The 57,671-nt window shown below is 37.7% G+C and carries 44 protein-coding genes and 1 tRNA gene (2 of these 45 cut by a window edge); 26 read left to right on the forward strand and 19 right to left on the reverse strand.

The features are described from left to right. From tgt to ABVT42_RS00295, 5 genes are all read left to right on the forward strand, one after another. Positions 1-419, forward strand: the 3' portion of a protein-coding gene (gene tgt, locus ABVT42_RS00275; RefSeq protein WP_353873088.1) for a tRNA guanosine(34) transglycosylase Tgt. 700 nt of this gene lie to the left of the window's left edge; 419 of the gene's 1,119 nt are visible here — the last part of the coding sequence; the start codon falls outside the window, past its left edge; it ends in the stop codon at positions 417-419. A 94-nt stretch (positions 420-513) separates the two neighbouring features. Beyond that, a complete protein-coding gene (gene yajC / locus ABVT42_RS00280; RefSeq protein WP_417281465.1) occupies positions 514-840 on the forward strand; it encodes a preprotein translocase subunit YajC in 327 nt (108 codons plus the stop codon). A gap of 63 nt (positions 841-903) precedes the next feature. Next, on the forward strand, positions 904-2,796 hold the full coding sequence (gene secD / locus ABVT42_RS00285; RefSeq protein WP_353873089.1) for a protein translocase subunit SecD: 1,893 nt from the start codon (positions 904-906) through the stop codon (positions 2,794-2,796). A 17-nt stretch (positions 2,797-2,813) separates the two neighbouring features. Then, a complete protein-coding gene (gene secF / locus ABVT42_RS00290; RefSeq protein ID WP_353873090.1) occupies positions 2,814-3,758 on the forward strand; it encodes a protein translocase subunit SecF in 945 nt (314 codons plus the stop codon). Positions 3,759-3,872: 114 nt separating this feature from the next. Beyond that, positions 3,873-5,702 (forward strand): DEAD/DEAH box helicase, encoded by a 1,830-nt coding sequence (locus ABVT42_RS00295; RefSeq protein ID WP_353873091.1) that lies wholly within the window; start codon positions 3,873-3,875, stop codon positions 5,700-5,702. A gap of 73 nt (positions 5,703-5,775) precedes the next feature. Here the strand turns inward: ABVT42_RS00295 and ABVT42_RS00300 are convergent, their stop codons facing one another. After that, positions 5,776-7,875: a M13 family metallopeptidase gene (locus ABVT42_RS00300; RefSeq protein ID WP_353873092.1), complete on the reverse strand. Its 2,100-nt coding sequence runs from the start codon at positions 7,873-7,875 to the stop codon at positions 5,776-5,778. Between the two features lie 273 nt (positions 7,876-8,148). Here ABVT42_RS00300 and ABVT42_RS00305 point away from each other — a divergent pair, with 273 nt between their 5' ends. Next, positions 8,149-8,583: a preQ(1) synthase gene (locus ABVT42_RS00305; protein WP_353873093.1), complete on the forward strand. Its 435-nt coding sequence runs from the start codon at positions 8,149-8,151 to the stop codon at positions 8,581-8,583. 320 nt (positions 8,584-8,903) lie between these two features. Here ABVT42_RS00305 and ABVT42_RS00310 read toward each other — a convergent pair whose 3' ends face one another. Then, positions 8,904-9,389, reverse strand: a complete 486-nt coding sequence (locus ABVT42_RS00310) for a hypothetical protein (protein WP_353873094.1) — start codon at positions 9,387-9,389, stop codon at positions 8,904-8,906. Positions 9,390-9,567: 178 nt separating this feature from the next. Next, a complete protein-coding gene (locus ABVT42_RS00315) occupies positions 9,568-10,233 on the reverse strand; it encodes a MaoC family dehydratase (protein ID WP_353873096.1) in 666 nt (221 codons plus the stop codon). 349 nt (positions 10,234-10,582) lie between these two features. Here ABVT42_RS00315 and ABVT42_RS00320 point away from each other — a divergent pair, with 349 nt between their 5' ends. The 3 genes from ABVT42_RS00320 to ABVT42_RS00330 all read left to right on the forward strand — a co-directional run bounded on the left by ABVT42_RS00320 (position 10,583) and on the right by ABVT42_RS00330 (position 12,827). Further along, a complete protein-coding gene (locus tag ABVT42_RS00320; RefSeq protein WP_353873097.1) occupies positions 10,583-11,275 on the forward strand; it encodes a zinc metallopeptidase in 693 nt (230 codons plus the stop codon). Between the two features lie 549 nt (positions 11,276-11,824). Continuing rightward, on the forward strand, positions 11,825-12,400 hold the full coding sequence (locus tag ABVT42_RS00325) for a hypothetical protein (protein WP_353873098.1): 576 nt from the start codon (positions 11,825-11,827) through the stop codon (positions 12,398-12,400). 43 nt (positions 12,401-12,443) lie between these two features. Then, entirely contained in the window at positions 12,444-12,827 is a 384-nt protein-coding gene (locus ABVT42_RS00330) for a hypothetical protein (RefSeq protein ID WP_353873099.1), read from the forward strand. Between the two features lie 91 nt (positions 12,828-12,918). Here the strand turns inward: ABVT42_RS00330 and argH are convergent, their stop codons facing one another. The 9 genes from argH to phhA all read right to left on the reverse strand — a co-directional run bounded on the left by argH (position 12,919) and on the right by phhA (position 21,927). After that, entirely contained in the window at positions 12,919-14,220 is a 1,302-nt protein-coding gene (argH, locus tag ABVT42_RS00335) for an argininosuccinate lyase (RefSeq protein ID WP_353873100.1), read from the reverse strand. A gap of 34 nt (positions 14,221-14,254) precedes the next feature. Then, positions 14,255-15,244, reverse strand: coding sequence for an N-acetyl-gamma-glutamyl-phosphate reductase (gene argC, locus ABVT42_RS00340; RefSeq protein ID WP_353873101.1), 990 nt, complete (start codon positions 15,242-15,244; stop codon positions 14,255-14,257). Between the two features lie 23 nt (positions 15,245-15,267). Next, positions 15,268-16,614, reverse strand: coding sequence for an acetylglutamate kinase (locus ABVT42_RS00345; RefSeq protein WP_353873102.1), 1,347 nt, complete (start codon positions 16,612-16,614; stop codon positions 15,268-15,270). 17 nt (positions 16,615-16,631) lie between these two features. Beyond that, entirely contained in the window at positions 16,632-17,777 is a 1,146-nt protein-coding gene (locus ABVT42_RS00350; protein ID WP_353873103.1) for an acetylornithine deacetylase, read from the reverse strand. A 1-nt stretch (position 17,778) separates the two neighbouring features. Then, positions 17,779-19,050 carry an argininosuccinate synthase gene (argG, locus tag ABVT42_RS00355; RefSeq protein WP_353873104.1) on the reverse strand — a complete coding sequence of 424 codons (1,272 nt, stop codon included), beginning with the start codon at positions 19,048-19,050 and terminating at the stop codon, positions 17,779-17,781. A gap of 67 nt (positions 19,051-19,117) precedes the next feature. Beyond that, on the reverse strand, positions 19,118-20,119 hold the full coding sequence (locus ABVT42_RS00360; protein WP_353873105.1) for an N-acetylornithine carbamoyltransferase: 1,002 nt from the start codon (positions 20,117-20,119) through the stop codon (positions 19,118-19,120). A 111-nt stretch (positions 20,120-20,230) separates the two neighbouring features. Continuing rightward, the gene (locus tag ABVT42_RS00365) at positions 20,231-20,380 is read right to left on the reverse strand and encodes a hypothetical protein (protein ID WP_353873106.1); all 150 of its coding nucleotides are present in this window, start codon (positions 20,378-20,380) and stop codon (positions 20,231-20,233) included. Positions 20,381-20,547: 167 nt separating this feature from the next. Continuing rightward, positions 20,548-20,895, reverse strand: coding sequence for a 4a-hydroxytetrahydrobiopterin dehydratase (locus ABVT42_RS00370; protein WP_353873107.1), 348 nt, complete (start codon positions 20,893-20,895; stop codon positions 20,548-20,550). 114 nt (positions 20,896-21,009) lie between these two features. Then, complete coding sequence (gene phhA / locus ABVT42_RS00375) at positions 21,010-21,927, reverse strand: phenylalanine 4-monooxygenase (protein WP_353873108.1); 918 nt, start codon at positions 21,925-21,927, stop codon at positions 21,010-21,012. A 315-nt stretch (positions 21,928-22,242) separates the two neighbouring features. Here phhA and ABVT42_RS00380 point away from each other — a divergent pair, with 315 nt between their 5' ends. Next, entirely contained in the window at positions 22,243-23,649 is a 1,407-nt protein-coding gene (locus ABVT42_RS00380; RefSeq protein WP_353873109.1) for an aminotransferase-like domain-containing protein, read from the forward strand. A gap of 18 nt (positions 23,650-23,667) precedes the next feature. Continuing rightward, a complete protein-coding gene (locus ABVT42_RS00385) occupies positions 23,668-24,390 on the forward strand; it encodes an SGNH/GDSL hydrolase family protein (protein ID WP_353873110.1) in 723 nt (240 codons plus the stop codon). A 73-nt stretch (positions 24,391-24,463) separates the two neighbouring features. Here the strand turns inward: ABVT42_RS00385 and ABVT42_RS00390 are convergent, their stop codons facing one another. The 3 genes from ABVT42_RS00390 to ABVT42_RS00400 form a co-directional block, all read right to left on the reverse strand. Beyond that, on the reverse strand, positions 24,464-26,317 hold the full coding sequence (locus tag ABVT42_RS00390; protein WP_353873111.1) for a hypothetical protein: 1,854 nt from the start codon (positions 26,315-26,317) through the stop codon (positions 24,464-24,466). A gap of 1,703 nt (positions 26,318-28,020) precedes the next feature. Continuing rightward, positions 28,021-29,706 carry a TonB-dependent receptor domain-containing protein gene (locus ABVT42_RS00395; RefSeq protein WP_353873112.1) on the reverse strand — a complete coding sequence of 562 codons (1,686 nt, stop codon included), beginning with the start codon at positions 29,704-29,706 and terminating at the stop codon, positions 28,021-28,023. Positions 29,707-29,762: 56 nt separating this feature from the next. Further along, entirely contained in the window at positions 29,763-29,933 is a 171-nt protein-coding gene (locus ABVT42_RS00400) for a hypothetical protein (RefSeq protein WP_353873113.1), read from the reverse strand. A gap of 972 nt (positions 29,934-30,905) precedes the next feature. Between ABVT42_RS00400 and ABVT42_RS00405 the strand changes: the two genes are divergently transcribed. Further along, positions 30,906-32,126 carry a hypothetical protein gene (locus ABVT42_RS00405; protein ID WP_353873114.1) on the forward strand — a complete coding sequence of 407 codons (1,221 nt, stop codon included), beginning with the start codon at positions 30,906-30,908 and terminating at the stop codon, positions 32,124-32,126. A gap of 180 nt (positions 32,127-32,306) precedes the next feature. Here the strand turns inward: ABVT42_RS00405 and ABVT42_RS00410 are convergent, their stop codons facing one another. Beyond that, entirely contained in the window at positions 32,307-32,966 is a 660-nt protein-coding gene (locus ABVT42_RS00410; protein WP_353873115.1) for a glutathione S-transferase family protein, read from the reverse strand. A gap of 501 nt (positions 32,967-33,467) precedes the next feature. Here ABVT42_RS00410 and ABVT42_RS00415 point away from each other — a divergent pair. Both ABVT42_RS00415 and ABVT42_RS00420 read left to right on the forward strand, forming a co-directional pair. After that, the gene (locus tag ABVT42_RS00415) at positions 33,468-33,962 is read left to right on the forward strand and encodes an acyl-CoA thioesterase (protein WP_353873116.1); all 495 of its coding nucleotides are present in this window, start codon (positions 33,468-33,470) and stop codon (positions 33,960-33,962) included. Positions 33,963-34,526: 564 nt separating this feature from the next. Continuing rightward, a complete protein-coding gene (locus ABVT42_RS00420) occupies positions 34,527-36,860 on the forward strand; it encodes a two-component system response regulator (protein ID WP_353873117.1) in 2,334 nt (777 codons plus the stop codon). Positions 36,861-36,990: 130 nt separating this feature from the next. Here the strand turns inward: ABVT42_RS00420 and metH are convergent, their stop codons facing one another. Together metH and ABVT42_RS00430 are read right to left on the reverse strand one after the other, a co-directional pair. Continuing rightward, complete coding sequence (gene metH, locus ABVT42_RS00425) at positions 36,991-40,686, reverse strand: methionine synthase (RefSeq protein WP_417281466.1); 3,696 nt, start codon at positions 40,684-40,686, stop codon at positions 36,991-36,993. 156 nt (positions 40,687-40,842) lie between these two features. Then, positions 40,843-41,838, reverse strand: coding sequence for a LysR substrate-binding domain-containing protein (locus tag ABVT42_RS00430; RefSeq protein ID WP_353873118.1), 996 nt, complete (start codon positions 41,836-41,838; stop codon positions 40,843-40,845). Positions 41,839-42,820: 982 nt separating this feature from the next. Here ABVT42_RS00430 and cysG point away from each other — a divergent pair. Beyond that, positions 42,821-44,248, forward strand: a complete 1,428-nt coding sequence (gene cysG / locus ABVT42_RS00435) for a siroheme synthase CysG (protein WP_353873119.1) — start codon at positions 42,821-42,823, stop codon at positions 44,246-44,248. A 28-nt stretch (positions 44,249-44,276) separates the two neighbouring features. Continuing rightward, positions 44,277-45,233, forward strand: a complete 957-nt coding sequence (gene cysK, locus ABVT42_RS00440; RefSeq protein WP_353873120.1) for a cysteine synthase A — start codon at positions 44,277-44,279, stop codon at positions 45,231-45,233. Positions 45,234-45,440: 207 nt separating this feature from the next. Here the strand turns inward: cysK and metJ are convergent, their stop codons facing one another. Beyond that, on the reverse strand, positions 45,441-45,734 hold the full coding sequence (gene metJ, locus ABVT42_RS00445; protein WP_353873121.1) for a met regulon transcriptional regulator MetJ: 294 nt from the start codon (positions 45,732-45,734) through the stop codon (positions 45,441-45,443). A 202-nt stretch (positions 45,735-45,936) separates the two neighbouring features. Here metJ and metB point away from each other — a divergent pair, with 202 nt between their 5' ends. The 10 genes from metB to ABVT42_RS00495 form a co-directional block, all read left to right on the forward strand. After that, positions 45,937-47,133: a cystathionine gamma-synthase gene (metB, locus tag ABVT42_RS00450; RefSeq protein WP_353873122.1), complete on the forward strand. Its 1,197-nt coding sequence runs from the start codon at positions 45,937-45,939 to the stop codon at positions 47,131-47,133. Beyond that, entirely contained in the window at positions 47,117-48,565 is a 1,449-nt protein-coding gene (locus tag ABVT42_RS00455) for an aspartate kinase (protein WP_353873123.1), read from the forward strand. Before metB ends, ABVT42_RS00455 begins: the two co-directional genes overlap by 17 nt. A gap of 1 nt (position 48,566) precedes the next feature. After that, positions 48,567-49,517 carry a methylenetetrahydrofolate reductase gene (metF, locus tag ABVT42_RS00460; protein WP_353873124.1) on the forward strand — a complete coding sequence of 317 codons (951 nt, stop codon included), beginning with the start codon at positions 48,567-48,569 and terminating at the stop codon, positions 49,515-49,517. 188 nt (positions 49,518-49,705) lie between these two features. Then, a complete protein-coding gene (gene galE, locus ABVT42_RS00465) occupies positions 49,706-50,725 on the forward strand; it encodes a UDP-glucose 4-epimerase GalE (protein WP_353873125.1) in 1,020 nt (339 codons plus the stop codon). Between the two features lie 233 nt (positions 50,726-50,958). Next, positions 50,959-51,035 (forward strand) — tRNA-Val (locus tag ABVT42_RS00470). Between the two features lie 430 nt (positions 51,036-51,465). Further along, complete coding sequence (locus ABVT42_RS00475) at positions 51,466-52,143, forward strand: MlaC/ttg2D family ABC transporter substrate-binding protein (RefSeq protein WP_353873126.1); 678 nt, start codon at positions 51,466-51,468, stop codon at positions 52,141-52,143. Positions 52,144-52,189: 46 nt separating this feature from the next. Next, a complete protein-coding gene (gene rfaH / locus ABVT42_RS00480; protein WP_353873128.1) occupies positions 52,190-52,717 on the forward strand; it encodes a transcription/translation regulatory transformer protein RfaH in 528 nt (175 codons plus the stop codon). Between the two features lie 548 nt (positions 52,718-53,265). Further along, a complete protein-coding gene (locus ABVT42_RS00485) occupies positions 53,266-55,932 on the forward strand; it encodes an SLBB domain-containing protein (RefSeq protein WP_353873129.1) in 2,667 nt (888 codons plus the stop codon). 64 nt (positions 55,933-55,996) lie between these two features. Further along, positions 55,997-57,508 (forward strand): capsule assembly Wzi family protein, encoded by a 1,512-nt coding sequence (locus ABVT42_RS00490; RefSeq protein WP_353873130.1) that lies wholly within the window; start codon positions 55,997-55,999, stop codon positions 57,506-57,508. Positions 57,509-57,582: 74 nt separating this feature from the next. Beyond that, on the forward strand, positions 57,583-57,671 hold the beginning of the coding sequence (locus ABVT42_RS00495; RefSeq protein ID WP_353873131.1) for a Wzz/FepE/Etk N-terminal domain-containing protein. The gene runs 973 nt beyond the window's last position; only the first 89 of its 1,062 coding nucleotides appear in the window; it begins with the start codon at positions 57,583-57,585; its stop codon lies beyond the right edge, outside the window.

A 57,671-nucleotide genomic window follows, 5' to 3' on the forward strand; every position in this document is an offset into this window, starting at 1 on the left:
CACAAGATAAGCCTCGTTATTTAATGGGAGTTGGTAAACCTGAGGATATTGTTGAAGCCGTTAGGCGTGGAGTTGATATGTTTGATTGTGTCATGCCAACGCGAAATGCCAGAAATGGACATCTTTTTACCACAACAGGCGTTGTAAGATTACGCAACAGTCCCAATAAACAGGATACTGGGCCAATTGACACCCATTGTGATTGTTATACCTGCCAAAATTATAGTCGAGCATATCTACATCATCTAGACAAATGTGGCGAAATGTTTGGCGCTGAGCTAGCAACGATTCACAATCTTCATTATTACCAACAGTTGATGAAGGGTTTGCGTGAAGCGATAGAAACGGGTACATTGTCGGGCTTTGTTGAAAATTTTTATACTCAGCGGGGAATGGTTGTTCCGCCGCTCAATAAGTAACCAATGATGAGGCTGTTTGCCTTGGTGTCAGCGGTTTATAAAGATTCAATTCATCAAATTTAAATTAAATAAAGATTAAGTATAGGGGATTATTATGTTGATTGGTACTGCAATGGCTGCTCCTCCTGGGGGCGCAGCGAGTGGTTATAGCACCATCATTATGATGTTGTTGTTTGGTGTAGTTTTTTATTTTTTACTGATTCGCCCGCAAAGCAAACGCGCCAAAGATCATAAAAATATGCTTGAATCGTTACAAAAAGGCGATGAGGTCGTTACTAATGGTGGCATTTTAGGCAAAATTAATAAAATTACCGATAACTTTGTCGTACTTAATGTTGCGCAAGGTGTTGAAATGAAATTTCAAAAGCATGCTATTTCTGCCACGTTACCGAAAGGAACGATTAAAGCTGTCAATGAATAATTATCAAAAAAGCCCTCATTAAGTTGGGCTTTTTTTATCACACTAAATTTAGAGCTTTTAACTATGTTTGCAAATCAATCTCAAATTAGACCAATAAACACCTATGCAGGGTGGATATATGCAATGTTGGTCATTCTGTTGTCGTTAGCCGTATTGTATGCCTTACCGAATATTTATGGTGAAGATTTAGCGGTTCAGGTGAGTGGTGAAAAAGGTGCTCCGGTTGCTGAGGAAATTTTTAACGAAATTAAATTAGAACTCGATTCAAAAAATGTCGTTATCAAAAGTGCCAGCAATGAAGAAGGCAAAACCTTAATTCGATTTAATGATTCAGAATCACAGTTAAAAGCAAAAGATATTGTTGATGCATTTTTAAGTAAAAAGCCGGGTGACTACGGCGTGGCGCTTAATTTAGCTCCGGTCACGCCTGGGTGGTTGAAATCTATAGGCGGTGAGCCATTAAAGCTGGGACTTGACTTAAGAGGCGGCGTGCACTTTTTGATGGAAGTTGATATGGAGTCGGCCATCACAAAAAAAGAAGAGCAGTATGTTGCTGACTTCAAAAGCACATTTCAAGAAAAACAACTACGTTATGCTGCGGTAATTAAAGTTGAAAACCTAGGCCTGGTTGCTCGGTTTCGAGATGCTGAAACGCGAGATAAGGCTGAAAGTGCTATTCGCCAGGGATTCTCTGAATTATCGACACGCAGCCGCGATCAAGACAGCTTTTTTGAAGTAGTTGTTACTATTCCTGAGCTGGAAATTAAAAAAATAAAAGATTATGCAGTTAAACAAAATATCGCTACTTTGCGAAATCGTGTTAATGAATTAGGTGTTGCTGAACCACTTATTCAGCAACAGGGTTCTGAAAGAATTCTAGTGCAATTACCAGGTGTTCAGGATTCAGAACGTGCAAAGCGTATCTTGGGAACTACAGCCATAGTTGAATTTCGTCTGGTTAATGAGTCTGCTGGTTATAATCCAGATAGAGCGCCGGCAGGTTCAGAATTAATTAAGCAAAGTTCAACAGGGATTAATTTTGCTATTCGAAAAAATCCAGTCATAGATGGTTCTCATTTGACTGATGCAAACGTTGGTTACGATGAAAATAATATGCCACAAATTAATGTTGTATTGGACAGCAAAGGTGGCAACAAAATGTTATTGATGACTTCAAAAAATATTAACAAACCGATGGCAATTATTATGAAAGAAACCAAAGCCATCTATGAGCGTGTTAATGAAGAACTCAAAGTTGTCGATCAAAAAGTTGAAAAAAATGTCGTGAGTGCTCCAAATATTGGCGCTGCACTTGGCAATAAATTTAGAATTACTGGGCAATTTACACCAACCGAAGCACATGATTTAGCATTAATATTACGCTCTGGTTCATTGATTGCGCCTGTCTATTTTGTCGAAGAGCGGACAGTTGGTCCACAGCTTGGAAAACAAAATATTGAACTTGGAAAAACTTCAATCGCGGTTGGTTTTATCGCGGTATTGATTTTCATGTTGGTTTATTACCGAGTGTTTGGATTAGTTGCCAATATCGCATTAATCTCAAACCTGGTGTTTATTATCGCGGTGATGTCTTTAATTCCTGGCGCGACACTGACTTTACCGGGTATCGCGGGTATCGTATTAACGGTTGGCATGGCGGTGGATGCAAATGTACTGATATTTGAACGGATAAGAGAAGAATTAAAAGAAGGGGTTAATCCCGCTCAAGCTATCCATAACGGTTACGATAAAGCATTTTCAACAATAGCTGATGCTAACGTAACAACTTTGATTGCCGCACTGGTTTTATTTGGTATTGGAACTGGTCCCGTTGCCGGATTTGCGGTAACTTTATTTATTGGCATTTTAACCTCAATGTTTACTGCCATAATCGGCAGCCGAGCGGTTGTTAACTTAATTTATGGCGGTAAAACGCTAGATAAAATATCTATATAGCGTTTGGGAGCTTAAGTATGAATTTATTAAAATCTGATCTAAATATTGATTTTATCAAATATAAAATTCCGGCAACTATTGTTTCGGCTATTTTAATCATTGCCTCAATATTTTTTGTGGTGACTAAAGGGCTTAATTTAGGCCTAGACTTTACTGGTGGTACGTTAGTTCAGGTGAATTATCCTGAGGATGCGGATTTAAACGCCATTAGGAATGTTTTAAAAGAGTCAGGTTATGAAAAAACCGTGGTGCAAAACTTTGGTACAGCCAGTGATATTATGATTCGCTTGGCGCCTGTTGAAGGTAAGGAAGCTGTTGAGGTTGGGAACGATGTCGTGAATAGCTTACGTCAAGCTCATGGCTCTAATGTTGAAATGCGTAAAATTGATTTCGTTAGTGCCAGTGTAGGTGAGGAGTTAACCGAGCAAGGTGGTCTCGCTATTTTGGTTGCACTTATCGGTATTTTGATTTACGTGTCACTACGTTTTGAATGGAAGTTTGCACTGGGCTCGGTTGCTGCTTTGGCGCATGATGTTATGATTACCATTGGTTTTTTCTCAATGATTCAAATGGAATTCGATTTGACCGTGTTGGCCGCGGTGTTAGCGGTCATTGGTTACTCGCTTAACGACACAATTGTTGTCTTTGATCGTATTCGTGAAAACTTTTTAAAATTACGCAAGCAGGATTCGGTAGAAGTGGTGAATATTTCATTGAACCAAACCTTATCTCGAACAATTATGACCTCGGTTACCACTTTACTGGTATTGTTAGCCTTGTTCTTCCTTGGTGGTGCAACTATTCATGGCTTTGCTACGGCGCTGATTGCCGGGGTTTTAGTGGGGACTTATTCATCGGTTTATGTCGCCAGTAACATAGCACTGGTGTTGGGAATCACAAAAGAAGATTTAATGCCGCCCGAAGTAGAAAAAGAGGGGGCAGACCAAGACGCAATCCTATAAGTCATTGGCATAGGATATTAAGAGCTCCCAAAGAGATTTGGGGGCTTTTTTTGTTCATAGCAAACAATCATATTTTAACTATAATTATATACCACATTAACTTCAGGCTTATTCATGTCCGATTCTACAGAAAACCAATTTGAAACATCCATCTCATTCGCAGACTTTAATTTACCCGAACCTGTAATACGGGTTTTACAGGAAATCGGTTATGAAAAGCCTTCTCCTATTCAAGCCTCGAGTATTCCTGTTCTGCTAAACGGTACTGACCTGATTGGTCAAGCACAAACCGGTACGGGTAAAACGGCGGCTTTTGCTTTGCCAATCATTGCTAAGATTGACCTTAATATTAATGAACCACAAGTTCTGGTACTTGCACCGACACGAGAGCTGGCGATTCAGGTTGCCGAAGCATTTATGACCTATACGCGTTACTTAAAAGGTTTTAATGTATTGCCAATATATGGGGGGCAATCTGTTTCACAACAGTTGCGTCAACTTAAACGCGGTCCACAGGTTATTGTTGGTACGCCTGGACGGGTGATGGATCACATGCGTAGAGGTAAACTAAAATGGGATCGGTTACATACACTGGTATTAGATGAAGCCGATGAAATGCTGCGCATGGGATTTATTGAAGATGTTGAATGGATTCTTGAGCAAACGCCAGAGCAACGTCAAATTGCTTTGTTTTCAGCGACAATGCCGAAAGAAATTCGACGGGTAGCTAATCGCTTTTTGAATTCGCCTGAAGAAATTAAAATTAAAACTAAAACGACAACAGCCTCTACCATTAAACAACAATATCTGGTTGTTGCAAACCCACATAAACTTGATGCATTAACACGCGTTTTAGAGGTAGAAGCGATAGATGGTGTGATTATTTTTGTGCGCACTAAAACGGCAACGATGGAGTTATCGGATAAATTGTCTGCGCGTGGTTATGCTTGTGCAGCGATCAATGGTGATATGCAGCAGTCGGCTAGAGAGCAAACCATTGAGCAGCTTAAACAGAATCGGTTAGATATTTTAGTTGCAACCGATGTGGCGGCGCGAGGTTTAGATGTCAGTCGAATATCTCATGTTATTAACTATGATATTACGCAAGATGTTGAATCCTATGTTCATCGAATTGGCCGGACAGGTCGAGCGGGTCGTCAAGGTTGTGCGATTCTATTTATTACGCCAAGAGAAAAAAGAATGCTGGCATTAATTGAAAAAGTGACGGGTAAATCAATCGACAGAATTGGTTTGCCTTCAACTGAAACGATTAATGATCAGCGTGTTGAAAAATTCAAGCACAGTATTACAGAAAAAATAGAATCGGGGGATTTACAGCCTTATCTAGAAATATTAGAAGCTTATCAATATGAAACAAATCGTGCTGGGTTAGAAATTGCGGCTGCTTTGGCCAGTTTGGCTCACGAAAAATCACCGTTGCTGGTTGAAGATATGCCTTCAATTCGTGAGTCACAGCGAGAAGGGCGAGGTGATCGAAAAGAAAAAGGGCGACGCGAGAAAAGACAATCTAAAAAAGCTGAAAGAAATCCTGATGATTTTTCAGCGAAGGCTGAAGCGCTGGCTGACTTTCCTGATATCCCAATGGAAAGATTTGTGATTATGGCGGGTTATGCCGATGGTGTTAAGCCATCAAATGTTGTGGGTGCAATTGCTAACGAAGTGGACTTGGAAAGTCACTATATTGGACACATTCAAATTTATGATGATTTTACTTCGGTTGATTTACCTGGTGATATGCCCAGAGCTGCTTTTGCTCATTTGAAAAAAGTGAGAGTGTGTGGCAAAGCGATGAATTTAACTAAGGCTAAAGATTTTGATTTGAAAAAACTACAGCAAAAGCGACCCAAGGCTGATGGTGATTTTAAAAAGCGCCCGGCAAAAAAATCACGTCCTGCAAAACGGAAAAATAAAAAGGAAGCTTAACGCTTCCTTTTTATCTTGATTTAATCGACTAACAATTAGTATTATTTAAAATCTGATTGTTAAAAAATTAAATTTACCAGATTTTCACTCTGTCTTCGGGTTTACGGTACATACCATCACTAGCTTTTACGTCAAAAGTTTCAAAGAACTCTGGCATATTCATTAATGGTCCGTTAGCCCGGTAGGGACCTGGTGAATGCGGATCAGTTTTTAACATATTACTGAGGGCTTTATCACGATATTTATAGGCCCAAACTTGTGCCCATCCCATAAAGAAGCGCTGTTCGCCAGTAAAGTTATCAATTACCGGTGACGGCTTATTTTCAAGAGATAGTTTATAGGCTCGAAAAGCAATAGTTAGTCCACCTAAATCGCCAATATTTTCACCTAAGGTAAATTCACCTTTGATGTGTTCGCCTGGTAAGGGTTCAAACTGACTATACTGATCAGCCAGTTTTTGGGTTCTGAGTTTAAACTCTTCTAAATCTTTTGGCGTCCACCAGTTTCTTAAAACACCATTGCCATCAGATTTAGAACCCTGATCATCAAAACCGTGTCCCATTTCATGTCCAATAACACTACCAATGCCGCCGTAATTTACCGCATCATCAGCTCGCATATTGAAAAATGGTGGTTGCAAAATTGCCGCAGGAAAAACAATTTCATTCATTACTGGATTGTAATAAGCATTGACCGTTTGTGGTGACATAAACCATTCTGATTTGTCGATAGGTTTACCTAACTTGCCAATTTCTCGTTGATAGGTAAAACGTGATGCACGTAAAAAGTTACCGACTAAGTCATTAACATCAATCGTTAATGAAGAGTAATCAATCCATTTGTCGGGATAGCCAATTTTAGGATTAAATTTGGCTAACTTATCTAACGCCTGGCGCTTGGTATCTTCACCCATCCAATCTAAATCAATAATCGCCTGACGATAAGCTTCACGTAAATTTTCAACCAGTTCAATCATGCGTTGTTTTGCTTCTGGTTTAAAATGTTTTTTCACGTATATTTTTCCAACCATCTCACCAAGTAACCGGTTTACCGCATTAACGGCTCTTTTCCAGCGCGCTTCTTGCTCAGGTGTGCCATAAAGTGTTTGATTAAAAAACTCGAAGTTAGCTTGATCGAACTCACTTGATAAACGTGAAGCGTTTGCATTGATTAGCGTCCATTTAAAATAATTTTTCCACTGACTGACTTGAGTGCTTGCAAAAATCTCAGAGAACTGTTGCAAGTAAGATGGTTGACGAATGACAAGCTCTTTTTCACTATCGACACTGGCTGTTGCAAAATATTTTTGCCAGTTAAAGTTTTCACTTAATTCGCTTAGTTTTGCAATTTGATGTTTGTTATAAGTTTTTTCAGCGTCTCTATTTTCAGTCCGCGACCACTGTATTTCAGCTAAAGCGGTTTCCAGAGAAAGAATATCTTTTGCAATAGCTGTCGCATTGGCAATACCAGAAAGTGTTAACATTTTTTCAATATGCTGCTGATATTTTTGGCGGAGCTCGTCAGATTTTTCATCAGCTTTTAGGTAGTAATCTCTATCGGGAAGACCTAATCCTGATTGGGTGAGATACATGATATATTGCGTTGGATTTTTTGAATCGTTGTTAATCCAAAAACCAAATGGTGCATCGCTGCCGATTATTTGTGATTCAGCAAAATAACCGGCTATATCATCATGGTTTTTCAACTGATCAATTTTGTTGAATTCTTTAGATAATGGAGTGACACCGAGTTTGTTCAGATGCTCAATATTCATAAAACTTCGGTATAAATCTCCAACTTTTTGTGCATCAGAACTGGGTTCTGGGTTGTTAATTTTTGCCGTTTCTTCAATGATGGCTTTTACATCTTGCCGTGATTTATCCCGCAATGCAGTAAATGAACCATACGAGGATTTGTCTGCCGGTATTTCTGTTTTATCCAGCCATGCGCCATTAACGTAACGGTAAAAGTCATCTTGCGGTTTTACTTTGGTGTCAAAATTGGTTAGCTCAATCCCTGATTCCAACTGTTTTTGTGCTTTGTCGTTAGCTTTAGTCTGTTGTGTTGCTTGTTGCGGTGTTGAGGCAGATTTTTCAGTGTTTGTGGCGTCTTGTTGACCACAGGCGGTGAGCAATACCATACTAACGGTGTAACTCAGTAGTTTTAATTTCATTGGAGCACCCTTATATTCTTACCATTATATTTATTGTTAGATTTTTACCAAATCGATATTCAAATCGCTAAGCGCAGATAATAAACACTTTTAACAATAATTTAAAACTATAAATAGACCAATAACCCTCAATTCAAAAGAATAAATTGTTACCGAATGTTGTCTATTATAAGTATTTAGCTTGAGGCTACTTTCGATTATATTAAACCGTATAATCTTAATTTTATTGAGTTTGCTAGCGATTTATGAACTTTATTGAGTAGGAGTTGAATAATGCCATCTCATTTACGAACTTATCAAAATATTACTTCGGATTTATTGGTCGCGTTACCAAATCCTTCTAATCAGGCTTATGAAATTAATATTAAAATTCCGGAATTCACCTTTTTGGGGGTTCAGGAGCAACCTGATTTTGCAACGATTTATCTGGTTTTTCATCCACACGAAAAAATTATTGAATTAAAATCTTTAAAACATTACGTCTACCAATTAAGAGATATTGTTGTTTCTTACGAACGCTTAATTAATATTTTCTACGATCATCTTATGGCTGTCTATCAACCTGAAAGATTGCGTATTTTAATGGATTGTAATCCGCGTGGTGGAATCAGTTCGCGTTTAACAATTGATTCTGATTGGAAAAGTCGTGGTGGACAAGAAAAATATAAAGAATGGCATGGAGCCAGTGAATGGTGCGAGCTCAAGTGAGCAAATATTATCTGCGCAATTGCTTTTAGCTTAAATACACCAATCGATAAATAAAGACATACAGACACACAGACACAAAGTCGCAAAGTCGCAAAGTCGCAAAGTCGCAAAGTCGCAAAGTCGCAAATAATTTATTCATTTTACGTTTAATGAGTCATCGCTTAAAAGCGCCGAATAATAGTACTTTTGTAAAAAGCTTGAAATTTGATTTGCACTTAGATTGTCTTAACCAAAGAGTGATTTTGCTTAATATTGGCTCTCTTTTATTTTAAGAATGCTAATTTGAATTTTGAAGAATTGACTATTTATGTATTTGAAATTTATAAATTGACGATGTCAGCATTAGAGAGTGGAATTTCTCGCTTAAAGATAGTTTTCACCGATGGCGGTGCAGATACCGAAATTTCAATACCGTATAATGATAGATTGGTATTTTCCAGTAGCGATTTCATGCGACTAGCTTTGAACAATGAATGCAACACAAATTGCAATAACTTTTGATCTTTTAACTGATTTAAAAAGACAGACTCTTCGCTAATAGGGATTTCTTTTATTTGTACAAACTGGGGTAATACTTTAGGCAGTAAACCTATTTCAATTTCTAGTTGCTCCATCGTAAAACCAGCCTGAGCAAATAATGGCCCCGCTTGAGTGAGCTCAGCGACAATAGCTTTGATTTTGTCGGTTGTCAGTTGCCCGATTGGTGAAGTGGCTTCCTGATTGGTCGTGTGTGTATCTGTTGCATAAGACTGATTGCTTTGTGGTGTTAGCTTTTGTTTAATTTGCTCAAATAGATCTTTGATCATCTTGGATAAGCCTTGGTGGGAAACAATCTACAAACTACCTTTGTAGAAAGGGGATAAGTAAGTTGCAGTGTAACATACTCATTTTTCACTGCAACACTGTATCTATTGGTTTAAGCAAGCTAAAAAGAGAATTTTTAATTACAATTAAGGATTAAAATATACCCCTAAAAATATGCCCTCAAAAATATAGTCTTAAAACGGTTTCTGCAACACAAGCCAAACGCTTGCTGTTTTCAACCTCGATACTGACCTCATGGATTAATTCAATACTCTTACGCATGGGGGTTAAGCCAACCAGCTGACTGCGAGCTCTTACTCGTGAACCGGCTTTGACTGGGTAGGGAAACCTGACTTGATTTAAACCATAGTTAACGGCCATTTTTGCTTCTGGGTAAGGATTGTTTTTATCATCGACAGAATCGGTGAGTTTTGGCAGCAGAGAGAGTGTTAAAAAGCCATGTGCGATAGTGGTTTTAAAGGGTGATTCTTTCGCTGCTCGCTCAGGATCGGTATGAATCCACTGTTGATCACCGGTTACTTCCGCAAATTGATTGATACAATGCTGATCAACTCGATACCATTCACCGACAAAGGTTTCTTCACCGAGTTGGCTTTCCAGCTTTTTATACATCTGTGCAGCTTCAGGAATCAGAAAGAGTGGTTCATCATCGATATCATCCTGATGATTAAAACGGGACATCCAAGGGTTATTAAGGGTGTTAAATATAGTCTTGGAAAGCAATTCGGACAGGCTTTTAAATTGTGGTTCAATTCTTGCCCGAAATTCAGCATTATTTTGTTGAAAACGCTGCTTCTTTTCTTTGATGAACTCAACGACATTCATTCCTGATAGCTCCTGGATGATTATCTTATTTGTTAAAACTTGAAAGTAACTTGGCACTATCAAACTTTTTAAATAAGCGATAAAGCAATATATCAGCTATTGTTGCGACCCACCATTATACAGTGGATTGAATGATATACAACGGATTTATCAATATACCGCCTGTTACACGAATTAAATTAATTAAGCCTGGTATATTTACTCAAGTGTATTGCGTTTAATATTGGCTTAAATTAATATAATGGCGCTAACGCCTTGATTTTAAAGCTATTCTTTCGGCTGGTCAATTTATATCAGGCGATACTAAAATAATAACGTTTTAATATATCAAGTTCATGACACTTAACCGATGATTTATTTAGCCTTTGCAGTAATTTTAATCATGCTTATCTTAGGCCCACAATGGTGGGTTAGGTATGTGTTAAATAAGCATAGTAATGTGATGCATGCGATGCCTGGGACCGGTGGCGAACTGGCAACCCATTTACTTGAAAAGTTTGAGCTATCCAATGTTAAGCTTGAAGCGGCAGAGCCTGGCGCTGATCACTACGATCCTCAAAGTAATACGGTACGTTTGAGTCCCGAATATTTAAATGGTAAATCATTAACTGCGATTGCTGTGGCTGCACATGAAGTGGGCCATGCCATTCAATTTAATCGTAATGAGCCAGTGAGTTTTTTACGTAAAAGATATTTAGGTCATGCACATCGTCTGCAAAAGTGGGGCATTTTTTGTTTGATGGCATTACCGATTATTGGAGCGATTGTCAAAATTCCTCATTTTATAGGTGTTATGGCAATTATTGGGTTATTGACCATGCTGACTTCGGTCTTTATTTATGCGGCGATTTTACCCGAAGAATGGGATGCCAGTTTTAACAAAGCTTTACCTATTCTTAAAAAGGGGGAATATGTGCCTGATGAGTATCTCCCCGCGATTCGTCAAATATTAAAAGCATGTGCATTAACTTATGTTGCGGCTGCATTGGCTGATATATTACGTTTGTGGCGCTGGGTTTCAATTTTGAAATATTTACGCTAATTTTTTGCCATGTTTTTTATTATCATTTTTATCATAATTTTATAGTCACTATCTTCTAAACTGAAAGTTAAATAAAAATAAATTTGGTAAACTTTGACAAATCCACCAATCGTTAAATGTTTTTGATGCTAGTTATTTTCTAGAATGCCGATCTATCCATTCTTATACTATCCAATCAGTAAGTTGATGCGAAAAATACAGTGATAGAAAAATGGTTAAAGGTAATATTGTTGGTGCTATTAATAGCTGTGTTATTTAAGTTAAATCTAATTTAGTTTTGCTGTTATCTTTTTTATTGTTTTGATTTCTATTTTTATTTTGATTTTATTTTAACTTTTGAATGTTGTTTTTATCGATGCCCAATTTTATCGCTATGTAATGGTTTAAATTTTAAATATCAATAGATAGAGTGAAATAGCTATCCCTTTTTTGCAATAAAAAAATAAATATCTTTAAGTGAAAATTTATTTTGCTTTACATTTTATAGATAGCTTGTAAACTTTCTTTTCATCTTGAAAAAAACATAGGAAATTTGCGAAGGAAAATCAGATGAAAATTTACTTGCTAATATTTATTTGCCTAAGTAGCTTATTGCTACAAATTTACATTTCAAGCGAACAATTTTTTAGAGATGATAAATATAAACAAGCAGCCAGTAATTTACCTGAAAATCTAACCGCAAATGTCCTCGAAAACATATCTGATGATAATCACCTGCCAGTCGTATCACCTCCAAATACCAAGCTTAGTAACAATAATCAGCAAATTGCCGAGTTAAAAAATATTGTGATACAACTTGATGCAAAGGTTAAGCATCTCGTCGAACAGGTTGAACACCTGTCAGCCCAGGCTGGTCAGTCAAAACAAAAGAAAATTGCCACCATTGCCGAAGACCCAGTTGCTGCGCAACAAAAAGAACAGGAAAGAAAGTTTGCGGTTGGCCAGATTGAATTAATTCTTCATCAAGCGATTGGAATAGGTGAGTGGACGGCAAAAGATAGTGAACAAATGATTGAGTATGTCATGTTACTTAATACTCAAGATCGACTTTATTTGAATAAAATTTTTCGTGATGCACAGCAGAACGGGTTAACTTCTTTAAGAGATTACCCACCACCAATTTAGAAATTACGGTTGTTTAACTAAACAGAGAAAAGGAGACAAAGTAATGAAAATGATCACTAAAGTAGCTTCTGTGATTTTATTTGGGTTATTTTCTATCGGTGCCAGTGCCGCAGAAAATAAAGGGTTAGTATCAATTAGTGGTGATTTTATGCTGGCATTTTTTAATGTAAGTGCAAATCCTGAAGTTGGTCATGAAAATAGCATGATTACGGCCAAGGTTGATGACAGGAAAGTAATGTTTATTGGGCGCGATGAAGTTCGTAGTGCCAGTTTTTATTGTGTTGTTCGTGACGGTGCAGCACTGTTTGAACATGCCAAGTCTGTTGTCAATGGAATTGGCGCTTTAACCGAAGTCGTTATTCAAAAAGATTCACAAGGTAACTGCAGTTATATTGAGTCGATTAAAGATTCTAAATTTATCTTTTAATGAGCTATTTCGCTTATGTCTATCATATGAAGTTATGCTTTTTGATAGACATAAGTAAAGATAACTATCTTTCGAATGATTAATAAATCGACTAGAAGCCTGTTAGCTGCTTGAGTCGTTGATTTAACTCCGATAACATCAAATCATGACAGCCGCCTGGCGATACTCTTTGTTGAATACTTTGTTCCGGTGTTCTGGCTTTCAATTCATCATAACGCTCGACAACCTGTTGATAGGCGTCTCTAAATGGCATTCCTTGTGCAGCAAGTTCTACCGCAAAGTCAGTTGCATACATCGGTGTATCAATGGCTGCCTTTAAGGTTTCTGTTTTAAACTGTGTGCCAGCAATAACTTTGGGAAATAGCAGCAATGTTTGCAATGATTTTTTTACTGCTCTGAGTAATGGACCCTTAGTGAATTGTAAGTCTCGCTGATAACCTGAAGGTAAAGATAAAATTGATTGTAATTCTATTATTGCCGATTGCACGACCGCATAACTGGCGCGCATTAATTCAATCAAGTCAGGATTTCTTTTATTGGGCATAATTGAGCTACCCGTCGTCATTTCTTCGGGTAAACTAACAAAATCAAACTCTTGAGTAGTAAACAGAGAAATATCCCAACTATAGCGGCGGATATCTAACAGACACTGGGAAAGTGCTGAAAGTACGGCTAATTCGTATTTGCCACGACTGTTTTGTGTATAAATTGGATTAATTTGGATTCTGGCAAATCCCAACTCTTCAGTGGTTAATTGACGGTTTAATGGTAAGTTAACGCCATAACCTGCGGCTGTTCCTAAGGGGTTTGCATCAATTAATTGCTGAGTAGATTGCAGCGTGATTAAATTATCAAGCATGGCTTCGGCAAAACCCGCAAACCACATTCCGCAAGAAGAGGGAACCGCGCGTTGCATATGCGTATACCCTGGCATGGGGATTTGCTGAGTTTTTTCTGCTTGTTGCAGACACACTTGCGCGCTTTGAGTGACTAGCTCAATGGCTTGATGGACCGCATCTTTTAAAAACAGACGTGTTGCTACCAAAACTTGGTCGTTACGCGAACGACCGGTATGAATCTTTTTACCAAGTTCACCCAGTTGATTAACCAAATAATATTCGATTGCAGAGTGACAATCTTCAAATTGTGCAGTGAGCTTAAATTCTCCTGACTGAATTTTGCCATCGAGTAACTCTAAGTGTTCGATTAACTGCTGGCTTTCTTCGCTCGAAAGAATATCAATAGATTGTAAGTTTTTGACATGTGCTTTGCTTGCTTGAATATCATAGGCGACTAGTTCGGCATCGAGAATAATATCTTCGCCGGCCATAAATTCCATCATGGTTTCATCGATAGTTGCTTGTGATTTCTTTTGCCAAATTGGTGCTGGCATAGGAGGTCTCCGTTAGATTAATTGCCTGAGTTAGTTAGTTGGTAAGGCCAGTTGAAGTATCAAAGCCTAATGCCAGATTGATATTTTGTATAGCCTGACTGGCGGCACCTTTTAGCAGATTATCCAGGCAGCTGATAATTGTTGCTCGGTTACCATTTTTACTCACTGTCAGTCCACCAATAACACAATAGGGGGTATTAACCACTTGCTGTATTGTCGGAATTTCAGGTTGGCAGCGGACTAATTCGTGCATAGCATAAAAATCGTTAAAGCGATTAAATAGCGTATGAGGTTTTTGAGGCTGTTTAAATCTTAATTGTACGGTCATATTTATGCCACGAAAAAAACTCGCGACGTGAGGAGAAAAACTAATAGCGCAATCTAGCTTTTCACTGACTTCGCGTTCATGCAAGTGCTCTACCAGTTTATAGCCAATAATATTTTCATGAAGGTTATCTGGATCATTATTGGGGCTAGGTGTTGTTCCTGCGCCACTATAACCTGACACGCCAAAGCAGTGCGCATGTCCTTTAATAAGATCCTTGATGGGGGCTATTGCCAATTGCATCGCTGTGGCATAGCAACCAGGGTTACTGATTTTTAATGGTTTTTTTAATTCGGCCTGACCTTGTTTAATATTATGAATTTCGGGTACTGAGTAGAGCCATTGAGAATCAAATCGATAATCTGCCGACAAATCAATGATTACTTGACAGTTATTGTGCTGTTCAATGGCATCAACGAACAATTTTGCCAAGCCGTTGGGTAGCGCCAAAACAATAATATCTGTCTTTCGTTCAGCAACTTGTACAGGCGATAGATTTTCAATTAGAATTTGCTGTTGTTCAGTACCCAGCAAATCTGTTAAGCCAAGCTCGCTAAGTGGCTTTCCGGCCAGTTGACGCGAACTAACCCAAGCAATTTCCAAATGAGGGTGTTGCTCTACAATAGCGAGTAATTCTTTTCCTACGTAGCCTCTGACACCCACGATGCCGAGTTTATAAGTGGAGTTTTGATGTGTCATTGATTCTCTCTGAAAATAGGAAGTTAAACTAAAGTGGCTGGTTTAGCTAAAGCACAATCGACACATTTTTTGATTTCATCAAAATCTGTTATGCCTAGCCAGAATACCGTCCACTGACCATCTTTAATACAGCCATCTGAATTTTTAAAATAAAAATTATTAATTTGATTGCCATTTCTTGAGCGCCAAAACATTTTGGGATTTTCACTGATCATAGTCGCCCATAGTGCTTTGCCTAAACCTTCGCCTTTGGCATCTTCAGCAACAACAAATTTATCCAAATAAGGAATGTTCTCTTCGAGTGTAATAATTGCCGCTGCGCGGTAACAGTAAGTAGTATATGCTCGATAAAGATTTAGCTCATTAAAGTAGTCTTCGTTAAGAGTTTTCTTAAAACTGGTTTCAAGAATATTTTTTACCTTAACCAGTTTCAAGCTTTCTATTTCTTCGTGCAACATAATGGACTCGCCTTTGCGAATCAGTGTGCCTGAACCTTTATGGGTAAACAGTTCTTTGGCTAAGTGAGAGGGTTTAGTGATGGAAACTGAGGCTGTTGCTGGCAATTGACTTAATATTTCAGCGACTTGTTTAATCTTTAACTTCATACCGCCATGTAACCAGGGCTGATTCATTAAATGGTTGTAATCGGTAATTAAATTAACGGAAGAGATGATATTGTCATCTTGGTCGAGTAATCCGCCTGTTTCAGTTAAAAAGATAATTTTATAGGGCTTTAACGCAATGGCTAACTGATTAGTTGCAACATCAGCATTAATATTTAAACATTGACCACTTTCTGTTTCAGCCAATGATGATAAAATGGGAATTGTACCGTTTTCTAATGCTTGTTGAATAGGGGCTAAATCGATTTCAGTAACCACACCCACCAAACCTAACTGAGTATTGGCAGTTTGGTTTGCTTTAAAAACACCGCTAGTAATTGATGCGGTTTTAACGCCCATATTTTGCAGTCTGTTAGCTAGTTTTAGATTTTGTTGGATAAAGGTTTTTCGGGCAACAGATAAAACTTCAGCCGTGGTGATTCTTTGTCCATCAATGAACTCACTTTCAATGCCTGCGTTTTTTAAATTAATACTTAATTGCGGACCTGCACCATGAACAACAATTGGAAACAGCCCAATTTGTTCGAGAAATGCCAGTGAAGAACACAGGTTGTCGAGGTCATTTTCAAGTACCGCTCCGCCTACTTTAATTACAGCAAAGTGGGATTGTCCGGCATTGACAAACCGGTTTAAATATTGATCAATCTCTTTAGGATTTGCCAGATTCGATAAAAGTTGAATAATGGTATCTTTTATTTTGGATTGACTGGTTGTGGATTCTACATAAGAATTGTTGGCTTTATTCATTACTTTTCAACCATTCGTTAAATTTGTTTTGCTAAAATGTTTAAATAACTTTGTTCAACTTCGGCAAGTTGTGCAAGTGAAACCCACTCATTTGCTGTGTGTGCTTGCTCAATATTACCCGGTCCATAAACCAGTGCAGTTAAGCCTGACTGAGAGAATAAACTTGCTTCTGTCCAAAAGTTAACGGGATTGCCAAAAGGCAGTGAATACTGATTTGCCAGCGCCTTGGCTTTTTCTATTGCCTCATCAAAATCCTGATTTGCTGCGGGTAGTGTTGGGCCTTTAAATCCTTCGATAAGTTGGCAATCTGCATCATTAATTGCCGATTGCTGTTTGGCATAATCAAAGATTAAGTTTAATAGTTGTGTTGAATCTTGACCGGGGAGGGGCCTGAAACCAAATGCAATTTCACATTGGGCTGCGATCATATTCGCTTTGATACCGCCATCAATTTTTCCAATATTAAATGGAAGACCTGTTAAGGTTTCAAATTGAAATGATTGACTTTTTACCCAATTAACTGCATCGCTGCACCAGTGAGTTGCTTTGTGAATTGCACTATCGGTAATTGCTCTGGCTTGCGAGGCATGGCCTGACTCGCCAAAAAATAAAGCGCGCGCAGATTGAATGCCGCGATGTGCAAAAATTGCCTGCGCTTGAGTTGGTTCGGCAACTATCACCTTATCAAATCCATGCTCAGTTGCTAAAAACTGTTTCACTGCTGCGCTATTACCGTGTTCTTCATCGGAAGAGAACAACAGGGCAATTGCTCCGTCACATTGATTAACCGCCGAGAGCATACACGCTGCTGCACCTTTAATATCACAGGCGCCCAGTCCAGTTGCGGTAGTTTCAGTAACTTGCAATTCAAACGGATCAGATGTCCAGCCTTTAGCAACCGGAACCGTGTCTATATGAAAGTTAAATAAAATTTCTGGTTTTCCACGAGTTGCCAATAAGCTTAGACAACCATCTCCTGCATCAAGAATTTGTAGGCTAAATCCTGGTAAGTGTTGCTTAAAATAAGCAAATATATCACTGTCACTTTGTATATTTCTTGGTGGATTTTGGGTATCAAAACTAACTAACGCCTCAAGATGTTTTAGTACCGAACTCAACGGTGAGAACGGCGTGTTGCTCTGCTGTGATTGTTGCTCACTCATTTTAGTCATTTACCTGCTTTTGATTACTTTGTACTGACTTAGCTGCAAGGCGAGAGGACTGACCAAATAGTTTGATAAAACCAATGGCTTCTTCAATTGTCCACGAAGCTGATTGCGCATAAACTGACTGTTTGTCCTTTAAAATATTCTCTGATTGAATTGCGACCGCATAGAGTTGTCCATAGCTTAGCTCAAGTGTCACTTCACCAGTAACCATTTGTTGGCTTGATTGTAAAAATGCTTCCAGATCATGTTTAAGTGGCTCATAGAAAAAACCTTCATAAACCAGTTCAGTCCATTTTTCGGCAACTGTCGATTTAAATCGATTTTGTGCTTTTGATAAAACGGCTTGCTCTAAAGCTGTATGTGCAACCTGTATGGCATGTAATGCAGGGGCTTCAAATACAATACGTCCTTTTAATCCAATGGTTGTATCACCTGTATAGATGCCGCGACCAATTCCGTATTCGCCAATTTGTTGGTTGAGTTGCTGCATCACTTTTTCACCCGTAAAATCATCGGCTATTTTTTGCTGGTTAACTGCCACGAGATTACCTTGCTCAAATTGCAGCGTGATAAGTTTTGTCGGTAATTTTTGTGGTGCATTTTGCGGGGCAGGCGTAAAGACATAACTGCCTTGGCCTGGCTGTTGCCATTCATCAATTTCTGAACCAGAAATCGTCGTGCCGAGCAGGTTTTCATTAATTGAGTAACTGGAAACTTTATCTGAAACACTAAAGCCTTTATCGATCAGGTATTGTTTTTCAAATTCTCTGACTTGAGAAGTTTGTTTTTGTATTTCGCGAATTGGTGAAATGATATTGTAATCACCCAAGCATTGTACTGCTAAATCAAAGCGAACTTGATCATTCCCCATACCTGTACATCCGTGAGCAAAATTTTTGGTATTTAACTCATCGCAAAGGTTAAGACAGGCTTCGACAATTAAATATCGGTCTGAGCAAAGCAGTGGGTATTGATTTTGGTACCAGTGACCACTGTGAATAAGCGGTGTAATTACCCGATCCCATAATTGTTGTGCGATACTGACCTCATGGTGAGCAACCGCACCTAAAGTTAAAGCTCTTTCTTTAATTGCTTGTTTGTCTTGTTCGCTGACACCGCCAGAATCAACAAAAATAGTCGTGACCTGATACCCTTTGTCTTTTAGGTATGGCACACAAAAGCTGGTATCAAGACCGCCGGAGAATGCCAATACGACTTGTTTATCATCTTGAGTGGCGGATGTTTGTGTATTTGAGTTACTGCTCATGATATTGTTATCCTGTAAATTGTCTTTAAATAAATGTTAGCGGTTATTGGCTTATCAATCTTAAAAATTATTGATTTTCCAGCAAGTACTGCATCATGCCTTTTTGTGCGTGCAAGCGGTTTTCTGCTTCATCAATGGCTGCACAATAGTCAGCATCCATAACACCATCTGTCGCCTTGATGTTTCTGCGTAACGGTAAACAATGAGAAAAAATAGCATTATTGGTAAGCCCCATTTTTTCTTCATCAACAATAAAATGCTGATAACGATCTCGAATTTGTTTTTCTGGTTCCCAATGACCAAAATAGGGAAGGGCTCCCCAACTTTTGGCATAAACGACATCAGCGTCCTGATAAGCTTGTTTAATGTCATGGGTGACTTGAAAGCTGCCGCCATATTGCGCCACATTTTCTTTAGCAATATTGAGGTATCGCTCGTCGAGTAAATATTCTTCGGTGGGGCATAATAAAGTGACGTCCATCCCAAATTTTGTTGAAATTAATAGTGATGAGTTTGCAACAGCGGTATTAAGTGGCTTGGGATGATAAGTCCAGGTGAGTAGATATTTTTTCTTTTTAGGTGTCCCCAGTTTCTCTTGAATCATCTGCATATGTGCTAATTCTTGACATGGATGAGTAATGGTTTCCATATTAATTACAGGCACTGTGGCATATTGAGCAAATGATTGAATGATTTTATCTTGTCTGTCGTACTCCCAGTTTTCAAATTTTGGGAAAGCCCGAATACAAATTAAATCACAAAATCTTGATAGTACTTTGGCCGCTTCAATCACATGTTCTTCTGCGGTTGCATCCATTTTATTGCCTAATTCAAACTCTAATGGCCAAGCTGATTTTCCTGGCTCTAATACAATTGCATGTCCGCCAAGTTGCCAGGTACCGATTTCAAAAGTGGTGCGGGTACGTAGACTAGGATTAAAAAACAATAAAGCAACAGATTTGTTTTTTAGAATATCGCTCGATTTACCTTGTTTAAATTGATTGGCAAGGTCGAGCATTTGTTGCAGAGTTTGCTGGTCGAAGTCAGCTGTGGTAATAAAGTGTTTCATGTCGGGTTCCAGAATTTTATTAATTTTAAGTTTAAAAGTAGTCGTTAATTAAAAATCAGGCATAAAAAAACCCGGCGCTTTGGCCGGGTTTTTGAAGGTGATTTTTATTTGCTATACACCATCGTACCCAGCCCAGTAGGTACGGCGGCGGCGAATAACGTTTAAGTTAAGCAAACTGGCAGGCATTGCAAATTGACTTGCTTGTATAGTCAAGTTAAGTACGATATTGAGAAAGTCTGTAATAAAAAAACTGATAGACATGTGTGCTGCTTGAGTTTGGTTAAGCGTTTTCAAATGATGTGCATTTTTACCATGATTAACTCACACAGCGCAACCTTTGATTAAGTATTTTTTTGCATAATTTATTTTCGTCAGTTATTTTGAGTTTATTCTTTATTTTTTATCGCTAGTCAGTAAACAGCGGACACTTATTTTAAGTGTCGATAAAGTTCATCTGTTTTGGCGGCGCAAATGAAGTCATTTTGATGCAAGCCTTTTATGCTGTGCGACCACCAGTTGACGGTAACTTGACCCCATTCAGTCAGTAGCGCAGGGTGATGACCTTCTGTTTCGGCCATTTCTCCAATCTGATTGGTAAACAGGAGTGCCTGTTTAAAATTTTTAAATTTAAAGGTACGCTCTAATTGCATGATTTCTTGATAGACCTGTACTTGCCAATCGGGTATTTGTTTGATTAATTCTGCTAGTGCTGACTGTTCGATTTTGGGCGCTTCGGCATGGCAAGCCTGGCAGGTTTGTTGATTGAGTTGTGTCATGGGTACTCCCGAATAATAGGTTTTAAATATATAGGCTTTAAACGTAAAAGTTTAAATACGACGCCAATTCTTATGGTTTAATCTCAATGATAGTGAATCTATCTACATGCGAGTCTAGCAAGCCGCATCCTCTTTTGGAGAATAATTAGCGGGTTTCATGCCTAGCTGACGCGCTTGCTTAATCAGCGATATTAAATCGACATTAATTAACGCTTGTAAGTCAGCTAACGAGTCGATAATAAAATAGTTCTTCTGTAATTCATCAATGCGATAGTAGGTTCTAAATACGTCAATAATATCTAGTGCTTGCCGTTGTGGAATATGACTGTCTAAACAGTAAAGAGATTCTTGTTTAGAAGATAGTATGCCACCGCCATAGATTTTTAAACCTTGTTGACTTCGTACCAGTCCAAATTCAATGGTAAACCAATAGAGTCTGGCCAGCATGACACGATCGGCGGGGGTTGCTGCCAGGCCGAGCTGTCCATAATGCTGTGAAAAGTCGGCATAGGCTTTATTGGTGAGTAAAGGGCAATGACCAAATAATTCGTGAAAAATATCGGGTTCTTGAATGTAATCAATTTCGGCTTGATGTCGAATAAAAGTAGCCGCTGGAAAACGCCGATTGGCTAACAGCTCAAAAAATCGTTCAAAGCCAATAAGTGCCGGCACTCTTTCGACTCCCCAGCCAGTAAGTTGTCCAAGCTTTTGGTTAATTTCGGGAAGTTGCGGTATTTTATCAGCCGTCATATTCAGCAGTTGCAGTCCCGCTTTGTATTCTTCGCAAGCACGCTCGCAAATAATGGGATGTTGACGATTGTAGAGGGTTTGCCAAGTTTCATGTTCCTGATCGGTGTAATTGATGAAGCCATTGTTATCTGGAACTTTCGAAGTATATTTACTTGTTGTTTCTTTTACTGATGACTTTGCAGGCGTTAGATTATTCTTATGAGTTGGCGCTATTGCTTGCAAAGCGCTGGTATCGGCTGGACACCGCTGAGCCGATGCTAGTTGTGAGGATTGTGGCTTCATCTGTATTATTCCTAACCCATTGTTTTAAATTAGTTGGTAATAACGATTCGTTGGTAATGGTTGTTATCACAAGGTAAAGTTTTGCAGCCTTATTGATTGGTTTAAGATAATAACTAAAATTATCAAAACAGTACAGATTCAAAAAAATATAAATTGTTGCAGTACAGATTGGTGATTTGTATACTGTAATGGTTTTTTATTAGTGAATCTGTACTGCTTTATTTGAGGTGTTGTAGCAGATAGACCGGTATCTAAACTCGCTGAGATGATTGACCGTATCGCTGGAACAGGAATGACTGATAGCTGGAGAGGGCTATGCTGTATCAAGAGATTGCTGATTATTTGCGTGAGCTGATTGCTCAAGGGGTATTTTTGCCTGGCGATAAACTGCCATCTATTCGTCTTTTAGCTACTCAACGGCGGGTCAGCATTGCAACTATTCAGCGGGCACTTGAAGAATTGGAGCTGCGTGGCTTGATTTATGCGCGCCCCAAGTCAGGATTTTACGTCAATTCACCGGATGTACCGGCTAATCATTATCCCGATTCAATTGCGCCACTGGTTCCTAAATCGGTAAAAATTCATGAAAAAGCCAGTCAAATTTTTGCACAATGTGAAGTGGAGGGCGTGATGAATCTAGGAACCACTTACCCGCATTCGGCTTATGCGCCGCAAAAGGTGCTGCAAAAATTGGCGGGTGCTATTATTAAGAATCAAATGAATGATGTTTTAGCCGTTCATTTTTCGCAAGGTAATCTTATTTTACGTGAAAATCTAGTTAAGCGATTAAACCAATCGGGTTGCCAGATTAGCGCTGAAGATTTAATTATTACTAATGGTTGCCTCGAAGCATTATCGATTTGTTTGCGTGCTGTTGCGCAACCTGGAGATACCATTGCATTAGAATCGCCTGGTTTTATCGGCTTATTTCAATTGGTTGAGTCTTTAGGATTTCGTGCCGTAGAGATTCCTTGTCATGCTACCGAAGGAATGAGCCTTGAAGCGCTGCAATTGGCGATTGAACAATGGGAGATTAAAGCGGTAGCGATTGTACCAACTTTCAGTAATCCGTTAGGGTCAAATATGTCAGAAAACAATCGCCGTCGCCTGGTCGAATTGTTAGCTGAAAAATCTATACCGCTGATAGAAGATGACTTACTTGGTGATTTATCGTTTGATGGTTCACGTATTCGACCTTGTAAAGCTTTCGATAAAAAGGGGCTAGTGCTTTATTGTTCTTCCGCCTCAAAAACGATTGCATCCGGATTGCGTGTAGGCTGGATTGCGCCGGGTGCGTATTTTGCCGACGTTGCATATTTTAAAACTTTCACCAATATTAGTGCGCCAAATTTTGCACAAATGGTGATTGCTGAATTTTTTGACAGTGGACGTTATGATCGGTATTTACGTCAACTTACTCGCCAGCTGGCGCAAAAAGTATATTGGTTTCAGCGTCTTGTTAAGCAATATTTTCCTGAAGGCACTATCGTGTCTTCGCCGACTGGTGGCTGTATACTTTGGATAACTTTGCCCAGAGGTGTCAGTGGTTTACGCGTATATCAAGGTGCCATTGAACAGCAAATCGCGGTTGTCCCTGGAGAGCTATGTAGTGCGTCTGATAAGTTTAATCATTGCATTCGAATAAATTGTGCGTGCGATCCTGAAATTGACGGCGCATTTGTAATTAAAACACTTGCACAGATAGTCTGGCAGTTACTTTAATTGAGGCTTGTGAAAAAAGTGGCCATAAAAATATTATTTTTTGGTGATTCGATAACGTTCGGTTTGAAGGATAAGGAAAAGGGGGGATGGATTGAACGGATTCGAAGCAGATTCTTAAATTTATCCAATCCTGCGACTTTAAAGGAAAATTGTGAGGAGACCTTTTGGTATAATTTAGGCGTACCGAGTGAAAATACAGATGGATTGCGTCACCGACTCGCCAATGAATTGCAGGCGAGGGTATTTAAAAAAGAACAGCCAATTGTCGTATTTAATTATGGCATTAATGATGCGGTAATTCATAAAAATAAAAACTGGGTTCCATTAGAATATTTTAAAAGAAATCTGGTTGAAGCTATACAGTTAGCTCAAGATGCAAATGCTAAAGTGCTGCTGATGACAATGATACCCATTGCGGATTTTGTTGATAATAAAATCAATCAATATCAGCAACAAATATCTAATCAAGATCTAGCACGATATGCTGAATTGACTTTACAAATCGCACAGCAATCGAATTGTGAGAGCCTTGATTTGTTTCAAACATTTAATGAGGCTTTAAAGCTTTTATCTGCGGATAGGTCTGGCAATTTTTCTACCGATTTTTTAGCGGGATTTTATGCCAATGATGGTATTCATCCAAATGATGGTGGCCATCAAATTCTGGCTGATTTGATTTATCCTGTACTCATCAATTTAATAAATGATAATTTAACAAATAATGTTCAGTTAAGGTATTGAGTTACCTTAACTGATTTGGATGATTAGAGAACTTGAATCTGATGGTATGGCTTTGCAATTAAATTGTTATTCGTCAGTGTGATTGTTTAGATTGGTAGTCAATAATTTGCACGCTAATGCTTCCGATATTGTCGTTTAACCCTGCACCATACTCTCCGTGAATATCATCATTGATACATAAAAATAAATTCCCTTCTTCATTCGACGGTGTTTGGGTTGGTCCGCTACCAATGTAAAATGGTTGTCCATTTGCACCAATGCGCCCGATGAGTGAACCTTCGGCAACGCTAGTTAATGGATACCCTGGCTGGGTTGCAGCGACCTTTTGATTGCCTTCAGCGCCATATAACTGGTGACTTAATCCGGGGTTGGCATTCCACTGGCCAGTGAGGTAACAAATTGTCACCGGTTCGCCAGCAATAACTTTTACGCCGGTATTTTGCCAGGCTAAGCGTGAGTCGACCGCAAGCTCTTTAAACCAAGATACCAGTGTTATGGTGAGTTCACTGGGTGAATCACTCCAATTTGATGTTAACGTTGAACTGAATCCACCCTGATCATCATATGATAATGCATAAGCACGACCATCAATTGAAATTTCACTTTCATGAAAAAACTTACCGTATTGATTCCATGTGCCTCCTGCGGGATAAAAATTAGCAAAAGTCAGGTAGAGTGAGTTTTGTGCTTTTATTGGATGATGGGAAGTTACTGTAAAATGACGATCATCAACAATCGATTTTATTTTTAATGGGATATTGGAAGCAAAAGAAATGACTTGCATTCCAACTTTTAAATTCGCGGTGGAATTGGGTTTGTTTTGATCGGTACAGGTTTGTTGACTGAGAGTCACTGTACTGGTAAACAAACCGGTGGTTGTATCTCGATCTCCACTTGATGAAATTCGGCCGACTAGGGTAAACCAGCTGACCGCATGACCCCGATTAAAGGCAACATCCAGTTGATTTTGCAGGTTACCCAAAACCCGTGATTGCGGTGTTGGTACACTGGTGTTGAGTTGCCAAAAGCCATCAGAAAAAATTCCACTGCTTGCAAATATCATTTGTGATGGAGACTCTTGCGGGTTAAGTAAGCCGCCATTTTGCTTTTCGAACCACCAATTTGGTGGCGGTAAAAGTGCTTGCTCGTCAAATGATGTGTGTCCTTGCGGATTGTTTGTGGTAAAAAAAGGGTAGTAAATATTATAGGGCCCATTACCTTCGGGGGGGCATACTGCGTTTCCTAGGTTTATTGGTGCATTGGCGGCAAAATTAAATTGAAGTACCGGATAAATATGACTATCACCTTGCTGATCAGTTTGTTTAACATAAGTGACAGATGCTCGATAAGGGTAGGCTCTATCTGAACTTAGATATAAAGCAGGCCTTTGTTTATGATAAATATCTGCCATTGGCGCGCTGCCAGGCCAAGCAACCCCTGAAAAAAATACCGCATCGCCAGGACTGAAATTTCCATGTTTTGGTAAGGACATTGGCTCATTGACGATAAAGAAAAAATTAATTTCAGGATGATCTTCTGCGTAAATCTTAGCGCTTTCAGCAGTCATATTGGATTGACGCGAAAACTCATTTTCCCAGTTTGCTTCGTCATACATTGCTACACCATATTGTTCTTGCCAGGCAATGGTTTGTGAAAAGTGACTGAAAAATTTATCGATTGATGTTATAAAAGTCTGGGTTAATTCGCTGTCAGGATTTTTTACAATTGCCTGGTTTGGACTTAATATTCGAAAGTAGTCAGTACTGTCACTGTTTGCCAGCAAGCAATCATGATAAGGCGTTGAAAGTGCATTTTTAAAACTGGTGATCAAACTGGTTCTATCCATATAAACGCCAGCTCTTGCTCCGTAGTTTGGATCGGGGGGATTAATGTTAAGTTCGAGAGTCTTGCTGAGTCTCCGTTCCATTAACGATATTTTGGCTGATTACCGATTGCTCTTCATCGGTAGCACTGGTTAAATTTTGTTGTGCGTTAATAATGTTGAAGTTAGGCCTGATGCAGCAAGTAAGCTACAAGCTAGCCAGGATGGTTTGAAACGAAAACCAGAATGCTTCATTTTTCCTCCAAATGTATTTGGTGTGTTATTACTTGGTTATTTTAATTGTGTGTTCTCACCCAGCTTGAGGTTTATGCAATTTTATTTAAAGATAAAATCTTAAAAGAACTGAAAGTAAATCTAGGGTGTCGTTTGTCTTGGTGGTGGGCAATGTGAATATAACCAATTTATAAAGCAGATGTAGCTCTTTCTAAAAATGGTAAAACTGACATTTTTCCTGTTATCTAAAATGCATAACTAAAAAATATAAAAAATTAACAACTGTAATTTAAGATAAGTATAGAGCGTTTTATTTGGTATAAAAAAGGCATAACCATAAGGGAGAACCACTTGGTTAAGCCAACGCTCTGAAGTTACAATATGAAACTAAACTATTCAGAATAAAGAGTATATATATGAAAAATTACTCAAAAAAATTGCTTAAAATAATTAATATCAAACAATCTAAGATTAATATGTGTTCTGCTTGATATTTTTCAAGTAGTAATTTGTTATTTACTGAATTTATTTTGCAGTTTAATAAATTGTTTGGTGGCTGATTTAGGTATGATATTAAGGAATTTGCTGATGCTTGATGGGGCAGATTTGCTACTTGATTGATCGGTACTATCCGATGGGTCCGTCACCTGATGGAATTTATTTTGAACATGGTTAGTTTTTAAAAATGAATGATGATGGACAATACCAGTTTACAACTGAATGCAAACAGCTGATATCTTTTTACATCTTCTGCGGAAAAATTCGCCTCATTTAAGGTTGGGTATGAACCATTACTCAACTTAACCGTGTTTATTAGACAGGTAAAACTGTAAGGTTGACCACTACCAGAAGCGGGACTATGGTTGTTATGAATTGTTGTAACGTTTCTAGGTATTAAAGTGCAAGTATTGTCATTGTGTAACGCCTAAATGGGCTGGGCTATTTGAGCCATATTCATATTGACTTGCTTTGGGATTTCCTTCTGGCCCCTGGCGTGCGCGGTTTGCAGATTTTCATAATGTGAAATTATCTGACCATTTTTTGTATTTATATAATAAATGTCGAAAAATTAGTGCATAGCAGACTAATGATGAAAAGAGGTGTTTTGGGTTATTTTCAAATTTATTTTTTTATCTGAGTCGTTACTTAATGTTTTTTGAAATCATTTTTGTTACTCCGACTAATGCATTTTATTTAAAAAAGGATAAAATCGGATGGTGCTTTATTGCTTTTTAGTTTCTAAGTAATGGTGTGCTTTCCTGGTTTTTGTGTTGTTATTGTTGGTGTATTATCTAGATGTAGTAAACGTGTAGTTAATAAAAAATTAAAGTGTTGTTTAATGATTTTTTGTGTTAGAAAAATTAAAAAAAGTAAGTGTTGCAAGAAGTTGCTACTTAAATAAATTTTAAATTATTAATTTGGTATTAATGCGTTCCAGCTTAATAAGCTAAATGAAAATGTCGCTTTTGGCTTGCCCGAGAAAGAACGTAGAGTCGCATGTGGTTTGTTGAAGAACAATGTGAATGTTAAAAAAAGTGCCACATAGAGTAGCACTGTCAAAGGGGCAGTTATAACTACAATGAAATTCTCACGCCTGCGTAATATTTTCGTCCAATACCGTCATACAACAATCCACCAGCGTTAAGACCGGGTAAATTAGGCGGCTCTTTGTCTAATACATTATCAATACCTAAATAAAATCGATAGTCATCGTTATACTCATAAGAGAAGTTTAAGCTGTGATAAGTATAAGCTTTCACTTTATTGTTAAACCAGTCAGGGTATTGTTCGGGTTGAGCAACTTTATTAAAGGTACTTTCACCGATATAGTTGATTGTCCATGCAGTACTGATATTGTCAATTGAATAAACTGAGTTAATTAATGCTCTGAAATGTGGAGTAGCAACTTGTCCCGCTTGACTATTGATATCTTCAGGATTTTCTGAATTTTGCTGGAACTTTCGCTCGTCAAGATAAGTTCCTTGGAATGAAAAATTCAGAGTGGAATTATCCAACCCGTGACGATAGAAAACATCCAAATCGACACCATTAGCATTAAATTTAGCAGCGTTAATACTTTTAACAGCTATTGAATTTATTTGACCTGAATTATCTCTAGCGATCAAACCACAAAACTCTGCATTTAATGAAGAGCTATCAACACAGTTATTTAAAATATCAGTTGAATCAAAGCTAGTAATTGCATCTTCGATTTCGATATCCCAGTAATCAACAGCGACACTTAATGCATCGAATGGGGTAAACACAAATCCAGCTGTTAAGGTAGTAGCTTCTTCAGGAATTAGTTCGAGGTTACCTTGAGTAATAACATTACGGCTACCAAATGCAGCTTCTGACTGGAAGTCATCAGCAATTCCTAAAGCAGCACAGTTGCTTTGTCGATTGGCAGGGTTAGGCCCTGAATTTAAATTGTTCGCATCACAAGGAACCGTTACAAACCGTCCCTGAATTTGTTGAGGCGAAAATAGCTCCTGAACGTTTGGTGCTCTTACAGCGAGAGAGTAGGTTACTCGAGTTCGAATCATTTCGTTAATGGTCAAATTAAGTGCCGACTTGTAAGTTGAATCACCGCCTGTTGTATTATAATCTGAATATCTGGCTGCGACTTCAAAGTCTAATGATTCAATACCTTGATCGATAAGTAATGGAAAAATTGATTCGAAGAAAACTTCTTTTACTTTGTAATCACCACGAGTAGGCAATACAAATGAGTTTTCACTGCGGCTTGCACCTGTCGTTGAACCAACTAAGCCTGAGCCAACACCATCTGGGTCAATTGCTTGGGTTAGTGGATCGGGTGTGCTTTTAGACTTTTCGTCTCGATATTCCAGTCCGGCGGCAAATGCGACCATGCCTGCAGGCATTTCGAACAAGTCACCATTAAATGAAAAAGAGGCAACTGTTTGTTTTATTTCATCAGTGCGTATTAGAACAACCGAAGCATAACTAAGCGCCTCTGGTGAAGCAAGATTATTGATTGGATTATACGGAACACATGCAATGTTACCACTGCGGCATACCGGGTTACCGTTTGCATCTGCAATACCGTCATCTGGCCCGGTATTGACTGGGTTGGGCAGAAATGAAGGATCTCGAACGGCATAACTACGGGCTGTCATCGGAATTTCTTTTTCTTCTGAATAGGATAAATGAACGGTTACATTACCTTTATCATCAGCAAAATTATTCCCCCAAGTAATAGCAAAATCGGTAGTTTCCCCATCGCTTTCACCGGTCATGCCTGCAGAAATGTCCAGAAGAATTCCTTGGGTGTCCTTTTTTAAAATGACGTTAACTACGCCGGTAACTGCATCGGCACCATAGATTGCCGATGCGCCGCATCATTATTACTGCTTCCACCGATACCATCGAGTAAGGCAGGCATTTTATGCATCAGATCGCCAATATTTTTGACGCCTGACATTTCAATCGTTGCGGAATCAATGACGGTTGTTGGCGTAGCCATTTAAATACTCCAATCAAAAGCAAAAGTGTTTTTATTTAGCAATAGTGAAGCAAAGTCCGTAAATTTATTGAGATGTGTATCTGAGATATGTATGTATTAACTGTTAACTACTCTTTAATTGCCAATGGTATTTTTGCAGCTTTAACGATTTTTGTTCTCTTAGGTTGTAGTAATTATATTATTTAATAATATAATTTTACATCAGGGAGTGTATCTGAGATACTCAAAAAGATAGCGGTTAAATTTTAATAAGACAATATTAAATACTTCGATAATTTAATGATGAGTTATATAAAAAATTAGATGTATTGATTAGATCTTTGCGGGTTAAAACAGTTAGCTAAAATAGGTTGGTTGTTAGAATCTTAAGTAACATTCTTTCAGTTAGCATGTTTGATAAATAAATTTATTTCAGGATGCATATAAGATTTAATAGTAAAGACAATTAAATATCCAATTTAATAATTGACTGCTGCAAATTTCCTGATACATTAGTGCCTTAGGACACATACTGAATAATGTGATTATAAAAACCAGCTTGCTCAGTACCTTGTTAAACTAGTAAAAGTACAAAGTAAAAGCACAAAGTAAAAGCACAATAGTAAAAGTATAATAGCGAAGGCGCAATAATATAAAATACAATATCAATACAAGAATAATGATATAAGATTAAGTATAAGATTAAATATAAAATAGCAAAGATAAAACAACAAAGATAAAACAACAAAATAATCAATTACAAAACAAAGATACAACAATATAAGTAGGCCGAAAGAAGGTGAAACCATAATAGCCAATTTTATATAGTTAAAGTGATTGTACTAAAGTGGGTTACATTAATTTAAGCATTATTCAATAAAAAATTGTTCGAACAAATAGTCTCGACAAAACTATTTACGCAGATCTATTAGCATAAGAACATTTTACAAAAGGTTCTTAATTAAAGAAGTATCAATAAAGTCATTTGAAATTATGTCACAACTAGAGAAAGAAGATTTAATTGCCTTAAGCAGAAATGGTGAGCAACTAAAAAATGTGTTCAGGCATTTAATAAAAGAGTTTCCTCAATCAGCTTGTTCCATTTCTGGAATGTCAAAATGGTTAGGGATTAATCGTTCGAATAGTCAACGTGTGTTAAATGCTGTTAATCGTAGTCATAACGGTTTTGATGTTATATGTATGTTGCCTGGCGTTGCTGGCGTTCAAGAATTTGTTGAGCAGTGTCGTAAGAAGAAACTCTCTGCGTTGTATGTGAAAGAGGCATCAAAAGCGCTTGAAACGTTTCAAGATAATATAAAAAATTACAGCCGTTCGCATTCTGAACTCAAGCGAATGATTCAGGATGCTGCGAGCGAAGTTGGTCAGGAAAATACAAGTGCCTCATCACTTCATAAACGACAAAGGTATTACCAATCGATTAGTGAGCTGATCGGTGAAAAAGCTGACGTTTTATTTGCTGCCTACGTTTTAAGAGTGAATGCCAAGCGCTCTGATTATTTACATGAAACAGCGCTGGTTTCTAAGCAGGGAATTTCTCATACCAGTTCGGCTCGACCTTTTTTTCAGTACTATGCAAAAACTGGAGACCCCGTTTTTAAAGAGCCTCATATTTTAGGAAGTAAAGATAATTTACCCAAAAAGAATTTTGGTGCAGCAATTGTCGAAAATTTTTCGAGCCCCAAGTTAATTAAGGGTTATTCAGGCTATTCCCAAAAGCATGAATGCTTGGTATTTAATAATGTGCGTCAACCTCAAGAACCATTCGATGCGACTTTTTTGTTTAGTAATCCCGATGCCATTCAAAATCCACTAAACAGTGATACTCATAGTAGTTCGACCGCGATTTCAATTAAAAATCCAACAAAAAGATTAATTATGATGGTATTTATGGAGCGTCAGCTCGATATTCGCAGTACCGTTAATGTTGGATGCTATTCTGGTAATCACCTTTTTGAAGGAGATTTGAGTTTAGATGAAATATGGGATGACAAATTACCTGAGTTTCCAGAACTTAAAATTATTAATCTGGACTCTCCTGTGGCAGAAGAGTCTGATGGTCTTAAATATGGTCATTTAAATGACTATATGTTTGAAATGTCGGGTTTGGATAAAAAGGATTTTGTTTGTTATATGCTGGATGTTTCTTATCCGATTTGGTCTTCTTGCTATCGAATTTATTTTGAGCATTGCTAGTTGGTTTAACAATCAAGACAATCGAAAAAAATAGTAAATATAGATTCTGAACATACAAGCTAAACATACAAGCTAAACATAAAATGTAGCGCTATAATTTTATCCTCTTAACTACGCCATTATTGTTAGAAAAAACAGGATTCAATTAGCGCTATGTTTACCAACTTATTTATTATTCTATTACTGTAACAAAATGCTGTTTTTGCTGGCTAGGTAATTTCGGTAATCGTTATCAAACTTATCATCTACAGATTTTTGTACATAACTTTGCGCGCATAAATACCGGCTTATTGCGTTAAGTTTAGGAAAATCACTCAATACATCAATTTGAAAATACTTTAAATAATAATTCAAACGGACGAAAAGTGGTGCAATGGCTGAGTCTAGTAAGGTGAAAGATTGACCATTAAAATAGGTGGCATTATCACTGGCAATTTCTTCTAGTCTACCTAGTTTACTTTTTAAGTCGGCTAAACTTTTCTGAAAATCTTCGTGTGTGTTTGCTATCATTGTGCCATAGTGACTGAGTAATACTTGACCAGAAAACTCAATCCAGCCGCGCATAACCGCTTTTTCTAAAGGATCTGTTGGTAATAGACTGGATGGTGTGACTTCATCTAAAAACTCATTGATTACCGCAGACTCAAAAATCACTGTGTCACCATACTTTAATACAGGAACTTTGCCTAACGGTGAGATTTTTAAAAACCAATCTGGTTTGTTTGCCAAATCAATAAAGGATATTTTAAAATCAATTTCTTTTTTTAATAAAGTAATAACAGATCGTTGAACATAGGGACATACGCTAAAACTGATTAACTCAATGGGCTGTAGTGACATGGAATAACTTCCTCTGATTAAAATTAAATATAATCCGGGTAGGTGATTGATTAGTTTAAAATCTGACTGCTTTTCTAAATTAATGGTAACGATTGTTTATTGCAGGAAGCACAGTATACTCACAAATATCTCTAAATGCAGCGTCATTTCCAATATATTTGGTTAGATATATCGTCATTATTAAAAATTTAAATGCTTAATCGTATTAATACACGGAAAAATATAAAAAGACTATTAAAATTAATATGTTAAGATTGGTGTTACAATTAAATATCCATGCTCGGTTTAAGGTTATAATAGGATGTTTATAGTCGATGATGACTGCAATTAGTTGTTTGGCAGATGATTACTACGATGGATTATATCAAGTCAGTATGAATCAGTTGATGTGCATAAATCTGCACAAATAAGCCCGCGTAAATAAGTCTATACGAATAACCCTATGGGAATTATTCTCCTGACAATAATGAATAGTGTCTTAGTAAAATTAGGAAACACCAAATGGTAAATAAACCTGATTCAGATAATACAGAATCAATGACAGTGAAATCCAAAAAGATTGTTGAACGAAAAGCTTTAAATATTGATGCTATGGATTTTCAAATTACTCAAGCGATAGATTGGGGAGATATGGATGCTTTTCAACATGTTAATAATGTCGTTTATTTTCGATATTTTGAAAATGTAAGAATTGCTTATTTTGAAGAAATAGGAATGAATCAATATATGCAGCAACACCAAGTCGGCCCTATACTGGGGACAACGGAGTGTCAGTACTTGGCACCGCTGACATATCCCGATGAAGTTCGTATTTATACTCAAGTAACGGCCATTCGAGAAAAACGCTTTACAATGCAATATTTCATTCATAGCCAAAAACTTAATCAACTCGCCGCTCAAGGAAGTGGAGAAATCGTATTTTTTGATTACAATTTGGGTAAAACGTGCAAAATTCCTGATGTACTTGTGTCAAAACTGGCTGCCAATTTAAATTAACTGTGCGATTTTAAATTTTGTTCATCATGAATAGGTGTTTTATTGAGTGGTTCTTTAGAGTATCTATAAAGAGGGTATTGGGGGCTACTGTATTCAAAACAAACAAATTGCCCTCTAATTATCTCCGGTTAATTTTCTAATCATGATAGATTAATTTGACCGGTTGGTGTTCATATCTCTTTCATGTAATATCCCATCGCATTACTATCGACTAACCAATATAGGCTTAGCGTTCACCTTGTATAATGAAGCGCCCAATAATTTACCTTGCAAACATCAGTTTGTAACAAGCATCAATCAATAAGTTGTTTTACGCTTTATCGGATTTTTAGACTAAATAACCGCTTTTCTTTAACGGCGCTCGAAATATTGAGCTAGACTAAATAGATAACGTTTTTTTATTCTGAAAAAACATTTTCGACTATTTGAATAATAGACGCTTAAGTTACTGGTTCTCTTGTGATGGTCTTGTTAAGACTAAGTAAATTAAAAATGATGCAAATAGAAAGGCATAACAAAAATATCGTTAATATGTATTCATAGGCTTACCATCGGTGTTGTTGAGTGACTGTTGTATTACTTGAAAATAGTGATAAATTTCAATTTATTAAAACCTTTTTAGCAGAGCGGCATATCGATTTTTGTTGTTTCGCTTCGGTGGCTGAACTACAGCGCTGGCTGGAAGCCTTTCCTGTCCCCGAAGGAATTATTGTTGATTTAACCATTACCGAATATCAGGACTTTTTAGTTCGTATATCACTAAGGTACTCTCAATTACAAATCTTTTCGCTAAAGAACATTTCGCCAACTCAACAATTAAGTCGTTTAACTGCATTTTTAAAACGCCTTTCTGCTGCTGATTTTAATAGAAATCCGACTCGCGTTTTATTTGTCGATGATTCAAAAACAGTACAGGTTAAATATCGAAAGATATTAATGCAGCAAGGTTTTATTGTTGATTTAGCGGCTAATGTAAAAGAGGGTTTTGCGTTGGCTTTGCACAACCAGTACGACATTGCGATTATTGATTATTTTATGCCGGGTGAAACAGGCGCAAAACTTTGCCAAAAAATCAAAGAGTGCGAATCAACTCACGAACTGGAATGTGCGGTGTTAACAGCACAGTATAAACAGTCGGTAGTTGATGAATGTCTGCAAGCAGGCGCGCGCGAGTGTATGTTTAAAAATGAATCTGCAGATTTATTTTTAGCACGTATTCGTGCTTTGCTAAGTAGTGTAGAGCGAAAGCGCCAGGTAGAGAAAGAACGTTCTCGATTGATTGGTTTATTAAATTCTGTCGCAGAAGGTGTATTTGGTGTTACACCTGATGGCAGGATCCAATTTGTTAATCCTGGTGCGTTGAGTTTGTTAGGTCAATCAGTGGCCGAACTCATCGGGGCTTTTCCACACAAAACTATTCATCCAACAGATAATCGTGGACAGCCAACTTCTTTTGAGCATTGCTTTTTACAGCAAGCTTATTTATTAGGAGATGAATTGCGAGATTGGCGAACACTTTTCAGGCGAGCTGATGGTTCTCTATTTCCGGTTGAATGTAGTGTGACACAATTGGGCGATGGTACTGACCAGCAGGGGAGTGTGGTTGTATTTAGAGATATTTCTGAGCAAGAGCGCCTCGAGAAAAATTGGCAATGGCGTCTGAATCATGATCATTTAACGGGATTACTCAATCGAAATGCTTTTGAAGAGATTTTGAATCGAGAACTTAATCGTGCAAAACGCACGCATGATTCTGCTTTACTACTTTTTATTGATCTAGATAAATTTAAATTAATCAATGATGAGTTAGGCCATGCAGCAGGCGATCAGTTATTAATTAATCTGGCTGAAAGCTTAAGTTTACGCTCGCGTGATACTGACTTTATTGGCCGGCTCGCAGGTGATGAATTTGTTGTTTTGCTCACAGAAGTTAAACCAGAAGAATATGCTGAGCTAGCTGAAAAGTATCGTAGTCTCTTAGAAGAATCATCACTATTCTGGCATGAAAAAATATACAGCGTGACCGGATCAATCGGGTTGAGTGAGGTTAATCAAAAAGGATTATCGGTTGGTGAATTACTGGCTCAAGCTGACCAGGCATGTCAAGTCGCTAAGCGTAAAGGACGTAATCAATGGGCACTGTTTGATCAAGAAAGTCAGGCTGATTTACAGGGGAATTGGTTTAAACGTTTAAACCTGGCAATGCAAAACCAAGAATTTTCCTTATTACAACAACCAGTATTTAGTGCAACCGACCCTAAAGAGCAGGTGGGGACAAACTGCTATTTACGACTAAGCGAAAATAATACGCTGATCTCTCCAGCGATTTTTATGTCAGATGCCAAACGTTTTGGTGTTATTAAAGAAATTGATAAATTGGTCATCAACCAGTTGATTGAATACTGTATTAATCATCCACACGGGCGCGGATGGTTTAGTTTAAGTTTGTCTGTTGAGGCAATTTCAGATGAATCTTTTCGTGATTATCTATTTGAACTTTGGCAAAGATCTGGGTTGCCTGCCAGTCGTTTAAGATTTGAACTAGGTGAAGAAGATTTATTTAAATTTCCGCAGTGGAAAAAGCATTTGGCTAAATTAAGAGAATATGGTTTTGGTATTATTATTAGCCATTTTGGAATGAATACTCAATCACTGCTAAATTTACCACAAATGCCAATTGATGCCATTAAACTGGATACTTCTTTAACCCGAGAATTAGCCACCAGTATACCTCGACGTCATTTAATTGATGCGATAGTGAAAACGGCTAATCAGGAAAATATTGAAGTAATCGCCACACATATTGAAACAGCAATTGAATTGGATTTATTACAAGCAAGAGAAATTAATCAACTACAAGGCTTTTATTTGGGTAAACTTGAAAAACTTAACTCTTAACTCCTTACTCTTTATTTTCGATTTAGATTTAGATTCTATATCAAAGTGAAAATTAAATCTTAATCAATTGTTGACTCGAAGAAATACGCCAGTGTGGTTAATGATTCTTGGCACTGGCGTTCATTCATTCTTAATTATCATATCCAAGGTTAGGTGAAAGCCAACGTTCAGCGGTTGCTAAATCCCAACCTTTTCGTTTTGCGTAACTTTCTACTTGCTGTTTTGAAATTTTTCCTACGCCAAAAAATTGGGCGTTTGGATGAGAAAAATACCAGCCTGAAACTGCCGCAGTTGGATACATGGCAAAATTTTCTGTGATACGTAAGCCTATACGTTCATCGGGTTTTAATAGCTCCCATAATGTTCCTTTTTCTGTATGATCGGGGCAAGCAGGGTAGCCAGGTGCGGGGCGAATGCCTTGATATCTTTCGGCAATTAAATCTTCATTACTAAATGATTCATCGGCGGCATAGCCCCAAAGCTCTTTACGCACCATTTCATGCATTCTTTCTGCAAATGCTTCTGCGAGTCGATCGGCTAATGATTTTAATAAGATAGCTGAATAATCATCATGTGCATTTTCAAACCGTTGTACATGTTCGTCAATACCGATCCCTGCGGTGACAGCAAAACAGCCAATAAAGTCGGCAACACCTGAATCTTTAGGTGCAATGAAATCTGATAAGCTGAAGTTGGCTTTGCCGGGACGGGTTTGTTTTTGCTGGCGTAAGAAAAACAGTCGTTTTAAAACTTCATCACGATTTTCATTGGTATAAATTTCAATGTCATCATAATCAACGGTGTTAGCCGGGTAAAAACCGATAACTCCCTTACCAGAAAGCCAACGATTCTCGAAAATTTGCTCCAACATGTTTTTTGCATCTTGATGTAATTTACGTGCCGATTCGCCAACCAGCTCATCATCAAGAATTTTGGGATATTTACCCGCTAGCTCCCAGCTTCTAAAAAATGGTGTCCAGTCAAGTCTGTCTATCAAGCTTTCTAAAGGGAAGTCCTCAAAAACTTCTTCTCCTAAAAATGTTGGTTTAGTCGGAGCATAATTTTGCCAATCGATTGGCGCCTTAAATTTTCTGGCTTCATCAAGATCGGTTATTTTTACTTTCGACTGTTTACTATTACGTTGCTCACGTAATTCGTGATAATCATTTTTAGTTTGTACGATAAAGTTGGGTTTATGCTCGTCGCTAAGAAGCTGACTGGCGGCAGTGACAACTCTAGAAGCATCAATAATGTAAAATACGGATTCTTGGTAGTTTGGCTCTATTTTTACAGCAGTGTGTATTTTAGAGGTTGTTGCACCACCAATTAATAAGGGTAAGTTCAGTTTCTGGCGCTGCATTTCTTTGGCAACGTGAACCATTTCATCCAATGAGGGTGTAATTAGACCCGATAGTCCGATAATATCGCACTTTTCTTTATTCGCAGTTTCAATGATTTTTTCACAGCTAACCATGACGCCTAAATCAATAACTTCGTAGCCATTACATTGCAAGACAACGCCAACAATATTTTTACCGATATCATGTACATCGCCTTTAACTGTTGCTAGTAGAATTTTTCCTTTACTAGAATTTTCGAGATTCAAATCTTTCTTTTCTTTTTCCATATATGGTTCTAAATAGGCAACCGCTTTTTTCATAACGCGTGCAGATTTAACAACCTGAGGCAAAAACATTTTGCCTGAACCAAATAAATCACCAACGATATTCATACCGTCCATTAGTGGGCCTTCGATTACATGTAATGGCCGTTCACAGTTTTGGCGAGCTTCTTCTGTATCTTCTTCGATGAACTCGGTAATACCTTTAATTAAGGAATGTTCTATTCGTTTGTTTACTGGTTGATCGCGCCAGGCTAGTCGATTGTCTTCTTTTTCCTGGCTTGCACCCTGCAAATAATTTTCAGCCAGGTCAACAAGTGTTTCTGTCGCATTACTCTTGGTATTTAAAACAACCGCTTCGACGGCGTCTTTTAATTCTGGCTCAATTTCTGAATAAACTTCTAACTGCCCTGCATTAACGATCCCCATATCCATACCAGCTTGAATAGCATAGTAGAGAAATACGGCATGAATTGCTTCGCGCACCGGATTATTTCCGCGAAATGAAAAAGAAACGTTAGACACACCTCCGGAAACCATAGCGCCCGGCAGGTTTTGCTTTATCCATCGAGTTGCCTCTATGAAATCAACCGCATAATTATTATGCTCTTCAATACCAGTTGCAATTGCAAAAATGTTGGGATCAAAAATAATATCTTCAGCGGGAAAACCAACTTTTTGAGTGAGTACGTGGTAAGCTCGCTCACAGATTTCAATTTTGCGTTGTAGAGTATCAGCCTGACCAGTTTCATCGAATGCCATGACGATAACTGCCGCACCATATCGTCTTGCTTTTTTTGCTTGTTCAATAAATTCAGCTTCACCTTCTTTCATTGAAATAGAGTTAACAATTCCTTTGCCTTGTACACATTGCAAACCAGCTTCAATGACTTCCCATTTTGAAGAGTCGATCATAATAGGAACTTTGGAAATATCGGGTTCAGCAGCAATTAAATTGAGGAAACGCTGCATACTGGCGATAGAGTCGAGCATTCCTTCGTCCATATTAATGTCGATAACTTGAGCGCCGTTTTCTACTTGATCGCGAGCAACATCAAGTGCAGTTTCAAAATCATTTTCTTTGATTAAGCGTAAAAATTTTGCTGAGCCGGTTACATTAGTGCGCTCACCAACATTAATAAATAAGGAATTGCTATTGATAGTCAGTGGTTCAAGTCCCGATAAATAACATCCTATCGGTTTTTCGGGAATTTTTCTAGGTTGATATTTTTCTGCAATTTCATTCAGTGCTTTAATATGAGCGGGAGTTGTTCCGCAACAACCGCCGACGATATTTAATAAGCCTTCTGCGGCCCACTCAGCAAGTTCTTGTTGCATATCTTCTGGTGTTTCATCATAACCACCAAACTCGTTGGGTAAGCCCGCGTTAGGGTGGGCTGAAACGTAACAGTCTGCAATATGTGAAAGTTCACTAATGTATGGTCTTAGTTCTTTTGCTCCAAGCGCACAGTTTAGGCCAAAGCTCACTGGTCTTGCATGACGCAGTGAATTAAAGAATGCTTCAGTTGTTTGACCGGTCAGTGTTCTACCTGATGCATCAGTAATGGTACCTGATATCATAACTGGGCGGTGAACATTTTCATTCTCAAAGTACTCTTCAACAGCATAAATTGCGGCCTTTGCGTTTAAAGTGTCGAAAATAGTTTCAATCAAAATAATATCCGCACCACCTTCAACTAATGCTTTGGCCGATTCATAATAGGCTTCTTTTAGCTGTTGAAAATTGATTGCTCGATATCCGGGATCATTGACATCGGGAGAGAGAGAACTGGTTTTATTGGTTGGGCCAAGTACGCCAGCTACAAACCGAGGCTTTTCTGGGGTCGATAGTTCTTGAGCAACTTGCTTAGCAATTTTTGCCGACTCAAAGTTAATTTCGCGACTGATTGATTGCATATTGTAGTCAGCCATTGCGACAGTGGTTGCATTAAAAGTATTAGTTTCAATAATATCAGAACCCGCCTCTAAATATTCGCGATGAATTGCTTTTATGGTTTCAGGCTGGGTCAAACTTAATAAATCATTATTGCCTTTTAGATCACAGTGCCAGTCTTTAAATCTTTCTCCGCGATAGTCGGCTTCTTCAAAACCATAGGATTGAATCATTGTGCCCATTGCACCATCAAGCAGTAGTATACGATCCTGTAGTTGTTGCTTTAATAATTCTGTCTGGTTGCTCATCATTGTTTTTTTAACTGGTAATCAGTTTTTCCGGTTGTTGGTTTATTTAGATTGCTTGGTATTTTTAAGATTAGGAAATGACATTTTTATACACTAAATTGTGATAAAACGGTATTTCCTTATGATTACATGCAATCAAAAGTTTTAAAAATAATGAATTTAAATATGCCACATTCGATGCATAGGAAGAGAGTTCTCATTATTTTTTTCGGCATTATTTTGTTCTGCACTCATTTCTTTATTGATGTAACCATTTAACCATTCTTTTGTAATATGCGGTGCAAACAGTTCAATAAAGCAATACATATAACCTCGTAACAATAAATTTTTGTTAAAGGCAATCCAAGTCGTGCATCGAGGTAAAATGGATTTTGCTGAAAAGCCAATTAAATCATTATCAATTTTAGGGTTAAAAGCCATGCTGGCAATAATGCCAATTCCTAAACCATTACGTACATAAGTTTTGATGACATCAGCATCCCGAGCAGTAAATACGATATTGGGTGATAATCCTTTGGCTTTCATGCCTTTTACTAAACTTGATTCACCAACTGCCGGCTCTTTATAAGTGATAATTGGATATTCGGCTAAATCTTCTAATGTAGGGTTAGTCAAATCACCTAGTGGATGATCTTGAGGAAATATAATAATTCGATCCCAGTGATAACAAGGGATTTTTATAATATCAGGTGATAGAGCAGCATTATCAGAAGCAATTGCAAAGTCGATTTGCTTTCTTTCCAGTTGATCATTCATTTGTTCTGCCGAACCATGTTGAATGTCAATTTGCAAGCTTGGATAACGCGCATGAAATCGCTTAAATACTTCAGGTAAAACATATTTGGCTTGTGTTTGCGTTGTTGCAATACTGAAACTACCTGTTTCAATTTTGTTTTTATCTTGCGCCAGGCGTTTGATGTTTTCGACTTCCTGTAAAGAGCGACGAGCGTGCTTGACAACATCCTCACCTAATGCGGTTAAACCAATTAGTTGTTTACCACTACGCTCAAAAATTTTTAGATCGAGTTCGTCTTCCAGTAACTTAAGCTGTTTGCTGATACCTGGCTGTGAGGTATAAATTTTTTCTGCCGCAGCCGTAATGTTGAAATTATTATCAACAATGGCAACCAAATATTTTAACTGGTGTAATTTCATTTGTAATAACTCATGTTACTTCTATTGCTAAGCTTGTTTTACTTGGTGTGTTAACTAGACTCATTGACTCAAGTATCAAGCTTATATCATTGCTATCTATCCATGATTAAGCGAAAAGTTATGATTTAAATAACTTGTTTTGCAGATAGGGTGTTTACATCATTAAAATTGTTAACACTGTCATATTTAACGATCAACATCAAATCTTGCATTTAACATCTAAAACCTAATATCCAAAAAAACCTTCAATATAAAATCCAACACATCATGTGCCAAATCATGTCCCATAGCCTATAGTGGGATAACCTATGGTCGGATAATCTATAGCGAGATATCGTGCGATTTAATTATTTAATCTTCTGACAACGCCCTGTTGGTAATCTCTTATTTAAGATTACATTCTGTCATTTAAAGCTAAATCACGCCGCAATGTTGCATCGGTTAATTTTAAGTGCAGCTGGTTTCTAGTAAGCGTTGCTGGTTTCACATTTTTACGCACTAAACCTATCTCAGTTTACCAATTTGTTTTAGCTGTGCTCACTTAAATGTGCTCACAGCGAGTCACAATTGCAACTGAAAATTGATAGTCATTTCATTCACTTTTTACCACTATTTTCAGATTTTCATCTATCTATTGGTAAGCCAATAAATTCGGTAGCTGACAACTCATATCGAAGGATACAAATCAACAAATACTCTTGTCGTCTAGTTAGTGGGTATAAACAACTTGCAATAACACATATTCTTCACTGCTTTGGACGTCCAGACGTAAAGATGTCGGCAAATGTACCACTCTTGAGATGGAATAGCAATAATTATTAATAATAGTTTTAAATGGACAAATTCACTAGTTTAGCCCTTATGTTTCGTGGGTATTTCTGTTGGTTATGTTTACAGAGCCAATCTCTATTTCTGGTTTGCAGAGGAAAGTGTTCTTATTGCACGGTATTTAAATTTTTGACCAATTTTTGAGAGATTAGCCGTGGACTATTTACCTATCACAGTACAAATGCAAGGGCGACGTTGCCTGATTGTCGGTGGTGGTGAAGTTGCCGCCCGTAAGTTAAAACACTTGCTTAAGGCGCAGAGTCAAGTTGTTATGTTAAGTCCTTGTTTCTCCACTGAGGTAAAAGAAATTGCACTTAAACATGCTGATAGTGTGGCGTTGATTGGAGAGACATTTGTACCTGAAATAATCAAAGATTTTTATTTAGTGGTCGCAGCAACCGATGATAAATTTGTCAATCGACAGGTGAGTATCGCTGCACAAAAACAAAATATCTGGGTCAATGTTGTTGATGATTTAGAGTTAAGCACCTTTATTATGCCAGCAGTCATTGATCGATCCCCCTTATTGATTGCCGTTTCCAGTTCGGGGATTTCTCCGGTACTTGCTAGAAAAATTCGAGAAAAGATCGAATGGCTATTGCCTCGAAACCTGGGTAGCTTGCTTGAAAGGTTAAAAGATTTAAGACCTAAAATTAAAGCTCGTTTTGAGCGCTTCCAAGATAAACGCCGTTTTTCTGAGTGGTTTATTGAGTCGGCAATTAATGATGACTCGGTAGTGAGTGGATCAACTGAGAGTCTATTTGATAGTTATCAGCAGCGTTATTCTAGAACAGGTAAAGTTTATCTGGTTGGAGCGGGACCTGGAGCGGCTGAGCTGTTGACGGTGAAAGCGCTTAAAATTTTACAAAAAGCTGATGTAGTACTATATGATGCGTTAGTTAGTGAAGAAATACTCGATTGCATTCGTCGTGATGCAACCCTTATTTTTGTTGGCAAACGTTCTAGTAAACATTTTGTCGCACAAGAAAAGACAAATCAGTTGTTAGTTGATGAGGCCCAAAAAGGACTTAATGTTGTTCGCTTGAAAGGCGGAGATCCAATGATTTTTGGCCGTGGCGGTGAGGAACTTGAATATTTAACCCGACACCAGGTGGCATATGAGGTCGTGCCTGGTATTACGGCCGCATCAGGATGTGCAAGTTATTCGGGGATACCTTTAACTCATCGAAATTATTCGCAATCAATCCACTTTGTTACCGCATACGAAAAGGATGAGGGTGATCGAGTTGATTGGCAAGCATTAGCAAAAGCGAATCAAACGCTGGTTTTTTATATGGGCTTAGCTAAAGGCACAAAAATCAGCAATAAATTGATTGCTAACGGTTTATCTGAGTCGACAACTGTTGCGGTCATTGAAAAGGGGACAACTTCAGAGCAAAGAGTTATTTTGTCACGTCTGGGTGAGTTGCCATCAGCCGTTTCAACGCAAAATATACAGGCACCTGCTTTAATTATAGTCGGTGAAGTGACTGCCTTAGCTACACAGTTACACTGGTTTAATTCTGGCGAGTTAGTTGATGCTCGTTTGCAGTATGCCCAGGTCGCCAACTCGGCAATGTAATTTTTATTATTTTTATAGGAAAATGAGCATGAAATACGATTCTATATTAGACACAATTGGTAATACTCCTATTATTAAAATCAGTCGCTTGGCGCCAAAGCATGTCAATATGTACGTCAAAGCCGAATTTTTTAATCCATTGGCGTCTGTAAAAGATCGACTGGCTTATGCAATTATTACTGACGCAGAGCAGAAAGGTTTATTGAAACCTGGACAAACGGTTGTAGAAGCGACTTCAGGAAATACCGGTATCGCTTTGGCAATGGTGTGTGCGGCCAAAGGTTATCCATTTGTGGCAACTATGACCGAAACTTTTTCTGTTGAGCGACGTAAAATTATGCGTGCTCTTGGCGCAAAAGTTGTATTGACTCCGGCTGCTGAGAGAGGCACTGGCATGGTTAGAGTCGCAGCTGAACTTGCAGAAAAAAATGGTTGGTTTTTGGCAAGTCAGTTTGAAAACTTGGCTAATCCTGCCTATCACCGAAATACGACTGCACCAGAAATTTTGAGAGATTTTGCGGGCGAAAGACTAGATTATTTTGTCAGTGGCTATGGTACGGGCGGAACAATTACAGGAGTTGGCGAAGTGCTAAAAGTTGCTCGTCCCGATATTCAAATTATTGCAACTGAACCTGAAGCCGCTGCATTGTTAAGCGGTAAAGAATGGGCGCCGCATAAAATCCAAGGTTGGACGCCTGATTTTGTTGCTGAAGTGTTAAACCGTGAAGTAATTGATAAAGTCATTCCGGTTGCCGATGATGATGCAATCAAAACTTCGCTGGCGCTGGCACAAAATGAAGGTATTTTCTGTGGTATTTCTGCTGGTGGTACCTTTGCGACCGCATTAAAAGTGGCAGAAACTGCACCTGAAGGTTCGACTATTTTAGCGATGTTGCCAGACACTGGAGAGCGTTATTTGAGTACACCGCTATTTGCCGATATTGCTGAAGGTTCAGATGATGACGTGTTAGCGACACTTAAATAATTCAAAATAGCTACATCAAATTGTTGCTACGCTAAAGAAACAATTAAACGACTCACATCAGATGAGTGAATAATCATCTGATGTGAGTATAAACTAGACAACATTGAAGAAATATAAGAAGTAAAATCTGATAAAAGGCAGGGATTTTATTTTTATATATATTAAGAAGGTATTATTAAAGGAATGAATTATTGTGGCGCAACATAATTAAGGAAGGTCTTTTCCTTGTTCGCGCATCATTCGCTCGGCGTAATCTTCTTTCTCTTTGCTTAAATCATCATCACTTGGCAGTGGCTGGCCGGTGTAAGCGTGTAAAAATGCTTCGCATAACAGCTCACTATTGGTTGCGTGACGTAAATTTGATACCTGGCGTCGAGTACGCTCATCAGTCAGTATTTTTAATACTGAAAATGGAATTGATACCGTAATTTTCTTAACGTTGTTTTTCTTTTCACCATGTTCAACGTAGGGATTGATAAACTCCCCATCCCATTCTTTCACTCTGAATAACCTCACTTTTTAATCAACTAAAAATATTTTACATCATTTTTATCTCGCAAACAGCTTGACAAGTTGAAATATATAAATATACTTCCGGCTGTATAGACGTCTATATGTCTTTACGTTAAGGTGTTTGAATGTTCTTGTCAGCCTTAATATTACTAATTGCTGTTATTAAATGCTTAAAATCAAAGGTGTAAAAATGAGCGAAGTTACCAATAAGCCATCACTAGATACTATCGCTGTTCGTGCAGGTATTGAAACCGATACACAACATGGTTCAATCACGCCACCTTTGTACATGTCGACTAATTATAGTTTTGCCGGTTTTAATCAGCCAAGAGAATTTGACTATACCCGCTCTGGTAATCCTACTCGCCAGATTTTGGGGCAAGCTATTGCTGATTTAGAAGGCGGTTTTGGTGGCGTGATTACATCAACCGGTATGTCTGCCATATTTTTGGTTTTACAACTGCTTAAAGCAGGCGAAAAAATTCTTGTGCCTCATGATTGTTATGGCGGTAGTTTTCGACTATTTCGCTCGTTTAGTGAACGTAACTTAATTGATGTTGACTTTGTTGATCAAACTAATGAAAGCGCTTTATTGGCGGCATTAGAAAATAATCCAAAAATTGTTTGGATTGAAACGCCTAGCAATCCACTTTTACGAATTGTTGATGTTGCTAAAGTAGCCAAGTTGGCAAAAGAGAAGGGCGCTATTGTTGTTGTAGACAACACATTTCTATCTCCGGTTTTACAACAACCGCTTGCATTAGGTGCGGATATCGTAGTGCATTCAACGACAAAGTATATTAATGGTCATAGTGATGTGGTTGGCGGTGCGGTTGTTGCAAAAACTGAAAAACTCTATGAAGATTTGAAGTGGTGGGCAAATTGTACTGGAATTACTGGTTCTCCTTTTGATAGTTTTTTAATCTTGCGAGGGTTAAGAACTTTAGATGTTCGTGTTAAACGCCATACTAAAAATGCACAGGCTATTGCTGAGTATTTAGATCAGCATCCTCAAGTAGAAAAAGTTTATTATCCTGGTCTTGCATCGCATCCTGGACATGAAATAGCCGCCAAACAACAAAATGGTTTTGGTGCAATGATTTCATTTGAACTAAAGGGTGATGTTAGTGATGTAGAAAGATTTTTGACTGGCCTTTCAACTTTTTCATTGGCTGAGTCATTGGGCGGTGTTGAAAGTTTGGTTTGTCATCCCTCTACAATGACTCATGCTGCTGTTGCCTTAGAAGATCAAAAGACGGCTGGTATCGCACAAAACTTATTGCGTTTATCTGTTGGGATAGAGAATGTTGAAGATTTAGTTGAAGATCTTGAAAATGGTTTTGCCAGTTGCAGACTTGGTGAAGTTAGAGATGTCAGTAATGGATAGTCTGAATAATATTAATTTAAAAGAGCCCATCGATTCCGATGGGCTTTTGCTAAGTGTCCATAAATTTGGTGGATCGAGTCTTGCTGATTCACAAAAGTTGGCACGTATCGTCAATATTATAAAAACACAAACACAAAGTAATGATTATATTGTTGTTTCTGCAAATGGCAATATTACTGATCTCTTGGTTGAAATTAATCAAGGTAACCTGATTGCTATTGAAAAAATTGTCAACTTTTTTACTCTGTTGGTTCAGTCTGTGCTGCGCTCACCCGATATCCTGCTGGATGAGTTCCTCGGCGATATTGAAAAAATTAAGACATCCTGTTTATCAGAAGAAGAAATTTTATCATATGGAGAAGTCTGGTCGGCAAAACTATTAACTGCTCTCTTACTAGAGTCAGATATTGCTGCCATCTTTATTGACGCAAGAGAAATATTTAGAAGTGATGCCATAGAAAAGCCCTCATATTTTGATAAAAACTATTTTAATGAGGGAATTCGCCAGCATACCTATGGTCGCTTTAATGAAAGAGCAATCGTAACCGGTTACATAGCCAAAAATCAATCTGGTCAAACAGTTACTTTAGGACGTAATGGTAGTGATTATAGTGCGACATTACTGGCTAGTTTTTTGAATGCTCAAAGTGTTACATTATGGACTGATGTTTGTGGTATTTTTACAGCAGACCCTCGAATTATTCCAAATGCACAACCAATTAAACAGCTGACTTTTGACGAAGCTGAGGCATTAGCATCTATAGGAACCAATGTTCTCCATCAAAAAACGATTTCACCGCTAAAAGCAAATAAAATACCGCTTTTTGTAAAGTCATCATTAGAACCGGAAAAAAGCGGAACGGTAGTTAGCTTTTTAAGTGAATTTGATAAACCGAAATCTATTGCTATACGCCATAACTTAAGCGAAGTTGAAATTGACCTTGAAGGCGTTTCGTTATCAACAATTGAGCAAGCTTTCCATCGACTTTTTGAAAGTCATGTTAATTTATTTTTATTGCAAAAAACACAAAAACAAGCTCGATATATCATTGCTGAAAGTCAATTGCCACTGCTGGAAAGTATTTTGCAAAACTTTGCTTTAAAAATGTTAATTGTTCGCCAAAAATGTTCTGTGATATCAATAGTAGGACAAGGCGTAACAAATTGTTCAAAAAAAATTGATAGGCTATCTTTATTGATTAGCTCAAGAAAAACAACCCCTGAAACTGAAACCGCTTCGGTCATTGCGAGTAATCAATTAATTATCAATGTTGTTCTGCTTTCTGATAAATGGCAGACGATTTTAGCAAAAATTTACGACGTGTTTTTTGAAACCACTAACCGTATTCTGCATTCTCATGATATTTCGCAAGAGTTAGTTAATCGCTCAAAACACGAAACTATTGAATTGACAACAGAGGCAGTGAATTAATATGGCATTTAATCATGCTCAACAAGTTGAAGTGCTCAATCAAAGTCTATTTGAATTGTCTGGAAAGGTGAATGTTTCATTTGAGTTTTTTCCACCTAATTCAGCCGAGATGGAAACAACACTATGGAATTCGATTAAGCGACTTGAAGTATTGTCGCCTAAGTTTGTTTCTGTAACTTATGGGGCTGCTAATTCAACTCGAGAAAGAACTCATCGAATCATTTCTAAAATTCAAGCAGAAACCAGCTTAACACCGGTTCCACATTTAACCTGCGTTGGTGCTTCTAAAGAAGAATTAATTCATATTGCGCAAGATTACTGGCGTTCGGGAATTCGACATATTGTTGCATTGCGCGGGGATTTGCCCAAAGAAGAACAAGACTCGAACAGCCCAGAGATGTATGCTGTCGATTTAGTCAAACTTTTAAAGTCAGTCGCTGACTTTGAAATCAGTGTCGCTGCCTATCCAGAAGTACACCCTGAAGCGCCAAATGCACAATTTGATTTAATCAACTTAAAGAAAAAAGTTGATGCAGGTGCTTCACGGGCAATCAGTCAATTTTTCTTTGATACCGAAACTTACTTACGTTACCGCGACCGTTGTTTAGCATCAGGAATTGAAGTTGAAATTGTGCCTGGTATTTTACCGGTAACTAACTTTAGTCAACTGTTAAAGTTTTCTTCAATGACTAATGTGAATGTTCCTGGCTGGATGCATCGCTTATATCAAGGATTAGATAATGATCCAATGACACGTAATTTAATTGCTGCAAATGTTGCGATAGAGCAAGTAAAAGTTCTTGCAAAAGAAGGCGTAAGAGATTTTCATTTTTATACTTTGAACCGTTCTGATTTAACTTATGCGATTTGTCATTCTTTAGGTGTGCGTGAAAATAAGCCTATTTATCAGACCGATCAAGAAGAGCCAGTTGCAGAAGAAGCGATTGCTTGATTATTTCATCCTTACTTTTTTATCAGCCCCTTTGGCACAATCAAGTGGGCTGATTTTCTATTTTAATCTTTAACCTCGTTTTTAAACTTTCAATGACATATTCGATAGTCGATTGCGATTGGACTAGAGCTTCTTTATAATCATTGGTCATTCACATGACTGAGTTATGAAATAAAGGTATAAACACAATGTCAGGAAAAATACTGGTTACTGGTGGCACTGGCTATATAGGTAGTCATACGACACTATTGTTGCTTGAAGCAGGTTATCAAGTCGTTGTTGTCGATAATTTATCTAATTCGTCTCTTGAATCTTTAAGACGAGTTGAAAAATTAACTGGTAAGTCTGTTACTTTCTACAAAGCGGATATCCGAGACTCAGATAAACTCAGTATTATATTTCAGGAACATCAAATCGAAGGTGTCATTCATTTTGCTGGCTTAAAGGCGGTGGGGGAGTCCACTCAAATTCCATTAGAATATTATGAGCAAAATGTTTATGGTACTTTAAGTCTGCTTAAGGTTATGCAGCGTTTTAGTTGCTTTAATATCGTATTTAGCTCATCGGCTACCGTTTACGGTGATCCTGCCAGTGTACCTATTACTGAGGATTTTCCTACCAGTGCCACTAATCCATATGGTCGCTCAAAGCTCTATATTGAAGAGATATTGCGCGACTTGTCATTATCAAATGAGCAATGGCATATTATTTTATTGCGTTATTTTAACCCAATAGGTGCCCATGAAAGTGGCCAAATTGGTGAAGATCCACAAGGTATACCTAATAATTTAATGCCTTATATCAGTCAGGTTGCTGTCGGAAAAAGAGAAAAACTATCTATTTTTGGCAATGACTATTCAACAGTCGATGGGACGGGTGTAAGAGATTATATTCATGTGATGGATTTGTCTGATGCACATGTGAAAGCTATTGAAAAAATTAAGCAGCTTGAAGGTGTTTCTACTTTTAATCTAGGTACAGGGAATGGCTATTCAGTATTACAAATGGTCAAAGCATTTGAAGAAGGTGCCAATAAACCTGTTGCCTATGAAATTGTTGCCAGACGCCCAGGTGATATCGCTGAATGTTGGGCAGACCCTGGGCTTGCCGATAAAGTACTTAATTGGCGAGCAACTAGAGGATTAAATGAGATGGTTGCTGATACCTGGCGCTGGCAAAGTCGAAATCCGAATGGATATGACATCTAAGTATAAAGTAAGCTATATGTGATGATGAGCTTTGTAATCACCTGCATAGTGTCGATATTGTACAGTTTATGATCTAACAGGCCATTTAGGCCCTATCTTAAAGATTAATTAAAAATACTTGCGCAAAAATATCATTCTGATAAGATACGCGCCTCGTTACTTAGCAGTAACTTTTTGTTGTTAAACGGTATATTATGCTAAAGCATATTATACCGTGTTAAAACAGATATAATAGTCGCGTAGCTCAGTTGGTTAGAGCACCACCTTGACATGGTGGGGGTCGGTGGTTCGAGTCCACTCGCGACTACCAAATGAAAGCAATAACTGTGTGTAAATAGGCAGTAAGTGTCTTTAATAAAAGCAGGTTTGGTTAAAGTTTTATTCCAACGTTTCTTAAGGTTTGATCATTAAATGTTTGTTTTTGATGAATCTAATTGAAAGAAAAATTGAACTTTTTAAGTTGTCTTGGTACTTTATAAATCCTGATAGGAATGTGTAGAAAGTTAATCCCATCATTTTTGTTGTAAAGCAAACTGTTGTGATTAAAATTAGTTAAATGATATTAAGTAATTTCATCTAATAACTAATCGATTCTACGAATTTTAATGGTATAAATTATTAATAGCCACTGGATGAATATTTACAGTTATCTTAATTATTTAAAGCTCGTCATTTCATCTATTAGCAAGCTACCTAGTAGCTCTCCAACTGCTTTATTTCTGGGTATAATCCTAACAACCTTGTCATCATTATCCTATGCCGATAAGTCTTACTCAGACCGGTATAACATCAATGAGTTTACGTCAGATTCGCAAACAATTGGCGCAACCCATCTGGCCAAAATTACGCAAGACAACCATCAAAATCTTATACATCATTACCAAAAGCTGATTGAGTCAATTAATCAAACGTTAATTACCAATCGAACATCATTTATGCAGTCACCAACTAAATTAGCTGACTATGTTGATGCTCAGCTGCTTTCGATTTGGTATAGCCCGCATACGCTTAAACGGCTATTTGGGACTACATCATGGAAAAACTTTGACCAAATACAAATTAAAAAGCTAAATCAAGGCTTTAACAATACACTCCAGCGTTATGTTCAAGAAGGGTTTAAGTTGTATGATGGGCAGCAAATTCAATTTGTTAGTTTACAACTTAACTCTAAAGCAACATTAGGCTTGTTAACCATTGAAGTTATTCCTAATGTATTACCTCGATTTAAGGTGAGTTTCAAAATTTTTAATAATAATAACGAATGGTTTTTATATGATGCTTTATTTCAAGGAGCCAGCTATATTAGCTTGAAAAAACAACATTTTCGTCAATTGCTTGATGAAAAAGGAATTGATGGTGTGATAACAGCGATTAATCAAAAAAATCAAGGTTACTTACCATCGAAACTAGTTAATTAAAATAATTATAGAACTCGATTGAAACGATATAATGATTACCAGTGATATGTCAGATATAAATACAGTCAGTCAACAGTCTGTTCAAGAATGGTATTTGGCTGCCAGCAAGCCTCGTCAAGAAACTCGCGCTATTGAAAATTTACACAACCAGGGAATAACTGCTTTTGCGCCGACAATTTTTGTAGAAAAACTTTATGCAGGTAAAAAGCGTGTTATCGAAGAGGCGCTTTTTCCAGGGTATGTCTTTATCAGCCTGTCACCAAAAGATGGATTGTGGCATAAGGTGCGCTCAACACGAGGCATTCGTGATTGGGTAAGATTTTCCAGCATACCCGCAAAATTACCACTAAACTTAGTGCAAGAATTTATCGAAAAACAAAATAATGATCAGCAGGAAGTAGTCAAACGATGCTTTAATCCCGGCGACTGTATTTCCATTATGTCAGGTCCATTTCGGGGTCTTAAAGGAATATATGAAGCTAGCAGTGGTGAAGAACGATCTTTAATTTTGATCGAGTTTTTGGGGAAGGTTAACCGTCTTAAACTAGAAAACAACCAATTTATTGTTGAATAAATAGACATTTCTTTTGTATCTTGGATGTTTCAACAATTTAACAGATTCTGGCTGTTTTTAACATAACCTTAGGGTATAATTCGCTCCCGAAAGTATTCAGTTTAACTGTATGCTTTAAGTGTTTGTTTTATCAATAAATTATTTTATGAGATATGCTGGTTTTGTAATCATATTTCAATAATATTTCATTAATTTGACATTGAACTTAAATTGAAATTCTGACACAAATGGCTGGCGAAAAAATGAGTGGACTAGTGAGTAATTAAAGTCTTAAAAGTGTTGGCTAGAAAATAAAAACAATGAGCTTGCTTAATTAAAAGTATTACTAAAAGTGTTAGTTTTTAAAAACAGACAACAAAAGTGACTACTCATTCATCGCGTATTGAGAGCGATAACTCAAGGGCGGTAGCGTGTCTGAAGCACTTTAAAAGTAAGAGTATTACACGTTTATATTACCGCTACAGCAAATTATCAAATATAAAAATATATAAAACATAAAAATATATAAAACATAAAAAGCAATATTGGAATATCCGGTTAGTAGATTTATGAAAACAAAGTTAGGCTTATTGATAATTGGGTTTAGTGGATTATTTTTTTCTATCCTGTCTCAAGCAATCGACACTAGTGAACTGAAGGCTCGCTGCAAAAATATTACCCCCCAACAGCGTCAGATGGCCAAAATGGCAGGCTATGATGTTGACGAAATGTGTTCCTCTCTAGAGATGCTCTCCATAGATAAAAATCAATCACAGGAGAAAAAGAAAAACATTGTGCCAAGAGGTTCGCAATTAGAAATGAGTACGCGAGGGGTTATTGGTGAAGAGCAAAATATTGATGAAGAAGAATTTCCTGAGCCGCGCTTTTCTCATGAAGACTTAACAATGGAAAATGGATTGTATCGATTTGGATATGATCTTTTCTCCGGTCAACCAACGACATTTGCGCCTGCTACGGATATTCCTGTGCCTGTAAATTATATTATCGGCCCTGGTGATTTAATTAAAGTACAGTTATTGGGTAAAGAAAGTGATAATCTTGAACTGGAAGTAAGTCGAGATGGACAGATAAATTTTCCTGAACTTGGCCCCATTTCTGTTGCCGGCCTACAATTTCAAGAGATGAAGCAGCGAGTTACCAATTCGGTAAAAGAGCAGATGATCGGCATTCGCGCTGTGGTTTCATTAGGAAAACTGCGCTCTATTCGAATCTTTGTTCTTGGTGAGGCTTTTAAGCCGGGTTCATACACCGTGAGTTCGTTATCGACCATGACGAACGCACTATTTGTTAGCGGCGGTATTAAAGAAGTTGGCTCATTACGTAATATTCAATTAAAAAGGCAAGGAAAAGTTGTTACCTCATTAGATCTTTACAATTTACTGCTCAAGGGTGATACCCGAGGGGATGCTCGCTTACAACCAGGTGATGTTATTTATATTCCACCTGTTGGAAAAACTGCAGGTATTAAGGGGGAAGTGAAACGTCCAGCAATTTATGAATTAAGAGATGAGTCTACCGTCACTGAACTTGTAGAAATTGCAGGTGGTTATTCACCAAGTGCGTATCCAAATATTTCCTATATTAAACGTAATAGTGCTAGTGGCTATTCTACAGTTATTGACGCTGATTTAACAAAAAAATCAGGCAAAGCAACTCAAATTAAAAATGGCGATTTAGTGGAAGTTGGCACCATCTTGAAAGAAATGGAAGATGTGGTTTTATTAGATGGTACATTCCAGCGAAAACGTGCCATAAAGTGGCACCCTGGATTAAAGTTAAGTGATGTTGTTCATTCAATTAAGCAGTTCAAGCAAAATACGGATTTAAATATCGGATTAATTTTACGCCGTGAAATGCCGCTAAGACAATTATCAGTATTACATTTTTACCCTCGCTCTGTTATTGAGAAGAAAGCCGAAGATATTGAACTTAAACCGCTCGATAGAATACTCACCTTTAAAGCATTTGTGGCTGAACCTAACCAAACGCTAGATCAAGGACTAAATGAGCTGGAACAATACAAACGCAGCCTTGCAAAAATAGAAAATTATGAAAAACGAGAAAATATTTCAAGTCTTGATTCGCCCGAGCAAAATCGAAAACGGCGAGAACTCGAAGAGTTAATACAGTCAGATAATATTCGTGTGCATTCGTTGGAATATGTCATTAAAAAGCTGAAAGAACAAACTGCTGACGGACAATTAATCAAAACCATTGAAATCAGTGGTAATGTTCGCTTTCCTGGAACCTATCCACTGACACAGAATATGAATATACGCGATTTAATCCTCTTGGCTGGAGGGCTTAAAGAAGCTTCATATTTGGGGAGTGTTGAAGTGACACGGCGAGACTTGGCTGATATGGAAACAGCAACCATTGAACATATTAATATTAATCTAGCTGAGCAATTAATGGGAGTCGATAAATTTTCTATTCAGGCCAAAGATAAATTGTCAGTCTATTCAACACCAGAATATCGAGAAAAACTTAGTATCACCTTAGAGGGGGAAGTCCGTTTCCCCGGAGAATATGAGTTCAGTCGCGGAGAAACTTTAACTCAGGTAATTGCCAGAGCGGGTGGATTTACTTCAATGGCGCATATTCAAGCAGCTGTATTTACCCGGCGCGATCTCAAGCAACAAGAAGCTAAACGACTAGAAGAGTTACGTACCAAAATGCGGGCTGACCTGGCTGCTAGTGATTTAGAAGATGTTGCTGCTGGAAAGCGAATGGGCAGTTCTGTTGACAATGCCGAAAAACTACTTAGTGCTTTATCTGAAACTGAAGCACTAGGGCGTTTAGTTATTGCTTTAGATAAAATAGTTACCTCACAGGAAAATGATATACAACTGAAAGATGGGGATATGTTAATTATTCCGACTTATCGCCAAGAGGTTTCTGTTATTGGTGAAGTACAGCATTCGACCTCTCATTTATTTAATCAAAGCTGGACTTTGCAGGACTATATTGAGAAAAGTGGTGGTCTGACACAAAGGGCAGATGATAATCGGGTTTATGTGGTCAAAGCGAATGGCGCCGTGTTTTTGCCACACACTAGTGGTTGGTTAAACCATGAAAAAGAAAAGTTAAGTCCAGGTGATACTATTGTTGTGCCGTTAGATACCGACAGAATTAAATCAATGACATTATGGACGAACGTGAGTCAAATTGTTTATCAGCTAGCGCTTGGTGCCGCTGCAATTAATAATCTATAAAGTATCACTTTAAAGACTGTTTAGTTAAATTTAAAAAAGTATTTAAGGTGTATTGGGTATCTTGGTGGCTGCGTTCATAATTAAAGGTAACTTAAAAGCGGTTAGGCTTTTTATTTTTATTGGCGGACTACTAACAACACTCGTCATAAACATTAAGTTGCAAGCTGAACCTTGGATCAATACTCAAGATAGTTGGTTAAGAGCTGAAATAGAAATACTTGCTGATTATGGAATTATTCGCTCTCCGATTTCGACTTACCCTTTACCTTGGTCTAATATTATTCGCGACATCGAACGAGAAATTGATAAACCGACAAGTCAGCCTTACCTAGAAACTATGCAAAGCGTTTTACAAATAGGTAAACAAGCAACTACTCTGCGTTCGCATAAGTCAATAAGGTTAGGTGTCAGTCAAGATGAATCTGTATTTCGCAGCTTTGGTGATATTACAAGGGCCAAAACAGAGTTTGCCATTAAACGTTCTTCAGTGACCAAACATTTTGCTTGGAATATTGAAGTAACGCGTCAGCGAAGTGATTTTGATAATAAAGACACACGACTTGATGGTAGCTATATTGCCGGTATTTATGGAAACTGGATTACCAGCATTGGTAAGATTGAGCGCTGGTGGGGACCTGGCTGGGAGTCTAGTAACATTTTATCGAATAATGCTAAAGCGCCATTAGGTATAGCAATACAAAGAAACTACACTGAGTCATTTGATAATAGGGCCTTACGGTGGTTAGGGCCTTGGAATTTAAATGCTTTTGTTGCAGAGCTGGATGATAACTTTCATATCAAGAATGCAAAACTAACTGGCTTTAGTTTGACTATTAAACCACTTGATTCGCTTGAGGTGGCCTTAAGAACTTCTGCATTATGGGGCGGTAAAGATATTGTTGGTGTAGATAATAACGGAAAAAATATTTACCAGCAAAGACCCGAATCATTTGATAGTCTGATAGATCTATTTATTGGTAACCAATTTTGTGGTGAATTTGTCGATAATCAGTGTGATGATGAGTATTCACTCAATGGAGACAGAATCGCCGGTTTTGATTTACGCTGGCGTCTACCCTTAGACAATCCGCTTAATGTTTATTATGCTCAATACGGTGAAAGTGAAACTCAGTTGATTCCCGCAAAACAGGTGACCCAATTAGGTTTGTCGTCTAGCTTTAAGTTTTTAGGTTCATATTGGAAGTGGTATTTAGAGAATAGTCAGACTTCAAATTCACAACATAATGAGCTTTATTTCAGTCAAACTTACCCCGAAGGCTATGAGTACCACCAACGTATGATAGGCTCAACTTTTGGAAAGCGTTTTAAAGTGAATAGCTTTGGTATTTATTCAAAAATCAATTGGCATAATTCGGTTGGGTTAAAATTGATAGAAATGCAGTTTAATCAAAATGATGATAGATTTAAGAAGGTGCAACTACAGTGGAAATATCTCTCTCAATCGTATGGTGAATTTAATTTTAAATTAGAGCGCTCATCTGCTGATATTGTTACTTTGGGAAGAGAGTTACCCAATAAAAACATTGTTGTTGATTGGGTTTACTATTTAAACTGATAATTACTTATTACTTATTACTTATTACTTATTACTTATTACTTATTACTTATTACTTATTACTTGAATAATTAATGTCTGAAGATAATACAAAAGAAATAGAAAGAAAATTAGCGGAATTAGAAGCCCATAATAAGCGAATAGAGTCAAATCTTGCGTTATT

Source organism: Aliikangiella maris, assembly GCF_040719265.1.
GTDB lineage: Bacteria > Pseudomonadota > Gammaproteobacteria > Enterobacterales > Kangiellaceae > Aliikangiella > Aliikangiella maris.

Coding starts and splice junctions, on each gene's coding strand:
- metH (WP_417281466.1), bottom strand. CDS start 40,686: ATGATGAGCAACCAGACAGAATTATTAAAGCAACAACTACAGGATCGT.
- ABVT42_RS00455 (WP_353873123.1), top strand. CDS start 47,117: ATGTCAGTAATGGATAGTCTGAATAATATTAATTTAAAAGAGCCCATC.
- argG (WP_353873104.1), bottom strand. CDS start 19,050: ATGAGCAGTAACTCAAATACACAAACATCCGCCACTCAAGATGATAAA.
- ABVT42_RS00365 (WP_353873106.1), bottom strand. CDS start 20,380: ATGTCTATCAGTTTTTTTATTACAGACTTTCTCAATATCGTACTTAAC.
- ABVT42_RS00345 (WP_353873102.1), bottom strand. CDS start 16,614: ATGAATAAAGCCAACAATTCTTATGTAGAATCCACAACCAGTCAATCC.
- secD (WP_353873089.1), top strand. CDS start 904: ATGTTTGCAAATCAATCTCAAATTAGACCAATAAACACCTATGCAGGG.
- ABVT42_RS00400 (WP_353873113.1), bottom strand. CDS start 29,933: ATGGCTACGCCAACAACCGTCATTGATTCCGCAACGATTGAAATGTCA.
- ABVT42_RS00360 (WP_353873105.1), bottom strand. CDS start 20,119: ATGAAACACTTTATTACCACAGCTGACTTCGACCAGCAAACTCTGCAA.
- argC (WP_353873101.1), bottom strand. CDS start 15,244: ATGACACATCAAAACTCCACTTATAAACTCGGCATCGTGGGTGTCAGA.
- ABVT42_RS00320 (WP_353873097.1), top strand. CDS start 10,583: ATGATTTATTTAGCCTTTGCAGTAATTTTAATCATGCTTATCTTAGGC.
- ABVT42_RS00300 (WP_353873092.1), bottom strand. CDS start 7,875: ATGAAATTAAAACTACTGAGTTACACCGTTAGTATGGTATTGCTCACC.
- ABVT42_RS00485 (WP_353873129.1), top strand. CDS start 53,266: ATGAAAACAAAGTTAGGCTTATTGATAATTGGGTTTAGTGGATTATTT.
- ABVT42_RS00370 (WP_353873107.1), bottom strand. CDS start 20,895: ATGACACAACTCAATCAACAAACCTGCCAGGCTTGCCATGCCGAAGCG.
- ABVT42_RS00395 (WP_353873112.1), bottom strand. CDS start 29,706: ATGACCGGTGAAAGCGATGGGGAAACTACCGATTTTGCTATTACTTGG.
- yajC (WP_417281465.1), top strand. CDS start 514: ATGTTGATTGGTACTGCAATGGCTGCTCCTCCTGGGGGCGCAGCGAGT.
- cysK (WP_353873120.1), top strand. CDS start 44,277: ATGAAATACGATTCTATATTAGACACAATTGGTAATACTCCTATTATT.
- ABVT42_RS00310 (WP_353873094.1), bottom strand. CDS start 9,389: ATGATCAAAGATCTATTTGAGCAAATTAAACAAAAGCTAACACCACAA.
- ABVT42_RS00315 (WP_353873096.1), bottom strand. CDS start 10,233: ATGAATGTCGTTGAGTTCATCAAAGAAAAGAAGCAGCGTTTTCAACAA.
- argH (WP_353873100.1), bottom strand. CDS start 14,220: ATGCCAGCACCAATTTGGCAAAAGAAATCACAAGCAACTATCGATGAA.
- ABVT42_RS00305 (WP_353873093.1), top strand. CDS start 8,149: ATGCCATCTCATTTACGAACTTATCAAAATATTACTTCGGATTTATTG.
- ABVT42_RS00410 (WP_353873115.1), bottom strand. CDS start 32,966: ATGTCACTACAGCCCATTGAGTTAATCAGTTTTAGCGTATGTCCCTAT.
- rfaH (WP_353873128.1), top strand. CDS start 52,190: ATGTCAGATATAAATACAGTCAGTCAACAGTCTGTTCAAGAATGGTAT.
- metF (WP_353873124.1), top strand. CDS start 48,567: ATGGCATTTAATCATGCTCAACAAGTTGAAGTGCTCAATCAAAGTCTA.
- ABVT42_RS00415 (WP_353873116.1), top strand. CDS start 33,468: ATGGTAAATAAACCTGATTCAGATAATACAGAATCAATGACAGTGAAA.
- ABVT42_RS00430 (WP_353873118.1), bottom strand. CDS start 41,838: ATGAAATTACACCAGTTAAAATATTTGGTTGCCATTGTTGATAATAAT.
- ABVT42_RS00330 (WP_353873099.1), top strand. CDS start 12,444: ATGAAAATGATCACTAAAGTAGCTTCTGTGATTTTATTTGGGTTATTT.
- ABVT42_RS00380 (WP_353873109.1), top strand. CDS start 22,243: ATGCTGTATCAAGAGATTGCTGATTATTTGCGTGAGCTGATTGCTCAA.
- galE (WP_353873125.1), top strand. CDS start 49,706: ATGTCAGGAAAAATACTGGTTACTGGTGGCACTGGCTATATAGGTAGT.
- metB (WP_353873122.1), top strand. CDS start 45,937: ATGAGCGAAGTTACCAATAAGCCATCACTAGATACTATCGCTGTTCGT.
- secF (WP_353873090.1), top strand. CDS start 2,814: ATGAATTTATTAAAATCTGATCTAAATATTGATTTTATCAAATATAAA.
- ABVT42_RS00390 (WP_353873111.1), bottom strand. CDS start 26,317: ATGGAACGGAGACTCAGCAAGACTCTCGAACTTAACATTAATCCCCCC.
- ABVT42_RS00295 (WP_353873091.1), top strand. CDS start 3,873: ATGTCCGATTCTACAGAAAACCAATTTGAAACATCCATCTCATTCGCA.
- ABVT42_RS00405 (WP_353873114.1), top strand. CDS start 30,906: ATGTCACAACTAGAGAAAGAAGATTTAATTGCCTTAAGCAGAAATGGT.
- ABVT42_RS00350 (WP_353873103.1), bottom strand. CDS start 17,777: ATGAGTGAGCAACAATCACAGCAGAGCAACACGCCGTTCTCACCGTTG.
- phhA (WP_353873108.1), bottom strand. CDS start 21,927: ATGAAGCCACAATCCTCACAACTAGCATCGGCTCAGCGGTGTCCAGCC.
- ABVT42_RS00325 (WP_353873098.1), top strand. CDS start 11,825: ATGAAAATTTACTTGCTAATATTTATTTGCCTAAGTAGCTTATTGCTA.